The sequence below is a fragment of the Variovorax atrisoli 110B genome (assembly GCF_000382045.1).
In the GTDB taxonomy this organism is placed as follows: Bacteria; Pseudomonadota; Gammaproteobacteria; order Burkholderiales; family Burkholderiaceae_C; genus Variovorax; species Variovorax atrisoli.
Map to the genome: position 1 here is coordinate 1 of NZ_KB907472.1, position 57,024 is coordinate 57,024.

General features: G+C 68.5%; 48 protein-coding genes (1 of these 48 only partly in view). 8 read left to right on the forward strand and 40 right to left on the reverse strand.

Translation table 11 applies throughout. From position 1 onward, the window contains the following. The 23 genes from G369_RS0133315 to G369_RS0133425 form a co-directional block, all read right to left on the reverse strand. Positions 1-1,774: type VI secretion system Vgr family protein (locus tag G369_RS0133315; RefSeq protein ID WP_019658408.1), on the reverse strand; the 1,774-nt coding region annotated here is incomplete at its 3' end. A gap of 22 nt (positions 1,775-1,796) precedes the next feature. Next, a complete protein-coding gene (gene tssH, locus G369_RS0133320) occupies positions 1,797-4,538 on the reverse strand; it encodes a type VI secretion system ATPase TssH (RefSeq protein WP_019658409.1) in 2,742 nt (913 codons plus the stop codon). Between the two features lie 124 nt (positions 4,539-4,662). Next, positions 4,663-5,910 (reverse strand): type VI secretion system baseplate subunit TssG, encoded by a 1,248-nt coding sequence (gene tssG / locus G369_RS0133325; protein WP_019658410.1) that lies wholly within the window; start codon positions 5,908-5,910, stop codon positions 4,663-4,665. Further along, on the reverse strand, positions 5,907-7,778 hold the full coding sequence (gene tssF, locus G369_RS0133330) for a type VI secretion system baseplate subunit TssF (protein ID WP_019658411.1): 1,872 nt from the start codon (positions 7,776-7,778) through the stop codon (positions 5,907-5,909). Before tssF ends, tssG begins: the two co-directional genes overlap by 4 nt. Positions 7,779-7,899: 121 nt before the next feature. Next, a complete protein-coding gene (gene tssE / locus G369_RS0133335) occupies positions 7,900-8,427 on the reverse strand; it encodes a type VI secretion system baseplate subunit TssE (protein ID WP_020723435.1) in 528 nt (175 codons plus the stop codon). Positions 8,428-8,438: 11 nt separating this feature from the next. Beyond that, positions 8,439-9,299 carry a type VI secretion system accessory protein TagJ gene (locus G369_RS0133340; protein WP_019658413.1) on the reverse strand — a complete coding sequence of 287 codons (861 nt, stop codon included), beginning with the start codon at positions 9,297-9,299 and terminating at the stop codon, positions 8,439-8,441. A 134-nt stretch (positions 9,300-9,433) separates the two neighbouring features. Beyond that, positions 9,434-9,916, reverse strand: coding sequence for an Hcp family type VI secretion system effector (locus G369_RS0133345; protein ID WP_019658414.1), 483 nt, complete (start codon positions 9,914-9,916; stop codon positions 9,434-9,436). Between the two features lie 49 nt (positions 9,917-9,965). Continuing rightward, the gene (gene tssC / locus G369_RS0133350; RefSeq protein WP_019658415.1) at positions 9,966-11,474 is read right to left on the reverse strand and encodes a type VI secretion system contractile sheath large subunit; all 1,509 of its coding nucleotides are present in this window, start codon (positions 11,472-11,474) and stop codon (positions 9,966-9,968) included. A 30-nt stretch (positions 11,475-11,504) separates the two neighbouring features. Further along, positions 11,505-12,074 carry a type VI secretion system contractile sheath small subunit gene (tssB, locus tag G369_RS0133355; RefSeq protein WP_019658416.1) on the reverse strand — a complete coding sequence of 190 codons (570 nt, stop codon included), beginning with the start codon at positions 12,072-12,074 and terminating at the stop codon, positions 11,505-11,507. Positions 12,075-12,155: 81 nt separating this feature from the next. Further along, positions 12,156-13,253 carry a type VI secretion system protein TssA gene (tssA, locus tag G369_RS0133360; protein ID WP_019658417.1) on the reverse strand — a complete coding sequence of 366 codons (1,098 nt, stop codon included), beginning with the start codon at positions 13,251-13,253 and terminating at the stop codon, positions 12,156-12,158. A gap of 152 nt (positions 13,254-13,405) precedes the next feature. Then, the gene (locus G369_RS0133365; protein ID WP_019658418.1) at positions 13,406-14,587 is read right to left on the reverse strand and encodes a fumarylacetoacetate hydrolase family protein; all 1,182 of its coding nucleotides are present in this window, start codon (positions 14,585-14,587) and stop codon (positions 13,406-13,408) included. Between the two features lie 100 nt (positions 14,588-14,687). Beyond that, complete coding sequence (locus G369_RS0133370) at positions 14,688-18,440, reverse strand: molybdopterin cofactor-binding domain-containing protein (protein WP_019658419.1); 3,753 nt, start codon at positions 18,438-18,440, stop codon at positions 14,688-14,690. Positions 18,441-18,489: 49 nt separating this feature from the next. Then, positions 18,490-18,990: a (2Fe-2S)-binding protein gene (locus G369_RS0133375; RefSeq protein ID WP_019658420.1), complete on the reverse strand. Its 501-nt coding sequence runs from the start codon at positions 18,988-18,990 to the stop codon at positions 18,490-18,492. Further along, the gene (locus G369_RS0133380) at positions 18,968-20,137 is read right to left on the reverse strand and encodes an ABC transporter substrate-binding protein (RefSeq protein ID WP_026346846.1); all 1,170 of its coding nucleotides are present in this window, start codon (positions 20,135-20,137) and stop codon (positions 18,968-18,970) included. The genes G369_RS0133375 and G369_RS0133380 overlap by 23 nt, the downstream gene beginning before the upstream one ends. A 55-nt stretch (positions 20,138-20,192) precedes the next feature. Beyond that, entirely contained in the window at positions 20,193-20,918 is a 726-nt protein-coding gene (gene pncA, locus G369_RS0133385; RefSeq protein WP_019658422.1) for a bifunctional nicotinamidase/pyrazinamidase, read from the reverse strand. A 28-nt stretch (positions 20,919-20,946) separates the two neighbouring features. Further along, positions 20,947-21,681: an ABC transporter ATP-binding protein gene (locus G369_RS0133390; RefSeq protein WP_019658423.1), complete on the reverse strand. Its 735-nt coding sequence runs from the start codon at positions 21,679-21,681 to the stop codon at positions 20,947-20,949. Between the two features lie 61 nt (positions 21,682-21,742). After that, on the reverse strand, positions 21,743-22,531 hold the full coding sequence (locus G369_RS0133395; protein WP_019658424.1) for an ABC transporter ATP-binding protein: 789 nt from the start codon (positions 22,529-22,531) through the stop codon (positions 21,743-21,745). Continuing rightward, positions 22,528-24,468, reverse strand: coding sequence for an ABC transporter permease (locus G369_RS0133400; protein WP_019658425.1), 1,941 nt, complete (start codon positions 24,466-24,468; stop codon positions 22,528-22,530). Before G369_RS0133400 ends, G369_RS0133395 begins: the two co-directional genes overlap by 4 nt. A 146-nt stretch (positions 24,469-24,614) precedes the next feature. Then, a complete protein-coding gene (locus G369_RS0133405; RefSeq protein ID WP_019658426.1) occupies positions 24,615-25,820 on the reverse strand; it encodes an ABC transporter substrate-binding protein in 1,206 nt (401 codons plus the stop codon). Between the two features lie 79 nt (positions 25,821-25,899). Further along, positions 25,900-26,484 carry an amino acid synthesis family protein gene (locus G369_RS0133410; protein ID WP_019658427.1) on the reverse strand — a complete coding sequence of 195 codons (585 nt, stop codon included), beginning with the start codon at positions 26,482-26,484 and terminating at the stop codon, positions 25,900-25,902. 36 nt (positions 26,485-26,520) lie between these two features. Continuing rightward, positions 26,521-27,162, reverse strand: a complete 642-nt coding sequence (locus G369_RS0133415; protein WP_019658428.1) for an amino acid synthesis family protein — start codon at positions 27,160-27,162, stop codon at positions 26,521-26,523. A gap of 21 nt (positions 27,163-27,183) precedes the next feature. After that, positions 27,184-28,101, reverse strand: a complete 918-nt coding sequence (locus G369_RS0133420; RefSeq protein WP_019658429.1) for a UPF0280 family protein — start codon at positions 28,099-28,101, stop codon at positions 27,184-27,186. Positions 28,102-28,103: 2 nt separating this feature from the next. Then, complete coding sequence (locus G369_RS0133425) at positions 28,104-29,717, reverse strand: hypothetical protein (protein WP_019658430.1); 1,614 nt, start codon at positions 29,715-29,717, stop codon at positions 28,104-28,106. A 323-nt stretch (positions 29,718-30,040) separates the two neighbouring features. On the opposite strand from G369_RS0133425, the gene G369_RS0133430 reads away from it, so the two are divergent. From G369_RS0133430 to G369_RS0133440, 3 genes are all read left to right on the forward strand, one after another. After that, complete coding sequence (locus G369_RS0133430) at positions 30,041-30,814, forward strand: ferredoxin--NADP reductase (RefSeq protein ID WP_019658431.1); 774 nt, start codon at positions 30,041-30,043, stop codon at positions 30,812-30,814. 106 nt (positions 30,815-30,920) lie between these two features. Next, positions 30,921-31,688: a TetR/AcrR family transcriptional regulator gene (locus tag G369_RS0133435; RefSeq protein WP_019658432.1), complete on the forward strand. Its 768-nt coding sequence runs from the start codon at positions 30,921-30,923 to the stop codon at positions 31,686-31,688. After that, positions 31,643-32,842 carry an amidohydrolase family protein gene (locus G369_RS0133440; RefSeq protein WP_019658433.1) on the forward strand — a complete coding sequence of 400 codons (1,200 nt, stop codon included), beginning with the start codon at positions 31,643-31,645 and terminating at the stop codon, positions 32,840-32,842. Before G369_RS0133435 ends, G369_RS0133440 begins: the two co-directional genes overlap by 46 nt. A 30-nt stretch (positions 32,843-32,872) precedes the next feature. On the opposite strand, the gene G369_RS0133445 is transcribed toward G369_RS0133440, so the two are convergent. From G369_RS0133445 to metH, 4 genes are read right to left on the reverse strand one after another with little or no spacing between them, the layout of a single operon-like run. Further along, positions 32,873-33,283 carry a GtrA family protein gene (locus G369_RS0133445; RefSeq protein ID WP_019658434.1) on the reverse strand — a complete coding sequence of 137 codons (411 nt, stop codon included), beginning with the start codon at positions 33,281-33,283 and terminating at the stop codon, positions 32,873-32,875. Continuing rightward, entirely contained in the window at positions 33,280-34,299 is a 1,020-nt protein-coding gene (locus G369_RS0133450; RefSeq protein WP_019658435.1) for a glycosyltransferase family 2 protein, read from the reverse strand. Before G369_RS0133450 ends, G369_RS0133445 begins: the two co-directional genes overlap by 4 nt. Next, positions 34,296-36,110, reverse strand: a complete 1,815-nt coding sequence (locus tag G369_RS0133455) for an ArnT family glycosyltransferase (RefSeq protein WP_019658436.1) — start codon at positions 36,108-36,110, stop codon at positions 34,296-34,298. The genes G369_RS0133450 and G369_RS0133455 overlap by 4 nt, the downstream gene beginning before the upstream one ends. 52 nt (positions 36,111-36,162) lie before the next feature. After that, complete coding sequence (gene metH, locus G369_RS36775) at positions 36,163-38,901, reverse strand: methionine synthase (RefSeq protein WP_080647970.1); 2,739 nt, start codon at positions 38,899-38,901, stop codon at positions 36,163-36,165. 283 nt (positions 38,902-39,184) lie between these two features. On the opposite strand from metH, the gene G369_RS0133465 reads away from it, so the two are divergent. Both G369_RS0133465 and G369_RS36780 read left to right on the forward strand, forming a co-directional pair. Next, the gene (locus G369_RS0133465; RefSeq protein ID WP_019658438.1) at positions 39,185-40,102 is read left to right on the forward strand and encodes an esterase/lipase family protein; all 918 of its coding nucleotides are present in this window, start codon (positions 39,185-39,187) and stop codon (positions 40,100-40,102) included. A gap of 7 nt (positions 40,103-40,109) precedes the next feature. Beyond that, a complete protein-coding gene (locus G369_RS36780; protein WP_019658439.1) occupies positions 40,110-41,039 on the forward strand; it encodes a lipase secretion chaperone in 930 nt (309 codons plus the stop codon). Between the two features lie 25 nt (positions 41,040-41,064). Here the strand turns inward: G369_RS36780 and G369_RS0133475 are convergent, their stop codons facing one another. Continuing rightward, positions 41,065-41,505, reverse strand: coding sequence for a PACE efflux transporter (locus G369_RS0133475; protein WP_019658440.1), 441 nt, complete (start codon positions 41,503-41,505; stop codon positions 41,065-41,067). Positions 41,506-41,606: 101 nt separating this feature from the next. Between G369_RS0133475 and G369_RS0133480 the strand changes: the two genes are divergently transcribed. The 3 genes from G369_RS0133480 (at position 41,607) to curA (ending at position 44,333) form a co-directional block, all read left to right on the forward strand. After that, the gene (locus G369_RS0133480) at positions 41,607-42,548 is read left to right on the forward strand and encodes a LysR family transcriptional regulator (RefSeq protein WP_019658441.1); all 942 of its coding nucleotides are present in this window, start codon (positions 41,607-41,609) and stop codon (positions 42,546-42,548) included. 33 nt (positions 42,549-42,581) lie between these two features. Next, the gene (locus G369_RS0133485) at positions 42,582-43,196 is read left to right on the forward strand and encodes a TetR/AcrR family transcriptional regulator (RefSeq protein ID WP_019658442.1); all 615 of its coding nucleotides are present in this window, start codon (positions 42,582-42,584) and stop codon (positions 43,194-43,196) included. A gap of 90 nt (positions 43,197-43,286) precedes the next feature. Continuing rightward, entirely contained in the window at positions 43,287-44,333 is a 1,047-nt protein-coding gene (gene curA / locus G369_RS0133490) for an NADPH-dependent curcumin/dihydrocurcumin reductase (protein ID WP_019658443.1), read from the forward strand. An 18-nt stretch (positions 44,334-44,351) separates the two neighbouring features. On the opposite strand, the gene G369_RS0133495 is transcribed toward curA, so the two are convergent. The 12 genes from G369_RS0133495 to hutC all read right to left on the reverse strand — a co-directional run. Then, positions 44,352-45,086, reverse strand: coding sequence for an SH3 domain-containing protein (locus G369_RS0133495; RefSeq protein ID WP_019658444.1), 735 nt, complete (start codon positions 45,084-45,086; stop codon positions 44,352-44,354). A gap of 249 nt (positions 45,087-45,335) precedes the next feature. Next, positions 45,336-46,388, reverse strand: a complete 1,053-nt coding sequence (locus G369_RS0133500; RefSeq protein WP_019658445.1) for a homocysteine S-methyltransferase family protein — start codon at positions 46,386-46,388, stop codon at positions 45,336-45,338. A gap of 134 nt (positions 46,389-46,522) precedes the next feature. Further along, positions 46,523-47,338 (reverse strand): N-formylglutamate deformylase, encoded by an 816-nt coding sequence (gene hutG / locus G369_RS0133505; protein WP_020723436.1) that lies wholly within the window; start codon positions 47,336-47,338, stop codon positions 46,523-46,525. Between the two features lie 11 nt (positions 47,339-47,349). After that, complete coding sequence (locus G369_RS0133510) at positions 47,350-48,732, reverse strand: formimidoylglutamate deiminase (protein WP_019658447.1); 1,383 nt, start codon at positions 48,730-48,732, stop codon at positions 47,350-47,352. Beyond that, positions 48,729-49,958 (reverse strand): imidazolonepropionase, encoded by a 1,230-nt coding sequence (gene hutI, locus G369_RS0133515; protein ID WP_019658448.1) that lies wholly within the window; start codon positions 49,956-49,958, stop codon positions 48,729-48,731. The genes G369_RS0133510 and hutI overlap by 4 nt, the downstream gene beginning before the upstream one ends. 27 nt (positions 49,959-49,985) lie before the next feature. Next, entirely contained in the window at positions 49,986-50,558 is a 573-nt protein-coding gene (locus G369_RS0133520; protein ID WP_019658449.1) for a HutD/Ves family protein, read from the reverse strand. 148 nt (positions 50,559-50,706) lie between these two features. Next, positions 50,707-51,375, reverse strand: coding sequence for an amino acid ABC transporter permease (locus tag G369_RS0133525; protein WP_026346849.1), 669 nt, complete (start codon positions 51,373-51,375; stop codon positions 50,707-50,709). 109 nt (positions 51,376-51,484) lie between these two features. Next, positions 51,485-52,231 (reverse strand): transporter substrate-binding domain-containing protein, encoded by a 747-nt coding sequence (locus tag G369_RS0133530; RefSeq protein ID WP_019658451.1) that lies wholly within the window; start codon positions 52,229-52,231, stop codon positions 51,485-51,487. Between the two features lie 55 nt (positions 52,232-52,286). Continuing rightward, positions 52,287-53,018: an IclR family transcriptional regulator gene (locus G369_RS0133535; protein WP_026346850.1), complete on the reverse strand. Its 732-nt coding sequence runs from the start codon at positions 53,016-53,018 to the stop codon at positions 52,287-52,289. A 149-nt stretch (positions 53,019-53,167) separates the two neighbouring features. Further along, a complete protein-coding gene (hutU, locus tag G369_RS0133540) occupies positions 53,168-54,889 on the reverse strand; it encodes a urocanate hydratase (RefSeq protein ID WP_019658453.1) in 1,722 nt (573 codons plus the stop codon). A 27-nt stretch (positions 54,890-54,916) separates the two neighbouring features. Further along, positions 54,917-56,476, reverse strand: coding sequence for a histidine ammonia-lyase (gene hutH, locus G369_RS0133545; protein ID WP_019658454.1), 1,560 nt, complete (start codon positions 56,474-56,476; stop codon positions 54,917-54,919). A 183-nt stretch (positions 56,477-56,659) separates the two neighbouring features. After that, positions 56,660-57,024, reverse strand: partial view of a histidine utilization transcriptional repressor HutC gene (gene hutC, locus G369_RS0133550; RefSeq protein ID WP_019658455.1) — the final stretch only. The gene runs 373 nt beyond the window's last position; the window shows 365 of its 738 coding nt (coding positions 374-738); its start codon lies off the right edge, out of view; its stop codon occupies positions 56,660-56,662.

Consider the following 57,024-nt stretch of genomic DNA (forward strand, 5'->3'; position numbering starts at 1 on the left):
CGATGCCGCCATTGACCACCCGCGTCTCCCCCCCGCTGATCGTCTCCGTCGCCCCACCCGTGATCGTGCGCGTCTCCCCGTCGGTCACCGTCTCCGTCGCACCGCCCGTCACCGTGCGCTCCTCGCCCCCGTCGATCGTCTCCACCGCACCCTGCGTGATGTGCCGCTCCTCGCCAGACTCGTACGTCGCCGACTCGTGACCCTTGATCAGCGTCGTGCGCGTCTTCTCGGTCGTGTGCGTCTCGTCACCCTCCACCTCCACGTCCAGGTTGCGCTGCGCGTGCACCAGGATCTGCTCCGCGCCCATCTTGTCCTCGAACACCAAGGCATTGGCCGTCGCCTCCGAGCCACCCTTCGACGACCGCGTGACGATCCCGCTCTTGGTCGCCTCCCCGGGCAGCGCGAACGGCGGCATCTGGTCCGCGTTGTACACACGCCCAACGATCACCGGCCGGTCCGGCCGCCCGCCGATGAAGTCGACGATCACCTCCTGACCGATGCGCGGCGTGAACACGCCCCCGAACCTCTCACCCGCCCAGATGTGCGACACCCGCACGAAGCGCGAGCTGTTCTCGTTGCGCTGCCCATACCGGTCCCAGTGGAACTGCACCTTCACCCGCCCGTACTGGTCGGTCCAGATCTCCTCGCCCTGCGGACCGACGACCGTCGCCGTCTGCGGACCGCTGGTGCGCGGCACCGGCGTCTGCCTGGGCGCCCTGAACGCCAGCGCCGTGGGCTGCACCACGAAGTCGAAGTCGTAGGTGCCGCGCTCCGAGCCCGTGGCATACCCCCCCTCGCGCAGCGCGTACGACACCGACACCGCCAGGTACTCCTGGTTGTCGTCCGACCTCGGCGAGTTGCGCATCGTGAACTTGTAGCCCGGCGCCATCCCCCGCACGGTCGAGTGCCCGCTGCTGCGCTGCGCCAGCGACTGCGCCTCCTCCAGCCTCACCTTCGCGTAGTGCTCGCCGTCTCCCGCGGCCGGGTAGTCGCCCAGCCACTCGTACACCTCGTAGTCGGCGTTGTCGTGCCCCCGGGGCTGGCTGCGCACGTTGATCAGGTCGCCCTTGGGCGTGGTGAAGTTGAAGTCGTCCACCGTGTAGCTGCCCGAGCGCACTTCCTCGCTGGGCTGCCACTCCCGGATGACTTCCATGTCCTCGGTGATGTCACGGTCGGACGCGAAGTAGTCGATGGTCTCGTACCCGGGCGTCGCCTCGTGCGCACCGATGTCGTCGGACAGCACCAGCGTGTGCTGGTCCTTCTCGTGCCTGAACCAGTAGTAGATGCCCTCCAGCTCCATCAGCCGGCTCACGAAGGCGTAGTCACTCTCGTTGTACTGCACGCAGTATTCCCAGCTGCGATAGCTGCCAGAGAGCTGCTTCTCGAACGCGAAGCCGTAGTCGCCGAACACCTCCTCCAGGATCTCCACCACGCTCTTGTCCTGGAAGATCTTGTTGTCGCTCGAGCGCGTGAGGTACCACAGCCACGGCCGCACGCTGGCCCGGTACACCGTGTGGCGTTCCGTATCGCCCTCCCGCCCGATCATCGAGAAGCGCATCACCTGCCCGTTGAGGTACCTCGGCCCGCTGCCCGCAGTCTGGATCTCCAGCGTCAGCGGCTTGCCCAGCATCGACTTCAGATCCAGCGACGCGCTCGGACTCAGCAGGTCCACCTCGAATTCGAACAGCTGCGACAAACCCTCCGTGCCCCGCATCGAGCGGAACACCAGCTGGCTCTCGCCCAGCGGCGTGTGGGCTCGAACGACTCTGACCATGGGGGTTGTCTCCTTCTATTTTTTACGCTTCGGAAAACTCGTAGCGGAAGTCGTCGTCCGCGGCGCTGAGCTGCACGCCCGCAAGCTTGCGCGCACTGACCGTGGCCCCGATGACTTCCTCGCTCAGCCTCGGAAGGATCGTGTGCGTGAGGATCGCGTCGATCATCCGGCCGCCCGATTCGATGGCGGTGCAGCGGCGTGCGACGAGTTCGACGGCGCTGTCGTCGTAGGCCAGTGCGATGCCGTGGTTCGCCTGCAGGCGCGTCGCGATGCGATCGAGCTGCAGTCGGATGATGCGGTGCAACGCCTCCGCGTGCAACGGGTAATAAGGCACTACAACCAGCCGGCCCAGCAACGCGGGCGCGAACACCTTCAGCAGCGGTTCGCGCAGCGCGGCGGCCAGCGGTTCGGGGTCGGGGCGCAGGGTCGGGTCTTCGCACAGCTGCATGACCAGGTCGGTGCCGACGTTGGAGGTCATGATGATCACGGTGTTGCGGAAGTCGATGTGGCGGCCTTCGCCATCTTCCATCCAGCCCTTGTCGAAGACCTGGAAGAAGATCTCGTGCACGTCGGTGTGCGCCTTCTCGATCTCGTCGAGCAGCACCACGCTGTAGGGCCGGCGGCGCACGGCCTCGGTCAGCACGCCGCCTTCGCCGTAGCCCACGTAGCCGGGCGGAGCGCCCTTCAGCGTCGAGACGGTGTGCGACTCCTGGAACTCGCTCATGTTGATGGTGACGAGGTTCTGCTCGCCGCCGTACAGCGCCTCGGACAGCGCCAGCGCCGTCTCGGTCTTGCCCACGCCCGAAGGACCGCAGAGCAGGAACACGCCGACGGGCTTGTTGGGGTTGTCCAGCCGCGCGCGCGCGGTGCGGATGCGGCGCGAGATGGTCTCCAGCGCATCGGGCTGCGCGACCACGCGCGCCGAGAGGATCTCGCCGAGCCTGAGCACCGACTGCGCGTCGTCGCGAACCATCCGGCCGATGGGAATGCCGGTCCAGTCGGCCACCACGGTCGCGACGGCCTGTGCGTCGACGGCCGCGAGGATGAGCGGCGATTCGCCCTGCAGCTGCGAGAGCTTGTCCTGTGCCTCGTTGAGTTCGGCGCGGATCTCGTCGGGCGTGCGCTGGGGTTCGGCGGAAGGTGCGTCGGGATCGACGTCGACGTTCGCCGTTGCCTCAGCGTCCTCGGCTTCCGATGCCCCGGCCTGCGCCTGGGGCACCGCTGCCGGCGAAAGCTGCTTGCGCAGCGCGACGATGCGCTCGACCAGCGCGCTTTCTTCCACGCGCCGCTTCTCGAGCACCTCGAGCTCTGCCTTCGCCTGCGCGACCTGCGCCGCGATGTCTTCGACGCGCTGCGGCTCGCCCACGCCGATCGCAGCCTCGCGCTCCGCGATGCCCGATTCGATACCGAGCACCTCGATGCGGCGCTGCAGGTCCTCGATGGCAGCCGGCAGTGCATGCTGGCTCAGCGCGACGCGCGCGCATGCGGTGTCGAGCAGGCTCACCGCCTTGTCGGGCAGCTGGCGCGCGGGGATGTAGCGGTGCGACAGGCTGACGGCCGCCTCGAGCGCGGCGTCGAGGATGAGCACGCCGTGGTGCTTCTCGAGCTCGGCCGAGATGCCGCGCAGCATCAGCACCGCCTTGGGCTCGGTGGGCTCGTGCACCTGGATGGTCTGGAAGCGCCGCGTGAGCGCCGGGTCCTTCTCGATGTACTTCTTGTACTCCGACCAGGTGGTCGCGCCGATGGTGCGCAGCCGACCGCGTGCAAGCGCAGGCTTGAGCAGGTTGGCCGCGTCGCCGGTGCCAGCCTGGCCGCCTGCACCGACCAGCGTGTGCACCTCGTCGACGAAGAGCACGATCGGCTTCGGACTCTTCTCGACTTCGTCGATCACCTGCCGCAGCCGCTGCTCGAACTCGCCCTTCACACCCGCGCCGGCCTGCAGCAGCGTGGGGTCGAGCACCCACAGCGACACGTCCTTCAGCGAAGGCGGCACATCGCCCGCGGCGAGGCGCGAAGCCAGGCCTTCGACCACCGCCGTCTTGCCGACGCCGGCCTCGCCGGTCAGCAGCGGGTTGTTCTGGCGGCGGCGCATGAGGATGTCGATGATCTGGCGGATCTCGTCGTCGCGGCCGTAGACCGGATCGAGCTCGCCCGCGCGCGCCTTGGCGGTAAGGTCGCTCGCGTACTTGGCGAGCGCCGAGCCACCGGCCGCGGGGCCGTCGCCCTGGTGATGTGCCAGGGCCGGTGCGCCGCCTGCGGCGCTGGCCTCGGCGGCGTCGAAGTCGTCCTCGGGCGATCCCTCGGTCCACGGGGCCAGCTGCGCTACCAGCACGTCAGGCACGATCTTGTCGAACTCCCGCGAGATGCCAGAGAGCACCTGCCGCAGCCCCGGCGTCTTGATGATGCCCGCAAGCAAATAGGCGCCGCGGATCGAGGTGGCCTCGAAGCGCAGGCTCGCATAGACCCATGCGCGCTCGACGGCATTGTCGACGTGCTCCGAGATGTCGCTGATCGAGGTGGCGCCGTGCGGCAGCCTGTCGAGGGCGCGCACGAGGTCCTGCTCGACGGCATCGAGGTTCAGCCCCGCGCGCTTGATGATGCGCAGCAAGTCGCTGTCCTGCTGCTGCAGGATCTGATGGAGCCAGTGCACCAGCTCGACGTAGGCATTGCCGCGCAGCTTGGCGAAGGCGGTGGCGGTCTCCAATGCCTTGTAGAGCATCGGATTCAACTTGGAGAACAGAGAGACGCGGCGGATGTCGGTCATGGAACTAAGCTAACCCCCAGTCTTCGCGCACTTCGTGTCGCTACGCCGCCCCCCTTGCAGGGGGCAACACCGGTGGCCCGGCAGAGCCGGTTCCACGGTGCTTCCCGAAAAGACCGTGAGGTGGTCATGTCGTGGGCGTCTCGCGCGAGGTCGCGGAAGACCGGGTAAGGGATGCATCGGAAGAAGCCGCCGATGCGGAACGGGAAAACAGTGCCTCGGGCTGGAACAGCATGTCGCCGGCGTCGGTGTCGGACATGCGCGTGCCCAGCCAGCTGCCCCAGCCCAGTCGCTGGTTGCTGTTGAGCCGCATGCCGTGCGCATCCTCTTTCCTGAGCACCAGCCGCAGCTCCCAGGCGAACTCGATGCCGACGTACTGCCGCACCCAGTCGACCACCTGCTGCAGCCGCTTGCTGCCGGGAAGGAACTCTCGGTACTGCTCCTGCGAGAGTGGCCCGAGCTCGAGGCGGAACTTGCTTTGAGCGTCGCGCACCGCCAGGCCGATGGTGGCGCCGCCGCCGAGCCTGTGGTTGCGCCCGAGCTGGCCGATGCGGCTGACCTGGCGCTCGTCGATCATCACCCAGTCGCTCACGAACTCGTCGACGCGCACCGGCACGTCGAAGTACAGCCGCAGGATCTGGATCAGCCCCTCGGGGTTGCGCGTCTGGCGCACGAGGTGGCCCGCCATGAAGGTGCGCGCATGGTCGGCGATGCGGTCACGCCCCTTGAGGCCGGGCTGCCCCATGTTCATGAGGCTGGCGACGTAGTCGACGAAGCGATGGCCGTCGGTGCGGTCGAGGCTGTTGACCGACTGCGCGTCGGCCCAGGCCCGGTAGAACAGCAGGATGAGCCGATGATGGAACAGGTCGGCGAACGCGCTGATGGTGTTGTCGGCGTGGTGCCGCTTGCGCTCGCGCGCGTACTCCGTCAGGTGCAGCGGCAGCGGGCCGTTGGGGCCGAACAGGCCGAAACCGTAGATCGAGATGCGCGGCGGCCCGTCGCCAGCGGCCTCGACGCCCGACACGTTCGAGGGCGCGAAGGCCATCGAGGGCTCCTGCCCGAGGCGCAGCGGCTCGTCGGTCGGGCGCGGCGCGCGGCCCAGCAGCGGGTGGTCGTCCTGCGCGTCGAGGCGGCGCAGCAGCATGAAGAGGTCGTGCTCGAAGGGTTGCTCGAGCAGCCTGGCCCAGAGCACCGGATCGGCCTGTTCGATGCCGCGTGCGGGCGCCGAGCCGGCGCGCGCCGCAGGCGGCACGGCTTCTTCACGGTCGGCGGCCTCCACCGTGTGCATCACCTCGCCCTGCGCAAGCTCGGCCGGCACGGCCTGCTGCGGCTCCTGGTGCTGCTGCACCGCGTCGGTGATGCCGATGTCGCTCATACGGCGGGGCGGCGTCCCACGCGCGGAGTCCAGCGCGCGATCTCGCCACGCTGAAGGCTGGTCAACGCGAATTCGGTGAACGCATTGAGCGACACGTGGCGGCTGAAGAACTGCTCGAGCACCGCGCCGAAGAGATACGGGCTCGCGCCCGAGAATGCGACCTCGTCGATCTTGAGCGCGATCTCCACGCCGCGCCCGAACACGATCGGCCCGGGCTCGGGCAGGCGACGGAACACCGGCGCCAGCGCCATCGAGCGCACGCCCTGTATCTGGCGTCGCACCGCGGGATCGGCGAGGTTGCCGTACAGGTCGAGCATCTCGCGCAGCGCTGCCGCGCCCTGTGCGGGATCGACGTCGGTGAGGCTCAGGTAGTTGAGGCCGAGATGGCTGATGAGGCGCCACGTGAGCGCGCCTTCGGCCAGCGCGGGGTACGGCCGCGAAGGCCCGCGCAGGATGCGGATGGAGCGCACGGGCGCGGACACGCGCAGCGTGAAGTCCGATTCGAGCCCCGTCGGCAGCAGCAGCGGCAGGTCGCGGTTGGTGCACAGCGCGTCGAGCGTGATGTGGCGCAGGCTGTGCGGGAACGGCGCGTCGTGCTGGTCGACGAGCGACACGTAGATCTCGCTGCCGGTGTAGCTGGTGCGCGTGCCCTGGGCGCGCGCCCGGTCGGACACGAGGCGCGGCTCGCGGCGCAGCGAGAAGTAAGCGCCGAAGTCGCCGTCGTCGGCCGCGAAGGAGCCGAGGAAGGGCCTGAACTCGCGCTCCTCGGAGCCGTTGGCCATGTGGCCGGTGACACGCTCGACGGTGAATATCTCGAAATCGCGCGGCCGCGTGCGGTCGATCACCGCATGGTGCTCGTGCTGGCCCGGTCCCACCGGAATGCGGTCGCTGCGGCGCGGCACGAGGTTGATGATGGGCGTGCAGAACAGCGAGAAGTGCTTGGCGTCCACCAGCCTTTCGAGGTCGGCATCGGCACGGTCGAGCAGGATCACGATCTCCATCGTGGTGCCGCTCATCGCTGCTGCCGCCGCGCGCATCTTGTTGATGCTGAAGAACAGGTAGCGGTCGGGGAAGGCGAAGTACTCGTGCAGCAGGCGGTAGCCCTGGAACGAGCGCGCGTCGTAGGGCAGCAGCGACTGGTCGGGCTCGAAGCCCTCGTGCCTGATGGCTTCGTCGCCCAGCGGCACGATCCGCGCCGCGGTGCCAGGACCGCTTCGGCACACCACGCCGACACTGTGGTGCACCGCGAGTTCGAGCACGCGCAGGGCATGCAGCTCGGCGCCGGAAAGGAAGAATTCGAGCCGGTCCAGCGGCATGTCGGCGAAGCGCGCGCCGCCCACCGCCTCCAGCTTGATGGTGATGGCGCTCTTCGCCTGCCGCGCGACCGCGGGCATCGCATGCGCGATCTCGGCAGGCACCGGGCCGATGCCGGCTTCGGCGATGCGGATCGGCCACAGCGTGACGGCATGGCCGGTGCGGAATTCGCAGGCCGTCTGTTCGCCCTTGATCATGCGCCCGCGCAGGATGGTGTGACGCGGCAGCTCGTAGCCTGCCTTCAGCGACCCTTCGTTGAGGTTGCCGTCGATCTGAACCACGGCCATGGCGGGCAGCGGCGCGAGGAAGTTGGGGTACACCACTTCGAGCAGTCGCTGCGAGAAGCGCGGGAACTCGGCATCCATCTTGAGCTGGATGCGCGCGGTGAGAAAGCTGAAGCCTTCGAGCAGCCGCTCCACGTAGGGGTCGCTGACCTCGATGCCGCGCATGCCCAGGCGCCCCGCGATCTTCGGATAGCGCTGCGCGAACTCGGCCCCGAGCTCGTGCATGTAGGTGAGCTCGCGGTTGTAGTAGTCGAGAAGCCGGGCATCCATCAGAGGCTAACCCCCAGGCTTCGCGCACTTCGTGTCGCTTCGCCAACCCCCTTGCAGGGGGCAACACCAGCGGCCCGGCAAAGCCGGTTCCGCGGTGTTCCACGGCAAGAGAATTCCTTCATCAGAGTCCTCCCGTCGGCCGCAGCACCATGTGCCCGCTTTCCAGGTCGAGCTCGGAACGCAGGATGAATTCGATGGGGTACGGCACCGACCACAGCGTGCCGCGGATCTCCAGCGCGAGCAGGTTGTGGTGTTCGAGCTCGGTGGCGTCGGTCACGCAGCGAACGTCGATGCTGTCCTTCATGATGCGCGGCTCGAAGTCGATGATGGCTGCGCGGATGGCCGCTTCGACGTCCGCGAAGTCGACCTCCGACATGCGCCCGCCGGCCCAGCCGCGAACGCCGAAGTTCACGACCGAGCGACGCGCGCGGGGCATGGTGTTGATGTCGTGGTCCGCGCCGAAGTTGGTGGTGTTGAGCAGCCACTGCAGGTCGCGCAGCACCGAGTCGCGCAGCAGCCTGCCGCTCATGAGGAAGGAACCCGCGCGCTCCTGCCGGACCTGCGGCGCCTTGTCGGTAAGGCGGTCCAGCAACACCGGCTGCAGGCGGTCGCGTGCGACGCTTTCCTGCTGGTCGCCGTCGGCGTCCATCATTGCACTCATCAGGCGGCGCCCTCTCGCGAGAACTCGATCAGCCGCAGGTCGAGCAGCGAATGGTCGCCTGCCTCGCTGATCAGGGTGCGCTGGCCCAGGCCCGCGTACTGTTCTTCGCCGGCCAGGGGCAGCCAGTCGGTGCGGCGGCCCAGTGCGGCCTCGTCGTCGAGGCCTTCTAGCCGGCCCGGGTAGCGCACGGGCACCAGGCCATTGAGCGCGCGACCGTCATGCAGCTCGAATTCGGTGGGAGCCCACAGCAGGTCGACCAGATGCTGCGGCCGCGAGAACTTGGCGCGGCGCACCTGCGTCAGCGGCAGCCAGGCATAGCCGGAAGGAGTGAGCAGTTCGAACACGGGGCCGATGCGGACGTCGCCGTCGCAGAGCCAGTCGAACTCGCTGTTCTGCACCGGCTCGCCATCGAGGGCCTGAACGGCGCGGGAATCGGTGCGGTCCACGCTGGTGATCTTGCCATGCAGCGCGGGTGCGGCCTGCCGCGCGCTCTCGCGCAGTGCCGCAGCCTCTTCGGCGCGATCGGCCGGCAGCGTGGCCGCTGCAATCAGTTGCTCGACCCATTCGGCGTTGCCGCCGACGATGGCCGGCGCACGTCCGCCCGACCAGAAGTCGCTGCGGTGGCGTTCGCCCGAAAGCGCCATCGAGCACGTGACGCTGGCGGGCGTGAAGGTGGGATCGAGCTTGGTGGCGAGCTTGAGCTGGTCTTCGGCCCGCTGCCACTCTCCACGCAATGCCAGGAAGTGGCACAAGGCCAGGCGCAGGCCTGCGTTCTGGGGATTGGAGCGGATCTGCCGCTGTACCCATTCGGTGTGCTCGGCCACTGAGCGATCGCCCAGCACTGCAAACCCATCACCCATGAAGCTTCCTCGCTGACTGGCTGGCACGCGGCGCGATCGTCGAGAAGGCCGCTGTGCGAAGGACGGCCGTGGCGGCCGTCGGGAAAAACGTCGCGGCCGGCCCGAGAGGCCGGCCGCGCATCGGGAAAAGGAAATCAGGCTTCCTTGTTTTCCTTGATGTTCCAGGCCAGAACCGTCTCGGCACCCTTGCCGCCCTTGTCGGTCTGTTCCCAGTACTGCTGCTTCACCTTGGCGGCCTGGAAGGCGTATTGCACGAACACGGCGTCCGAGCCCTGCTCGGCCGTGTACTGCACCGAGGTGACCAGCACTTCCTCGAGCGTGACGCGGGTGTATTCGATCTGCGAGCCGCCGGCCTTGCACACCGACACTTCCACCTTGCTCAGGTGCTTGCCGCTCGCGCAGTTCTTCAGCACCGACGGTGCCGCCTTGTCGATGCGCGCCAGCACCTGCAGGTCGTTGAAGCTGGCCTTGCCGACGCCGCCGCCGCCACCGCTGACCATGTTTCCAGGCTGCGTTGCACCCCACGCAAACGACTTGATGTCCGTCCACTCCTTGTGGTTCGAGTCCTTCGATTCGCCGTTCGCGCCTTCAACGCGCATGAACATGTCTACTGCCATGATTTAAACCCCCAGAGTTATTTGCGCCCGATTCCGGAACGCCGTTGAATTAGCTGCTGTCCTTCTTGTTGGATGGCAGCTTCGAAACCAGCCGCAACGACACCGTCAGCCCTTCGAGCTGATAGTGCGGCCGGAGAAAAAACTTGGCGGCGTAGTAGCCGGGGTTGTCCTCGATGGCTTCCACCTGGACTTCCGCCGCCGCCAGCGGCTTCATCGCCTTGGTGTCCTGCGAAGAGGTGCCAGGGCTGCCGTCGACGTAGTTCATGATCCAGTCGTTGAGCCAGCGCTCCATGTCCTCGCGCTCGCGGAACGAACCGATCTTGTCCCGCACGATGCACTTCAGGTAGTGCGCAAAGCGGCAGCATGCGAACAGGTACGGCAGACGTGCCGCCAAGTTCGCGTTGGCCGTGGCGTCGGCGTCGTAGTACTCGGCCGGCAGCTGGAGCGACTGCGCGCCGATGAAGGCCGCGAAGTCGGAGTTCTTGCGGTGCACCAGCGGCATGAAGCCGTTCTTGGCGAGCTCGGCCTCGCGGCGGTCGCTGATCGCGATCTCGGTCGGGCACTTCATGTCCACGCCGCCGTCGTCGGTCGGGAATGTGTGCGTGGGCAGGTTCTCGACCGCGCCGCCCGATTCGACGCCGCGGATCGAGGTGCACCAGCCGTACTGCTTGAACGAGCGGTTGATGTTCACGCCCATCGCGTAGGCCGAGTTGGCCCAGGTGTAGCGGTTGTGCGCCGCCGAGTCGGTCTCTTCCTCGAACTCGAACTCGTCGACCGGGTTGGTGCGCGCGCCGTAGGGCAGACGCGCGAGGAAACGCGGCATGGCCAGGCCGATGTAGCGCGCGTCTTCCGAATCGCGCAGCGAACGCCACGCGGTGTGCTCGGTGTTCTGGAAGATCTTGGTCAGGTCGCGCGGATTCGACAGTTCCTGCCACGAGTCCATCTGCATCACAGTGGGCGATGCGCCCGCGATGAACGGGCAGTGCGCCGCCGCGGCGATCTTGGCCATCTCGCCCAGCATCTCGACGTCGGGCGGGCTGTGGTCGAAGTGGAAGTCGCCGATCAGCGCGCCGAAGGGCTCGCCACCGAACTGGCCGTACTCGGCTTCGTAGATCTTCTTGAACAGCGGGCTCTGGTCCCAGCCGATGCCCTTGTGGCGCTTGAGCGAGCGCGCGACCTCGCGCTTCGATGCGCACATCACGCGGATCTTGAGCTGTTCGTCGGTCTCGGTGTTGTTGACCAGATAGTGCAGCCCGCGCCATGCGCCTTCGAGCTGCTGGAACTCCTCGTGATGCAGGATCTGGTTGATCTGCTCGGAGAGCTTGCGGTCGATCTCGGTGATGATGGCCTGGACGGTGCGATAGGCATCGTTGGAGACGGTGACGGTGCTCTCCAGCGCCTGCACGGCCAGCGTCTTTACGGCGTTCTCCACCGCCTCTCGGGCCTGGTCGGTCTTGGGCTTGAACTCGCGCTGCAGCAGGTTCGAGAACTCGTTCGGCTCCAGCGTCTCGACGGAGGCCGGTGCGCGCGCGGTGGTCTGTTTCGGTGCGGTGCTCATGATGATGGCGGTCCTTGCTGCTGCTCGCGCTTACTCGGAAGACGTACCGGGATTGCCGGCCTTTTCATTCGCGGCTTCCACCGCCTTGGCAACGGCCGGGTTGGGCGCCGAAGCCAGTGACTTCAGGAGTGCGGGGTTCTGCAGTGCCTGCGCGATCAGCTGTTCGGCACCGTTCTTGCCGTCCATGTACGAAAGCAGGTTCGACAGCTCGGTGCGCGCCTCGAGCAGCTGCTGCAGCGCACCGACCTGGCGGGCGATGCGCGCGGGCGAGAAGTCGTCCATGCTCTCGAACGTGATGTCCACGTTCATCTGCCCGTCGCCGGTGAGCGTGTTGGGCACCTGGAAGGCGACGCGCGGCTTGATGGCCTTCATGCGGTCGTCGAAGTTGTCGATGTCCACGGGCATGAACTCGCGCTCGGCGAGATCGGGCATGGGGTCGACCTGTTTGCCCGCGAGATCGGCGATGACGCCCATCACGAAGGGCAGCTGGATCTTGCGTTCGCTGCCGTAGATCTCGACGTCGTACTCGATCTGCACACGCGGTGCGCGATTGCGCGCAATGAACTTCTGACCACTGTTTCTGACACGGTTGTCTGCCATAAGCTTCCTCTTGAATCTGTAATGCGTGTGGGCGCGACCCGGGCCGGCCGGCTCGCGAGGCCCGCAACGGCCTTCGCCTCGTTACTCCGCGCTGCTCCCGTTCAACGGACGTCCTGCAAGGCTTTCTATCTTTTGCAATCCCTCTGGCACGAGTTCTTCGATGATCTGGAAGAAGTTGAGCTCCATCAGCCGCTGCGCTCTGCGTATGAGCATGGGCGCCGGATGGCTGGGCTCCGTGCGCTCCATGAACTGGCAAGCCTTCTCGAGCAATACCTGCACATCTTCACGGCTCGATATTTCAATATCCTTAATAAGTACTTGACGTAGGCCGGTACCGCTATTTGCTGCAGTACCGCCCACAGCGCCATTCGCCACTGCCGCGCTCACTCCCCCGTGCTGCACATCGGCGGCCGCAGGAGCTTCGCCGGCTGCCGCCGTCGGTGTCTGCGGCTGCTCCGGCAGCAGCTGCGCCACGGTGCGCAGCGAACGCTCGAGACGCGAGAAGTCGGGCGCCCAGCTCTGGCCGAGCGCGCGCTCGCAGGTCTCACGGATGCGCTGCAGCAGCTCCAGTGCCGCGCGCAACGCCACCACCGGCGGTGCCGCCTTTTCCTGCGCGCGCCGCACTGCATCCTTCAGCCGGCCGATACCGCCCGGGTAGTCGATCTGATGGTCGGTCTTGCTCGAATCGAGCAAGGCCTCGACCTGGCGCAGGGTCATCGATGCGCCGCTTTCATCGAGCAGGCGCGCGTCGCGCACGCTGCGTCCGAGTCCCTCGGCTTCGGCCAGTGCGGCCAGCGCATTCATGCGTGGCAGAGGATCCTCGAAGCCGTCGTCGACAACGCGCGGATGCACGTCGTCCCAGAATTTCTGAAGCACAACGTCGACGAGCTGCAGGCCTTCCACATAACCGGGCAGGCCGCGGCTCTCGGTCCACGCCAGCGTGAGAGGCACCAGCACGCGCAGGTCGCGCGTCCGCATGCAAAGCTGCTTCGCGATGCGCTCCACGCGGGCCCAGTCGGGAGGTTCGGCGGGAATGATCGTCGAGCCGAACTGCTGCTCGCGCTTGCCCGCTGTCGCCTGGTGCAACGCCATGAAATCGGGGTCGTACTCCAGGTCTTCACCGCAAGGTAGCGGGCCTTCTACAGGCTCCTGCAATAGATCGATCTCGGTCTGCGCCAACCTCTGCTCCCCTTGTTCAAACGTTTCCTAACAACAGCAATCTTGAGGGGAACAAGTGATGCGGTCAACAGCAACAGATTGCAACACGACGCGTATGAATTACTAAGAAGTACAACCTCTTTTGAAATTCAAACAGAACGACTACACGTCGTTCAAAGCAAATCGCGAGCAGCCAAATTGCGCATCAACGCACTGATACCAAAAGTCCACATCGGCGCCTTGTCCGCGTGTACCACGCGATTCACCAGCGCGCCGAGTTCCGGTGCGGCAATGCGCACGCGGTCTCCCACGACATGGGTGAATCCTTGTCCCGGCCCATGACGATCTTGTGTCGGCGCGAACATCGTTCCGAGAAACAACATGAATCCGTCGGGGTAACCGTGATTTTTTCCTACTGTTTGGGCCACGAGGTCGAGCGGATCGCGGCTGATCTTCGACAGCGAACTCGATCCCTCGAGCGTGAAGCCCTCCGGCCCCGTCACTTCCAGTTCGACGGTGATGCGCCGCACGTCGGCGATGCCGAAGTGCTCGTCGAAGAGGCGGATGAACGGACCGATCGCGCAGGATGCGTTGTTGTCCTTCGCCTTGCCGAGCAGCAGCGCGCTGCGGCCTTCGAAGTCACGAAGGTTGACATCGTTGCCCAGCGCCGCGCCCCAGGTTTCGCCGCGGCTGTTGACGGCGAGCACCACCTCCGGCTCGGGGTTGTTCCACACCGAGCCCGGATGAATGCCGATATCCGCGCCGGTGCCGACGGCCGACAGCACCGGTGCCTTGGTGAAGATCTCCGCGTCCGGTCCGATGCCGACCTCGAGGTACTGCGACCACGCGCCCTGCGCGATCAGCACTTCCTTGACCTTCATGGCCTCGGGCGAGCCGGGCACGATGTCCGCGAGGTTGTTGCCGAGCACGCTGCCGATGGCCGCGCGCGTGGCTTCCGCCTTAGACGCATCGCCTCGCGCCTGTTCCTCGATCACGCGTTCGAGCAGGCTTGCAACGAATGTGACCCCGCTGGCCTTGATGGCCTGCAGGTCGCAGGGCGCGAGAAGCCAAGGCCTGCTCGCATCGCGCGCAGTCTCGTCGCTGTTGGCAAGGGCTTCTTCGAGCGATGCGATGCGGGGTGCGGCTTGCAATGCACGGCGAACGGCCTGTGCGGGCGCCTCCTCGCCTTCGAGCAGATCGCTCATGGTGGGCGCGAGCTTCGACAGGTCGTGCAGGCCACCTTCGTGAACGGCCACCAGCACGGGGCCGACACCGGGCTGCCAGAGGCGCCCGACAAGAGTGGCGCGTTCGGCGTCGCGGGGCAGGCTGGAAGAGGTGGAAAGATCGAGCGGCATGGCGGGTTGTCTCCGTGGTGAATGTGGCTGCTACGTCGAATCGTAGCGGCGCCCGAAGAAAACAGCCTGCGCGGCCGCCCGGTCCTCCTGGTTTACGGCCTCAATGCTTCGATGCGCGCACGCGCGCCACCTCGGCAGGCAGGTCGGTCCACGCCGGCTCCTGCGGCGCGAAGCGAGCGCGCATGTAGCCTGCGAGTTCGGCGATCTGCCGGTCGTCGAGCACCTCGCGGAAGCCCGGCATGAAGCCGATGTCGCGGCTCGCGGGTTCGCGCACGCCGTCGAGGATGGTGCGCAGCAGGTTGTCGGGCCGCGCGCTGGTGAGGTTGCTGTTGAGCGCGAGCGGAGTGTTGACGCCCAGCAGCGTGGGGCCGTTGCCGTCGTGGTGGCAGGAGGCGCAGGCGCTGTCGAACATGCGCTGTGCGGGGCCCAGCAGCTGCCCTTGGGTGCGCGCCGCGGCGTTCACGACCTGCTGCGCCGCCAAGCCGGGATCGGCGGCCGGTTTCGGATTGAACGAGCCGAGATAGGCAGCCATCGCACGGATGTCCTCGTCGGGCACCTGGGCGAGCTCGCGCACGACCTCGGCCATCGGCCCGCCCGCGATGCCGTGGCGCTGCGTATGGCCGTGGCGCAGGTAGCGATAGAGCTCGTCGGCATCCCACGGCACCGCCGACTTCGACGCCAGCTGCGTGAGCGCCGGCGCCTCCCATCCGTCGACCATCGCGCCCGAAAGGAAGGCGCTGCCACCCTGCTCCGCGCCCAGCGCGTTGCGTGGCGTGTGGCAGGCGCCGCAATGCCCCAGGCCGTTGACGAGGTATGCGCCGCGGTTCCACTCCGCGCTCTGCGCGGCCACGGGCTGCATCGGCGACGGATCGTGGAAGAGCGCGTTCCAGCCGGCCATCAGCGGCCGGATGCTGAACGGGAACTTGAGCTCCGACTTCGGCGTTTCCGCGCGCACCGCGGGCAGCGACATGAAGTACGCATACAGCGCCTGCAGGTCGTCGTCGCTGGTCTTGGCGAAGGCGGTGTAGGGGAACGCGGGATACAGGTGATGGCCGTCGCGCGAAATGCCCTCGCGCATCGCGCGCTGGAAGGCGCTGAACGACCAGCGCCCGAGGCCCGTCTCCGCGTCCGGCGTGAGGTTGGTGGTGTAGAGCGTGCCGAAGGGCGTTTCCATGGCGCGTCCGCCCGCGTTGGCCGTGCCGCCGGGCGCGGTGTGGCACACGGCACAGTCGCCCACCGCGGCGAGCACACGGCCGCGTTCGATGGTGGTCTGGCTGTAGACCGGCGCGGTGAGCGACACCGGCGCGATGGCCGAGCGCCAGCCGAGCAGTCCCGCGATGACGCCGAGGCCGCCGACGACCAGCGCCGCGCCGGTGGCCCACACACTCTTGCGCCGAGGCCATGGCGCATCGCTCCTTCCCCCTTTGGGGGAAGATCGGGATGGGGGCACGGCAGCGTCGCCATCCGGGCGCCGCATGCCCCCACCCCCGCCCTCCCCCAGAGGGGGAGGGAGCAGACCCCGGTTCAACTCCGCGAGCACCGTCTCCGGCGTGAACGGCGGTGCCCTGAAGCGCACGCCGGTCGCATCGAAGATCGCGTTCGCGATCGCCGCCGTGCCCGGCACCGAAGAAGACTCGCCCGCACCCAGCGACGGCTCGCCGGGCCGCGGCATGTGCATCACCTCGATCACCGGCACTTCGCGGAAGTTGATGATCGGGTAGCTGCCCCACTCGCGGCTGGCGACCACGCCGGAAGGCAGCACGCCCGGCAGCTGCGCGTCCGCCGCCGTGCCTTGCTGTTGCTGCTGTTGCGGTGCGAACTGCACCTGCTCCTTGAGCGCCCGGCTCGTCGTCTGGATCACGTTGCCGTGCACCTGGTGCTCGACGCCCGCCGGGTTGATCATCAGGCCGGCGTCATGCCCCACCACCACGCGGCGCACGTGCACCTCGCCGGTCTTGCGGTTGACCTCCACGTCGGCCACCCACGCGGCCCACGCCGCGCCGAAGCCAGGCCACTTGCTGTGGATGTATCTCGCGTAGGCGAAGCCCTGGCCGAAGAGGATGTCGCCGCCCTCTCCCAGTCCGCCATCGGCGTTCTCCTGCGGCCCGGTGCGCATGCGCCAGCCGGCCTTCTGCACGGTGGCCTGAACGAGCTCGACGGCGCGCGGGTCCTGCAGGTGCCGAAGCCTGAACTGCACCGGATCGAAACCCGCAGCCGTCGCCAGCTCGTCGATGTACGACTCGTGCGCGAACGAACTCGGCAGCGCCGACACGCCGCGCAGCCATGACGCGCGCACGATCGGCGCCATGTCGTTGACCTTCACGCGCAGGTTGTCGTAGCTGTAGGGCGGACGCGCGGTGCGGTCGCCCATCTCGAAGGCCTGCGCGACCGGCTCGATGGTGCGCGTGAGCAGCAGCGCGAGCGTTGGCGCGCCATTCGACGGGTAGGAGGTCTCGAAGTCGTAGGCTGCGACGCTGCCGTCGGCCATGAGCCCGCCGTCGATCTCCATGAGCTGTGCGGCGCCCTTGGGCTCCCACGCATGCTCCTGCTCGCGCGTGAGCTGCACGCGCACCGGTGCACCCGCCGCGCGCGCGAGCAGCGCCGCGTCGGCGGCCACGTCGTCGGCGCCGTTGCGGCCGTAGCAGCCGGCAGCCTCCATGCGGACCACGTCGACCTGCACGTCCTCCACGCCCATGAGCCTGGCGAGATCGGCGCGCAGAACGTGCGGGTTCTGCGAGCCGGCCCAGCATCGCAGTTGCATGCCGCTGCCGTCGGCGGGCTGCCATTCGGCCAGCGCGCACGACGGGCCGATGGACGCATGCATCTGGTAGGGCCACACGTAGGTGCGGTGCATGGGCTGCGCGGCCGCTTCGATGGCGCCGTCGACGTCGCCTTCGTCGACCAGCAGCCGCTGTGTCGAGGGGTTGTCGCGCAGGGCCTGCGCGAGATCGCCGAGGTCGGGCAGGCCGGGCCATGGCTTCCACTTCACGCGCAGCTCGCGCAGGGCCTGCTCGGCGTGCTCCTCGCGCTCGGCCACGATGCCGACGAAGTCGCGGATGACCACCACCGCGCGGATGCCGGGAATGTGTGCGATCGACGACTCGTCGACCGATTCCAGCGTGTTGCCGATGAAGTCGCCATGGTCCGCACCCGCGTACGGCGGGCGCACCACGCGGCCGTGCAGCATGCCGGGCACGCGCATGTCGTGCACGAAGACGAGTTCGCCCGCGAGCTTGGCCGGGATGTCGACGCGCGCCTGGCGCGTGCCGACCACGCGATAGTCGGCCGGGTCCTTGGGCCTGGCCTGCGGATCGAGCTTGAGCACGGTGCGCTGGCCCGCGACGAGGTCGGCGTAGCTGACATGCCGGTCGGGCGCCTCCGCAACGCGCACCACGCCGTTGCGCACCTGCAGCGCGTCCTCGGTCACACCCAGGCGTTCGGCCGCACGCGCCAGCAGCCATGCGCGCGCCTGCGCGGCCGCGAGCCGCAGCGGCTGCGCATGGATCTGGATCGACGCGCTGGCGATGGTCGCGCCCTGGTTGGGCGCGCGCGCGGTGTCGCCGAGCATCACGCGCACGCAGGGCATGCCGAGATCGAGCTCCTCGGCCACGATCTGGCCGAGCGCCGTCTGGATGCCGGTGCCCAGGTCGACGTGTCCGTTGAGCGCGGAGGCGCTGCCGTCGTCCCACACGGCGAGCAGCACCTCGTCGCCCTCGGCGGGGTTGCTGGCGATGAAGGCAGGCTGGCCTTTGGCCGGGGGCGGCGGCGGCGGGGTCTCGCGCAGCACCAGCAGCACGCCGGCGGCGGCAAGGAACTCGGCGCGCGTGCGCGGCAGGTCTGCGCGGCGCATCATGGCATTTGCTCCCTCTCCTGCTCGCGGGAGAGGAGACAAGACCAGCGGCTCATGGGTTGAGCTCCTCGCGCATGCGCACTGCCGCGCGTTGCACCGCGTCGAGGATCTCGATGTGCGTGCCGCAGCGGCACAGGTTGCCCGACAGTTCGGCGCGTATGCGCTGCTCGCTCGCCTGCGGATCGCGTGCGAGCAGCGCGGCGGCCTGCATCACCATGCCGTTGAGGCAGTAGCCGCACTGTGCGGCCTGCGCCTCTTCGAAGGCGGCCTGCACCGGGTGCCAGCTGCCGCGCGAGCCCAGGCCTTCGAGCGTGGTGATGGCGCGTCCCGCCACGCCGTGCGCCGGAATCACGCAGGAGCGCGCGGCCACGCCGTCGACGTGTACGGTGCATGCACCGCACTGTCCCAGCCCGCAGCCGTACTTGGGGCCGTTCAGCCCCAGGTCGTTTCGCAGCAGGTGCAGCAGCGTCGCCTCGCGCGGCACGCCTTCGATCGATTGCGCCCGGCCGTTGACCAGCAGGCGCAGCGGCTCAGCGCCGCAACTGGCCGTCACGGGTGTACATCTCCAGATCGACGAAGGTCGAGCCGTTGTGATTCTTCGCGCTGTACTCGATGGGGAAGTCGCCGAAGCGCGTGCTGCCGATGCTCTCCAGGCCCGCGATGAAGTTGTCGCGCGTGAGCGCCTTGCCCGCGCGGCGCAGGCCCTCGACCATCACGCGCGCGACGATGTAGCCCTCCAGCGCGGTGTAGCTGTCGATCTTCTCGCCGAACTCGGCGCGGTCGCGCTGGTAGTCGGCCACGATGGGCACGCGCTGCGCCTGCGGCGGCGGCACGATGCTGGCCGTGACAAGGCCCGCGAGCTTGCCGTCGAGCCGCTTGGCCGAACCGGCCGCATCGGTGATGCCGACCGACAGCGTGTACAGCGGCGAGCCCACGGCGCTGGCGCGGTAGTCGCGCATGAACACTTCCACCATCCGCCCGGCCATGATCATCACGACCGCGCCCGGCTTCGTCTCCGCGAGGCCGGCGACGACCTGCTTCGCGTCCTCGGCCGCGATGGCCAGCGGGAAGGTCTTGAGCACCTTCACCTTGTAGTCGGCCGCGAGCTCCTCGCAGGTGGCGAGGTTCGACTTGCCGAAGGCGCTGTCCTGGTAGACCACCGCGATCGACTGGATGCCGATGGTCGAGAGGTGGCTGATGATCTTGCGCAGCTCCAGGTCGTAGCCCGCGCGCACGTGGAACAGGTAGCGGTTGACCTTGGTGCGGAACGACGTGGTGCCCACCAGCGGCGCGAACATCGGCACGCCGGCCTTCTCCGCGAGCGGCATCGCCGCCGCGAGATTGCCGGTGGCCACATAGCCGGTGAGCGCGAAGACCTTGTCCTCGTCGATCAGCTTCGCGGTGTTCACGGCCGTCTTCGCGGGGTCGTACGCGTCGTCGTAGGTCACCAGCTCGATCTTGCGGCCGTTCACGCCGCCCGACTTGTTGACCCGGTCGAAGTAGAGCTTGATGCCCGCGCGGTAATCGATGCCGAAGTCCTTGGCCGGTCCGCTGAACACGGCCGACTGGCCGATGCGGATGGTGGTGTCGGTCACGCCGGTCGTGCCGTTGTCCGCGCGCGCCGGCCGCAACAGGCCGGGGCCGAGCGCCAGGGCGGCGGCGCTCGCCACCATGGCACGCCTTGAGATCGAGGGCTTCATGCGTCGTGGGTCCCGTGTTCCTGTTGCTCTTTCGGAGTCTTGAGGCGATGCGCGCTCAGGCGGTCTGGATGTCTGCCGACTGGATGCGCTTGACGCCCCTGGCCGTCATCTGCTTCCAGGCCGCGGCCAGCGAGCCGTTGAGGTCGATGCCGCGCGTGGCGTCCTCGATCACGTAGGCCTCGAAGCCGGCCTTGCGCGCATCCATCGCGGTCCAGGCCACGCAGAAGTCGGTGGCCAGGCCGGTGACGAACACGGTCTTGATGCCGCGCGCCTTCAGGTAGCCGGCCAGGCCCGTGGCCGTCTTGTGGTCGGCTTCCTCGAAGGCCGAGTAGCTGTCCATGTCCTTGTGGAAGCCCTTGCGGATGACGAGCTGCGCGGTGGGCACCTTCAGGTCCTTGCCGAGCGCCGCGTCGTCGGTGCCCTGCACGCAATGGTCGGGCCAGAGCACCTGCGTGCCGTAGCTGAGCTTGGTGGTCTCGAAGGGCTTCTTGCCGCTGTAGGTGCTGGCGAAAGATGCATGGCCCGCCGTGTGCCAGTCCTGCGTGACCACGATGTTCTCGAAGGCCGGCGCGAGCGCGTTGATCACCGGGATCACCTCGTTGCCGCCCTTCACCGCGAGCGTGCCGCCGTCGAGAAAACAGTTCTGCACGTCGACCACGATCAGCGCCGCCTTGGCGCCGGGCTTGATCTTGCCGGCCGCGAAGGCGTTGAAGGCGACACTGCCGAGGCCACCGGCCAGCCCGAGGGCGGCGGCGGATTTCACGAGGGTTCTGCGATGCATGGCGTGGACTCCGGGGGTTGAAGAAAAATCAGACGCTCAGGTAGGCACGGCGGACTTCGTCGTTCGCCGCCAGCTCGGCCATCGTGGCGTGATAGCGGATCTGCCCCTTCTCGAGCACATAGGCGCGGTCGGACACCAGTTCGGCGAAGTGCATGTTCTGCTCCGACAGCAGGATGCTCACGCCCTGCGCCTTGAGCTCCAGGATCATGTTCGCCATCTGCTCGACGATCACCGGCGCCACGCCTTCGGAAGGTTCGTCGAGCAGCACGAGGTAGGGGTTGCCCATGAGCGTGCGCGCGACCGTGAGCATCTGCTGCTCGCCGCCGCTCATGCGCCCGCCCGGGCGGTTGGGCATCTCGCCGAGGTTGGGGAAGAGCTTGAACAGCCGCTCGGGCGTCCACAGCGGCGCGTCGCTGCCGTCGGCCCAGCGGCGCGCGGCCTGCTTGCCGACCTCGAGGTTCTCCATCACCGTGAGATCGGTGAACACGCGGCGGTCCTCGGGCACGAAGCCCAGGCCCAGGCGCGCCGCGTGGTGCGGCTCGCTCTTCGAGATGTCGTGGCCCAGGAAGCGAACGGCGCCGCGGCGCTTGGCCAGCATGCCGATCAGCGCCTTCAGCGTGGTCGACTTGCCCGCACCGTTGCGGCCCATGAGCGCGACCACTTCGCCGCGGCGCACTTCGAGATCGACGTCGTAGAGGATCTGCGCGGCGCCGTACCAGGCGCACAGGGCCTTGGCCTGCAGGAGGGGTTCATGTGTGCTCATCAAATTGCCTCCGTGCTTCGCACTGCGGTGCTGGCTTGCTTGGGGCGGCCCGGCGCTGCGCTCATGCGGCTTCTCCAACGGCTGCTGCCTTCTTCTCGAATGTCTTGCCGGTGCCGAAGTACACCTCCTGCACCTTGGGATGGTCGCGGATCTCCAGCGGCTTGCCCTGCGCGATGAGGCGTCCGCGCGCGAGCACGATCATGCGGTCGGCGTACGCGAACACCACGTCCATGCTGTGCTCGGTGAAGAGCACGGCGATGCCGCGCTGGATGACGAGTTCCTTGGTCAGCGCCATGAGCGAGTTGCGCTCCTTGGGTGCCATGCCGGCGGTGGGCTCGTCCATCAGCAGCAGCTTGGGCGAGTTGGCCATCGCGATGGCGAGCTCGACGCGTTTCACGTCGCCGTATGCGAGCACGCTGCAGGGCCGGTCGGCCTGCGACTTCATGCCGACCTGGTCGAGCAGCGCCAGCGCTTCCTCGCGCTTGTGGTCGGCGGCGCGGCGCCACGTGGAGAAGAGCTTGCGGTCGTGCGAGAGCAGCGCCATCTGCACGTTCTCGACCACGGTGAGCGAGGCGAAGGTCTCGGCGATCTGGAAGGTGCGGCCCACGCCCATGCGCCAGATCTCGCGCGGCTTGCGGCCCACGAGCTCCTGGCCGTCCAGCGTGATGGAGCCCTGGTCGGCCTTGAGCTGGCCGTTGACCATGTTGAAGGTTGTCGACTTGCCGGCGCCGTTGGGCCCGATCAGCGCGAGCAGTTCGCCGGGCGGCAGCTCGAAGCTGATGCCGTCCACCGCCTTCACGCCACCGAAGGACTTGCCGAGGTTCTCTACCTTGAGGAGCGTTCCGGTCATGCCTTCACCTCCTCGAGCTTGGCCTTGGCTTCGGTCCTTGCAGCTTCGTCTTCCTTCGGCGCGCGCCAGCGGTCTGCAAGCTGCTTGATGGAGCCCGCGATGCCCTGCGGGAACAGCAGCACCAGGATCAGGATGATGGCACCCAGCATCGCGCGCCAGTAGTCGGTGTTGCGCGCCACGGTGTCGTGCAGCCAGGTGAAGGTGACGGCACCTACCACCGGCCCCGCGAGCGTCTGGATGCCGCCGAGCAGCACCATCACGAGGCCGTCGACCGACTTGCCGACCGACAGCGTCTCGGGCGAGATGCTGCCCTTCGAGAACGCGAAGAGCGCACCCGCCAGCCCCGCCACGGTGCCCGCGATGATGAACGCCACCCACTGCATGCGCTTGACGTCGATGCCGATGGCGTCGGCGCGCAGCACCGAGTCGCGGCCCGCGCGCATCGCGTAGCCGAAGGGCGAGAACAGCACGCGCCGCAGCCACCACACGCCCGCACCCACGAGCACCAGCGTGAGCCAGTAGTAGGCCCGCTTGTCGGAAAGCCACTCGGAGGGCCACACGCCGGTCAGGCCATTGCTGCCGCCGGTGAAGCTGTCCCACTGGTAGGTGATGGCCCATGTGATCTGCGCGAAGGCCAGCGTGAGCATGGCCAGGTACACGCCCGACAGCCGCACCGCGAACCAGCCGTAGACGAAGGCGCCGAGCGCGGCCACCAGCGGCGCGACGATCAGCGCCAGTTCCATGGGCAGGTGCAGCGCACGCACCAGCAGCGCCGCACCATACGCGCCGAGGCCGAAGTACGCGGCGTGGCCGAAGGAATGCATGCCGGCCGGCCCCATGATGAAGTGCAGGCTGGTGGCGAACAGGGCCGCGATCATCAGGTCGATCATCAGCACCGTGGTGTAGGGCGAGTTCACCGTGAGGAAAGGCACCACGGCCAGCAGCAGCGCGAACGCGGCGGCCGCCACCATGTAGGCGTTGCCCGGGCGGCGCAGCGGTTCTTCCTGCATGCCCACGTAGCGGCTCGGCGCCTGCGGACGGCCGAACAGGCCCCAGGGGCGCCACACCAGCACGATGGCCATCACGAGGAAGTCGACCATCAGCGTGAGCTTGGAGAACGAGACGTCGATGCCGAAGATCTGCACCACGCCGAGCCAGATGCACACGGCCTTGATCTCGGCGATGAGCAGCGCGGCCATGTAGGCGCCGGGCAGCGAGCCCATGCCGCCCACCACCACCACCACGAAGGCGGCGCCGATGGTGTTCAGGTCCATCTCCAGCGTGGCGGGCTCGCGCGGCAGCTGCAGCGCGCCGCCGAGGCCCGCGAGCAGCGCGCCGAGCGCGAACACCGCCGTGAAGAGCCAGGCTTGGTTGACGCCGAGTGCGCTGACCATCTCGCGGTCTTGAGTTGCGGCGCGCACCAGCGTGCCGAAGCGCGTGCGGGTGAGCAGCAGCCACACGAGGCCCAGCACCACCGGGCCGACGACGATCAGGAACAGGTCATAGGAAGGAAACTGACGCCCGAGGATCTCGACCGAGCCCTTGAGGCCGGGCGCGCGCGGGCCGAGCAGTTCGTCGGGCCCCCACAGCCAGAGCACCGCGTCCTTGATGACGAGGACCAGCGCGAAGGTGGCCAGCAGCTGGAACAGCTCCGGCGCCTTGTAGATGCGGCGCAGCAGCACCACCTCGATGATGGCGCCGAGCACGCCCACCGCCAGCGCGGCGATCAGCAGCGCGGGCCAGAAGCCCAGGCTCGAGCCCAGCTTGTCGACGAGCGTGTACGCGAGATAGATGCCCACCATGAAGAACGAACCATGGGCGAAGTTGACGATGCGCGTCACGCCGAAGATCAACGAGAGACCGGCCGCCACGAAGAAGAGCGAGGACGCGCCGGCCAACCCGTTGAGCAACTGAACAACAAAACCTGAAAAACTCATCAAGGATCCTTTGCTCGCCCCCAGGCTTGCCCACTTCGTGTGGCCGCCACCCCCTACCGGGGGCTATACCAGCGGCCCGGCAGAGCCGGTTCCGCGGTATTCCTGGAATGGTCCGCTTTCAGTGAAGATGTTGGTCTGTTGCGCGATCAGTCCGCAGGGCGCATCTTTTTCACTTCGTCGTCGCTCGGCTGGAACTTGGCGCCGTCGAGGTAGACATAGTCGACCATCACGCCCTTGCCGCCGTCGTTCTTGGTCTTGCCCACGTACGCGCCCATGGTGGACTGGTTGTCCTGCGCGCGGTAGCTGATCTTGCCGAAGGGCGTGTCGACCTGCAGGCCCTTGAAGGCGGCCACGAGCTTCTCGGTGTCGGTGCCGCCGGCCTTCTTGATGCCGGCCGCGATCGAGTGGATGGCGCTGTAGCCGACCACCGAGCCCAGGCGCGGGTAGTCCTTGAACTTGGCCTGGTAGGCATCGAGGAAGGCCTTGTGCTCGGGCGTCTTCACGCCGTTCCAGGGATAGCCGGTGACGATCCAGCCGTTGGGCGCCTCGTCCTTCAGCGGGTCGAGGTACTCGGGCTCGCCGGTCAGCACGCTCACCACCTCGCGGTCCTTGAAGAGGCCGCGCGTGTTGCCTTCGCGCACGAACTTGGAGAGGTCGGCGCCGAAGAGCACGTTGAAGATGGCGTCGGGCTTGGCATCGGCCAGGGCCTGCACCACGCTGCCCGAATCGACCTTGCCCAGCGGCGGCGCCTGCTCGGCGACGAACTCGACGTCGGGCTGCGCAGCCTTCAGCAGCGTCTTGAAGGTAGCGACCGAAGACTGGCCGTATTCGTAGTTGGGGTACACGAGCGCCCAGCGCTTCTTCTTGAGCTTGGCGGCCTCGGGCACCAGCATCGCGACCTGCATGTAGGTCGAGGGGCGCAGGCGGTAGGTGTACTTGTTGCCGTTGCTCCAGACGATCTTGTCGGTGAGCGGCTCGGCGGCGAGATAGAAGAACTTCTTCTGCTTGGCGAAGTCGGTCAGCGCCAGGCCGGTGTTCGACAGGAAGGCGCCGGCCAGCACGTCGATCTTCTCGCGCGAGATGAGCTCCTCGGCCACGCGCACGGCGTCGCCGGGGTTGGCGTTGTCATCGCGGCTGATGAGCTCGATCTTCTTGCCGTTGATGCCGCCCTTGGCGTTGATCTCGTCGACCGCGAGCTCCATGCCCTTCTTGTAGGGCTCGAGGAAGGCGGGCTGCGCCTTGTAGCTGTTGATTTCGCCGATCTTGATCACGCCCTGCGCGTGCGCGGGAACGAGGGCCGTGGCCAGCGTGACGACGGACGCGGCGCAGAAGACATGGCGCAATGGATTCATCGAGAAGCTCCTAGGGGTTAAGGCAGAAAGAATTCGAGTTGTACGGGCGCGGGGCTTTGGATGGACGATGCGGCGCGTCTCAGCGCAGGCCGTCTACGCCCTTGATCTCGGAGACCTGCAGGCCGCCGATGCGCGGCAGCGGACGGCCGCTGTCGGTGACGGCCACCGCCACCACGATCTCGTTGGCGCGCGGCGCGTCGCTCACGCGGGCTTCCACCGCGTCGAAATGGCTGCGCACGAAGGCGGCGTCCTTGTGGCCCAGCGGCACGTCGATCGCGGTGCCCAGCGTGCCCTGCTTCTTGGCCGAGGGCACGAGCGCCGCGCCCTTCTCCACCGCCACGCGCAGCGGCGCGCCCAGCTTGGGATGCAGGATGGCGGCGGCATGTTCGAGCTCGCCGCGCTCGCCCACGATGGCGGCCTTGCCGTAGCTCTGCGCCTGGCCGGGCTCGATGCCCAGCGCCTTCACGGCCTTCTGGCCCAGCAGCGCACCGAGTTCCTCGCCGATGGCGATCAGGTCGTCGAGGTTCTCGCTGTAGCGGCCGGCGTAGGGGTTCTCGATCACGGCGATGGCGACGGCGCGGCGCGTGGGCGGCGTGATGTCCTTGCCCATTTCGCGGCGGGTTTCATCGACCTGTACTACGAGCTTGCGGATGTTGGCGGTCATGTTCTGTGTTCCTTGTCTCTGTATGGATGCTGCGGCTCAGCGCAGGCCATCCCATTTGCTGATGTCTTTGGCGAGCAGGCCACCGACGCGTGCGTGGACGCGATACCCGGTGCTCATCGCGAGGATGAAGACGATCTCGTCGGCCGCCGGCGCGCCGGGCACGCGCACTTCGATGGCGTCGAACTGGCCGCGCACGTAGCTGGCGTTGATGTTGGTCAGCGGCACATCGAGCGCGGCGCCGGGCGGGCCGACCTTCTTGGTCGAGGGCACGATCGAGAGCGCATTGCCGGGCTGGCCGGTCTTCTCCTCGGCCTTGCCCGCGGTGTAGGCGGCGCGGCTGCCCTTCCAGCCGAGCAGTTCGCGCATCGCGTAGCCGCCGGGCACGTGCCACAGCGCGCCGTGCTCCAGTTCGCCGTCGGCGCCGACGATGGCGCCCTTGCCGTAGGTGGCGATCTGCTCCAGCGGCACGTCCATGGCGGCATGCAGCCGGTGCGCCATGTCGACGCCCACCGGGTCGAGCAGCGCCATCATCGGCAGGATGTCGGGCTCGTAGCGGCCGGCGAACGGATTGGTCAGCACCGCGCCGATGGCACCACGCACCAGCGGGGTGTCGGCACGCGGTCCGAACTCGTGGTGAATGTGCTCGACCTGGGTGAAGACGCGGCGTATTTCGATCATGAAAAAGAACCTTGCTTTTCGTTAAGCAAATACTGAACCAACTGATTTCGGCAGCTCTGTGTCGAGCGCCTTCGAGCATAAGGGCTCGACGAGTTTCCACTGCCCCTGGCAAACGAGTAGAGCAGCCCAGACGAGCCCTCCTTTTTGCAGGACCTTGGCGCACACCGCGCCCGTATCGAGTGCGCTGCGCACCTGCGCGGGGGCCAGCTCGGGCACGTCGACGGTGACGAGCGTGTCGCCCAGGTCGCTGTCGTCCTTGCACTCGTTCGCGGGGCGGCGCGCGATGGCCTCGTCGTCCACGTCGACGGCGTTGGCGATCACTGTCGCGGCGGCATCGGCCTGCGCTGCGGTGGCGGCCAGCACCGTCACGCTGTCGGCGATGCCCAGCGAGAAGCTGCGCCCGCGCCAGCCGCTGGTGGCGACGCCGCGCACGGGCTGGTCGGCGCGCAGCTCGAACTGGCCGTCGGTGGTGAGGATGCCGCCTTCGCCGGCGAGATGGCTGCGCAGGTCGAAGCGCGCGATGTCGGCGAACACGCCCACGCGCGCGGACTGCCCCGGCGCGAGGTGCAGCGCGATGTCGCCGCCGTTGTTGATCCACGCGCGTTCGATGCCCGGGCGTTCGTAGAAGGCGATGAGCTCCTGCGCCACCGAGCCGGCCACTGCCGCCATCGGCGTGATGAACATCGGCGAGAACGCGGCGCAGGCGTCCCACATGCGGCGCGCCACCACGTTGCGCGGGCGCATCCTGTCGGTGACGGGCAGGCGCAGCAGCGGCAGCTCGCGCACCAGCTCGTCGAGCACGTGGACGAAGCGCGCCCATGCCGCATCGTGCGCAGCGGCCACGGCATACGGGTCGCCGTGCGCCTCGGCCACGATGTCGATCGGGCCGTGGTTGAAGTGCCAGCGGCTCTTGTCGAGCGCACTGCGTTGGGCGGACATGATCAGCCCAGCATCGGGGCGTGGCCCAGGGGCCACGGGTTGGCGTCGTCCACCGCGAGCCATTGGCGCGCAAGCGGTGCGCCGTCTTCCTGCCATGCACCGCGCGCGAGCGCCTGTTCGAGCGGGAAGATGTGTTCGACATGGCCGCCGAGCGCCTCGTAGTCGTCGCGCCGCATGCTGAACTCGATGGGTGCGACGATGGCAGGCGTGGGCACGGTGCCGAAGCTGTTGTCGGGCATGCGCATGACGTCGGCCATCACGGTGATGCCGCCGCCTGGCCACACATAGGCCGGCGCGCCGCCGCAGGTGACGTTGACCAGCGCGCGCTTGATGGCGCGCGTGAGCAGCACCGGGTTCTCGGTGACCCCCGCGCGCAGGCTGCCGCCCGCACCACCGAGGAACAGCACCGTGCACAGCGACGGTTCGCAGTTCTCGCCGATTCGATCGACGATGCGCTTCACCTCGGGCGGCATCGGCTGCTCGACGGGCTTGAGCGCGTCGTCGAGCACGTACCACTGCGCATGCTCGCCGGTGGTCGACGTCATGAGCAGGCGCAGGCCCGGGCGCGCGACGCCCTCTTCCCAGCCTTCGATGATCGCGAGCGGATCGGCGATGTCGGTACCGCCCCAGCCGTTGCCCGGGTTCGCCACCTGGAAGTAGCGCCCCGGCGTGGACTTGCGCCCCAGCATCTGGATGCCCGAGGGCGCCATGTCGAGGCAGCGGCCGGCCTGGTGCTCGGTGAGCACGCCGGTGATGTGGTCGTCGACCACCACCACCTCGTCGGCCACGCCGGCGAACTGCCGCGCGAAGATGCCGACCGCGGCCGAGCCGCAGCCCACGCGCATGCGCTGCTCTTCCACGCCGTTGACGATGGGCGCCTTGCCGGCCTGGATGACGAGGGTGGAGCCGCCGTCGATGGTGCACTCCACCGCCTTCTTGTTGCCCAGCAACTGCATCAGCTCGGCCGTCATGCGGCCTTCCTTCTTGCTGCCGCCGGTGAGGTGGTGCACGCCGCCCAGCGAGAGCATCTGCGAGCCGTATTCGGCCGTGGTCACGTGACCCACGACCTCGCCGCGGTAGCGCACGTTGGCCTGCTCGGGGCCGAGGAAGCGGTCGGTGTCGATCTTCACCTTGAAGCTGCAGTAGCTGAAGATGCCTTCGGTGACGACGGTGACCATGTCCACGCCCTGGGCCTTGGAGGCCACGATGAAGGGCGCGGGCTTGTAGTCGGGGTAGGTGGTGGAGGAGCCCACGCCGGTGACGAAGACTTCGTCGGCGTGCAGCAGGTCGCCGTTCCAGTCGGGGGCGGCATCGCCGGCCTCGGCGCCGGGGCGGTCGAAGGGCACCAGCGCGGGCGCCTCGCTCTCGATCGTGCGGCGCAGCAGCACGACGGGATCGACGCGCACCAGCACGCCCTCCTTGTTGGCGTAGCGGTCGCAGGCGCCGCTGCGGCCCTCGGAGATCTGGCACAGCACCGGGCAGGCGTTGCACTCGACCTTGGCGGAGCTCATGCGCTCGTTGCGCAGCGGTGCCTTGCCGAAGGCGCTGCTGCCGGCTTCGGCCACCACGGGCATGTCCATGCCGGGGAGGCCGTCTGTCTTGGTGTGTTCTGTCATCGGGGCGATCTCGTGGGCGTTCGGTGTTGGGCGAAGTGCGAATCCGGGCCGTCGGGGTTTGCAACAAACGTGCCGTCCGCCCGCTTGTGCATCGACTTCCGTTTGTGTAGCATTCCCTACACTTTCATGTTGCATTCACTACATCAAAGGTCAATGTAGCAAACGGGCCCGATGCTTGCAATGGTGTTTTCTAGCGGCGTTCATCGGGGTTTCTCCGACCAACGACAATGGAGGGTTCGGAGCCGGCCGGCGGCTTTCGCCCCAAAGGCGTGCGCGCAGGCTCAGCCAACCTCCCCTGTTACCAACCAACTCTTGAGTTCCGTATGAGTGCATTCAGCGAAGAACGCGTCCTGAGCGTCCACCACTGGACCGATCGCCTGTTCACCTTCACCACCACGCGCGACCCGGCCCTGCGCTTCTCGAACGGTCATTTCACGATGATCGGCCTGAAGGTCAACAACAAGCCTCTGCTGCGCGCCTACAGCATCGTGAGCCCGAACTACGAGGAGCACCTCGAGTTCCTGAGCATCAAGGTGGAAGACGGCCCGCTGACCTCGAGGCTGCAGCACATCCAGGTGGGCGACACCATCATCGTGGGCCGCAAGCCCACCGGCACGCTGCTGATCGACTACACGCTGCCGGCCAAGCGCCTGTACCTGTTCGGCACCGGCACCGGCCTCGCACCGTTCATGAGCATCATCCGCGACCCGGACACCTACGAGAAGTTCGAGCAGGTCATCCTGGTGCACGGCGTGCGACAGGTCGACGAGCTGGCCTACCACGACCTCGTGACCGACCATCTGCCCAAGCACGAGTTCCTGGGCGAGATGATCGAGAAGCAGCTGCTGTACTACCCCACGGTCACCCGCGAGGAGTTCCGCAACCAGGGCCGCATCACCGACCTGATCGAGAGCAACAAGCTCACCGACGACCTGGGCCTGCCGCCGCTGAACGTCGAGGAAGACCGCGTCATGCTGTGCGGCAGCCCCGGCCTGCTGGTGGACCTGAAGCACATCCTGGAAAAGCGCGGCTTCAAGGAAGGCAACACTTCCACGCCCGGCGACTACGTGGTCGAGCGCGCCTTCGCCGAGAAGTAATGTCAATGTCGGCCCCCCGGCTTTTCACGCGCTTCGCGCGTGCAACTCCACCCCCCGAGGGGGAGGCGCGGCCCGCCTTGGGGCGGCCCGGCGGCGACCGCCTGTAATGGAACGCAAGGCTGCCGTCACCAAGCCGCAGCGCCGCACGGGTGTGCGCCAGGCGGCCGCCCAGGCCACGCGCGACAGCATCCTGAAGGCCGCGACCAAGGTCTTCGCCAAGTACGGCTACGACGGCGGCAGCGTGGAGAAGATCTCCAAGGCCGCGAAGTCGTACGACCGGATGATCTACTACTACTTCGGCAGCAAGGAAGGCCTCTTCATCGCGGTGCTCGAAGGCATCTACCAGCGCATGGACGATGCCGAGGCCGCCATCGCGCTTGACACCTCGCGGCCGGTGGACGCGCTCACCGAGGTCATCCGCTTCGTGCTGGGCTACTACCGCAAGAACCCCGAGTTCGTCACGCTGCTGAACACCGAGAACCTGCACAAGGGCCGGCACATTTCGAAGTCGCTGCGCGCGCGCGAATACTCGTCGCGCGCGGTGGCGATCATCGCGGAGATCCTGGCGAGCGGCGCCTCGCAGGGCCTGTTCCGCAAGGACGTGGTGGCGCGCGACATCTACCTGCTGATCGCGTCCACGGGCTACTTCTACACATCCAACCGGCACACGCTCACCGCCTTCCTCGGCGAGCCGCTGGAGTCGCCCGACGCCATCGCGCACTGGGAAGACTTCGTGATCGAGACGCTGCTGCGCACCGTGCGCGCCGACGCCGACGAGCCGCAGGACGAAGAGAACAACTCCACCCCATCCCACGAGGACACATCGAAATGGCAGAAATCGCAACCGGCGGCAAGTCGGGCAAGGTCGTCATAAGGAACATCGGGCTGCTGCTCTCGGGCGACATCGACAAGCCCATCCTCGATGCCGACACCATCGTCGTGAACGACGGCCTGATCGTCGCGGTCGGCAAGGAAAAGGACTGCGACCTCGAAGGCGCCGTCACCGTCATCGACGCGAAGAAGACCTGCGTAGCCCCCGGCCTGATCGACAGCCACGTGCACCCGGTGTTCGGCGACTGGACGCCGCGCCAGGGCCAGCTCGGCTGGATCGACTCCACCATGCACGGCGGCGTGACGACGATGATTTCCGCCGGCGAGGTGCACCTGCCCGGCCGCCCCAAGGACATCGTGGGCCTGAAGGCACTGGCCATCACCGCGCAGCGCGCCTTCGACAACTTCCGCCCCGGCGGCGTGAAGGTGCTGGCGGGCGCGCCCGTCATCGAGAAGGGCATGGTCGAGAGCGACTTCAAGGAACTCGCCGAGGCCGGCGTGGGCCTGCTCGGCGAAGTGGGCCTGGGCTCGGTCAAGGCCGGCTACGAGGCCAAGGAGATGGTGGCCTGGGCGCGCAAGTACGGCATCCAGAGCACGATCCACACGGGCGGCCCCTCGATCCCGGGCTCGGGCCTGATCGACAAGGACGTGGTGCTCGAGGCCGACGCCGACGTCATCGGCCACATCAACGGCGGCCACACCTCGCTGCCCGAGGCGCACGTGTGCGAGCTGTGCGAGAAGAGCTCGCGCGCGATCGAGATCGTGCACAACGGCAACGAGAAGGTCGCCATCGCCGCCGCGAAGGCGGCGCTGGAACTCAAGTGCCCGCACCGCGTGATCCTCGGCACCGACGGCCCCGCGGGCTCGGGCGTGCAGCCGCTGGGCATCCTGCGCATGGTGGCGATGCTGTCGTCCATCGCGAACATCCCGGCCGAGCTGGTGTTCTGCTTCGCGACGGGCAACACCGCGAAGATCCGCAAGCTCAACTGCGGGCTCGTCGAGGTGGGCCGTGCCGCCGACTTCGTCTTCATGGACCGCGCGCAGCATTCGCCGGCGCCGGGGCTGCTCGAGAGCGTGCAGCTCGGCGACATCCCGGGCGTGGGCATGGTGATGATCGACGGCATCGTGCGCTGCGGCCGCAGCCGCAACACGCCGCCTGCGACCGAGATCCCGGTGGTCGTCTCGGGCGCGCACTGAGCGAACGCCCCTCGCCGCCGCCGGCTGGCTTCAGCCGCCGCGGTGCGAGCGGAAGACGAGATAGCGCGCCGACAGGAAGTTGGCGCCCATGCCCGCAACGCTGCCGATCGCCACGCCGAGCGCCGCAGCCCATCGGCCTTCCACCCAGTGCAGCGTGAGCACGTAGGCGCCGTAGTTCAGCACTGCGCCCGCGGTCATGGTCGCGAGGTAGCCCAGGTATTCGCGCCAGACGGAACGGCCGGATGCGGCGCTGGCCGCGCTCGCAGCGAAGGTGTAGCGGCGGTTGAAGGCCCAGGTGGTCGTCGCCGCCGAGAGGAAGGACACCACGCGCGCCGCGTACCAGCCCAGCAGCGGCGCCAGCAGGTAGAGCACCACCACGTCGACCACGAGCCCGATCACTCCGACCACGGCGAAGGCGAGGAACTCGCGGCCGATCTTCATCGCGGACCGCCCGCCGCGCGGGCCGCACGTTCGCGCACGCTGGGAATCGCGAGGTAGCTCAGCCGCTTGGCCTCTCGCCGCCCCAGGGTGATGGCCTGCATGATGACGCCGCACACGAAGGACAGCATCGCCGCCAGCATTGCGCCGGTGGCCAGCACCGCGGTGGGGAGCCGGGGCACCAGGCCGGTGTGCACGTAGGTCATGACGACCGGCACGATCAGCACGATCGACATCAGCGCCAGCAGCGCGCCGATGATCGAGAAGAACTGCAGCGGCCGTTCGCTCACGAACAGCTTGCAGATGGTCTTGAGGATGCGCCAGCCGTCGCGGTAGGTCGAGAGCTTGCTCACCGAGCCTTCGGGCCGCGTGCTGTAGGCCGTGGCTTCCTCCGCATAGGGCATGCGCAGCTCGAGCGCGTGCACGGTGAGCTCGGTCTCCGTCTCGAAGCCCCGCGACAGCGCCGGGAACGACTTGGCATAGCGCCGCGAGAACACTCGGTAGCCCGAGAGCATGTCGGTGAGCCCGCCGCCGAAGAGCTGCGCCACCGCGCCCGTGAGCATGCGGTTGCCGAAGCGGTGGCCGGCGCGGTAGGTGTGTGCGTCCTGGCCATCGTCCACGCGGCTGCCGACCACCATGTCGAGGTTGTCGCGCACCAGGCGCTCGATGAGGCGCGGCGCGGCGCTCGCGTCGTAGGTGGCGTCGCCGTCGGCCATCACGTAAACGTCGGCATCGACGTCGGCGAACATGCGCCGCACCACGTTGCCCTTGCCGCGCAGGGCCACATGGGTGACGGTGGCGCCGGCCGCGCGCGCCACGCCTGCCGTGTCGTCGCTGGAGTTGTTGTCGAAGACGTGGATGTCGGCTTCGGGCAGCGCGGCGCGAAAGCCCTGCACCACCTGCTCGATGGCCAGCGCCTCGTTGTAGCAGGGGATCACCACGGCGACGCGCAGGCCGCTGCCGACATTGCCGCCGGGGCCTTGCCGGATGCTGTTGGAGATGTCTGCGGCGTCGTTCATGGTGCGGCGGGAAGGATACGGTAGACCCGGCTGCCGTCCTGCTGGTATTGCACGGCGAAGTACTTGTCGAAATCGACGCGCGCGGTGAACACCGGCACCACCGTATCGGGCAGCACCACCGCGACGAAGCCCATGCCCGAGAGCTTGCGCGCGAGGTCGCCGCCCGACAGCTTGCCGAAGTCGGTATAGCGCCAGGGCCCGAGCGTGTCGCCCCAGATGGGGTTGGGGCCGTAGTAGATCGCCTCGTTCAGCGCGATCTGGTAGACGCGGCCCTTGGCGGTACGGCGCAGGTAGTCCATGACCGCATAGCCCGGCACGTGCTTGCGCAGCACGGCTTCGCGGGCCTCGGGGGTGGTCGCGATCAGCGCGACCTTGGTGGCCGTCTGGCGCACGGAAACCGCGGCCAGCACCGCCAGCAGCAGCACGATCGCCCAATCGCCCACGCGGGCCGGGGTGCGCGCAGTGACGGCTGCGGGAGGCACGTCGGCCGCCGAAGCCCTGGCCCCGGCCAGGCGGCGAAAGCCCGCGACGATCCAGCCGAACACCACCTGCCAGCCGACGGCCGCGATGGCCGCCAGCAGCGGGAACGAGGCCGTCAGGTAGCGCGGATAGCGCGAGGTCACGACCCAGACGATCACCGAGTACAGGCAGAACCAGCCGGCCGCGCGCACGGCCGCGGAGCGCTTCCACAGCGGGCTGAACGGCGCGAAGAACACCGACCACAGCAGCGCGTTGGGCAGCTCGGCATGCACGCGCACGTCGGCCACCTGCTGCACATAGTCGGCCGGCGTCCATTCGGTGAAGCCGAACACGCGCGCGCCGATGGGGTTGAAGGGGTCGCCCGTCATGATGGCGTTGCGCGCGTACCAGTACACGCAGGGCAGCAGGAAGCAGGCGAACACCAGCGCCCAGGCCTTGAGGCTGCGCTCGTGGCGGAAGACGAAGGGCGCCACCAGCGGCAGGAAGATCAGCGCCTGGTACTTCGAGCCGGCCGCCAAGCCCAGGCAGAAGGCCGCGACACCGAGCCAGCGGATGCCGCCGTGCGCCGGCTTGCCGACCTCGGACTCGCGCCACCACCACAGCGCCACGCAGGCCGACAGCACGAAGAGCGCCACGCCCATGTCGATGAGCGCGTTGGAATAGTCGCCGAGCCCCAGCCAGATGGCCGCGCCGATGCATGCGGTGAGGCGGTTGGCGTGCAGCATGCCGAGGCGGTAGATCATCACCACCGACAGCGCGCCGGCCAGCCCGTTGAGGAAGTGCGGCAGCACGTCGTCGCCCAGCTGCAGCGCGCCGGCGTACAGCAGGTTGTAGTTGTACGGAAACCAGGGGTAGCGCAGCCAGTCGTGGATGCCCAGCGAGCCCTGCTCCGCGACCTGCCGCGCATAGGGCAGGTGGTACATCAGCTCGTCGAAGGCGATGGGCGGCGCGAGCGGTGCGGCCAGCGCGGGCAGCACGACCAGCGCCAGCGCGATCGCCGCGACGCGCTCGACGTAGCTCCAGGGCGCCGCCGGCGGGTTCGCAAGCAGCAGCGCGCGCCGCTCGCGCAGCCATGCAGGCAGCTGGAGCGCCGCGGCCACCACGCCCACGGCGACGACCGCCGCGGTCGCACCGGGCCTGAAGGCGCCGAAGATGGCCAGCGCCTGGAAGGCGCAGATGAAGATTCCCACGCCCAGGGCCACGGCCATGGCGGCTTCGAGCCCCGCGTCGCGGCGCGGGGGCGGCGCGAGGCGGCCCAGCAGCGCGCGTCCATAGCCCCAGCAGCCCGTCACGAAAACCGCCAGGGCCGCGTAGTGCGCGGCTGCAAACATCAGCTTCTGAATAACGACTCCCGGTGCCGGACGGCCGCGCCGGCCGGCAGGTTCAAAGGTTGGGCGCGAGCAGGCGCTCGAGGTCGGCTTCGCTTTCCTTGCGCCGCGCAGCCTGGTCCTGCAACTGGTCGTATCCGATCTTGCCGACGTTGAAGTACGTCGAATCGGGGTGGCTCAGGTAGAACCCGCTCACGCTGGCGGCGGGCATCATAGCGAGGCTTTCCGTCAGGCTCATGCCAATGTCCGCGCAGTTCAGAAGGTCGAACATGGGCTTCTTCACGCTGTGGTCGGGGCAGGCCGGGTAGCCGGGCGCGGGGCGGATGCCGCGGTACTTCTCCGCGATCATGTCGTCGTTGCTCAGGCCCTCGTCGCTCGCGTAGCCCCACAGGTCGGTGCGCACGCGGTGGTGCAGCGCCTCGGCGAAGGCCTCGGCCAGCCGGTCGGCCAGGGCCTTGAGCATGATGGCGGAGTAGTCGTCGAGGTCGTCGACGAAGTACTTCTCCTTCTTCTCCACGCCCAGGCCGGCGGTGACGGCGAACATGCCGACGTAGTCCTTCACTCCGCTGCCCTTCGGTGCGACGAAGTCGGCCAGGCAGCGGCTCGGGCGCATCACGCCGTCGATCTCGTGCTTCTCGGTCTGCTGGCGCATGCCGTACCAGGTGAGCGCCACCTCGCTGCGCGACTCGTCGGTGTAGAGCTCGATGTCGTCGTCGTTCACCGTGTTGGCGGGCCAGAAGCCCACCACGCCGCTCGCGCTGAGCCAGCGGCCCTCGATGAGCCGCTTGAGCATGCGCTGGCCGTCGGCATACACGCGCACGGCCTCGGTGCCGACGATCTCGTCCTTCAGGATGGCCGGGAAGGGGCCGGCCAGGTCCCAGGTCTGGAAGAACGGGCCCCAGTCGATGTACTTCGCGAGCTCGGTCAGGTCGAAATTCCTGAACACGCGCCGGCCGATGAACTTGGGGCAAGGGGGCAGGTAGTTCGCGAAGTCGATGGGCGTCTTGTTGGCGCGCGCCTTAGCGAGCGGCCACAGCGGCACCTGCTTCTTGTTGGCGTGCTGCTCGCGCACCTTGACGTAGTCGGCGTTGATCTCCTCGATGTAGGCGGCCGCCTGGTCCGACAGCAGCGACTGCGCCACGCTCACGCTGCGCGAGGCGTCGGGCACGTAGACCACGGGGCCCTCGTAGTGGGGCGCGATCTTCACGGCCGTGTGCACGCGGCTGGTGGTGGCGCCGCCGATCAGCAGCGGGATCTTGCGGATGCGGAAGTGGTCGTCCTTCTGCATCTCGCCGGCCACGTACTGCATCTCCTCGAGGCTCGGCGTGATGAGGCCCGACAGGCCCACGATGTCCGCGCCCTCGACCTTCGCCTTCGCGAGGATCTCGTGGCACGGGACCATCACGCCCATGTTCACCACCTCGAAGTTGTTGCACTGGAGCACGACGGTGACGATGTTCTTGCCGATGTCGTGCACGTCGCCCTTCACGGTGGCGATGATGATCTTGCCCTTGGAGCGCACGTCGCGCCCTGCCGCCTCGTCCTGGCGCTTCTCCTCCTCGATGTAGGGAATGAGGTGCGCCACGGCCTGCTTCATCACGCGCGCCGACTTCACGACCTGCGGCAGGAACATCTTGCCCTGGCCGAACAGGTCGCCCACGACGTTCATGCCGTCCATCAGCGGGCCTTCGATCACGTGCAGCGGGCGGCCGCCCTTGGCGAGGATCTCGCGGTAGGCCTCTTCGGTGTCCTGCGTGATGAACTCGGTGATGCCGTGCACCAGCGCGTGCGACAGGCGCTGCGCCACCGGCACGGGCTGCTCGGGCGTGCCGCGCCATTCGAGCTTCTTGCTGTCGTCCTTGGCCGCGCCCTTGGCGCTCTCGGCGATCTCGACCAGGCGCTCGCCGGCGTCGGGGCGCCGGTTGAGCACCACGTCTTCCACGCGCTCGCGCAGCGTGGGCTCGACCTCGTCGTACACGCCCACCATGCCGGCGTTGACGATGCCCATGTCCATGCCCGCCTTGATCGCGTGGTACAGGAACACGGTGTGGATCGCCTCGCGCACCGGGTCGTTGCCGCGGAAGCTGAAGCTCACGTTCGAGACGCCGCCCGACACCTTGGCGCCCGGCAGGTTCTGCTTGATCCAGCGCGTGGCCTCGATGAAGTCGACCGCGTAGTTGTCGTGCTCCTCGATGCCGGTGGCGATGGCGAAGATGTTCGGGTCGAAGATGATGTCCTCGGGCGGGAAGCCCACTTCGTCCACCAGGATGCGGTAGGCGCGCTCGCAGATCTCGATCTTGCGCGCGTAGGTGTCGGCCTGGCCCTTCTCGTCGAAGGCCATCACCACGGCGGCGGCGCCGTAGCGCTTCACCAGCATGGCTTCGTGCTTGAACTTGTCGACGCCCTCCTTCATGGAGATGGAGTTGACGATGCCCTTGCCCTGGATGCAGCGCAGGCCCGCCTCGATGACCTCCCACTTCGAGCTGTCGACCATCACCGGCACGCGTGCGATGTCGGGCTCGCTGGCGATGAGGTTGAGGAAGCGCACCATCGCGGCCTTGCTGTCGAGCATGGCCTCGTCCATGTTCACGTCGATCACCTGCGCGCCGTTCTCGACCTGCTGGCGCGCCACGGCCAGCGCTTCTTCGAACTGGCCGTTGAGGATCATGCGCGCGAAGGCCTTGGAGCCCGTGACGTTGGTGCGCTCGCCGATGTTGACGAACAGCGTGCCTTCGCCGATGGAGACCGGCTCCAGGCCTGAGAGCTTCATGGGAGGCGGCATTGGGGAAGACATGGTTGGACTCGGAGGCAAAAGCGGTTATTCGTGCGCGGGTTGGGGGAGTCTATCGCCCTCGCCTGCGCCGCAGGTGCTGCAGGAGTAAGTCCGATTCATGAAAGGGAAAGTCCGGATCGATCCTGCCCGGTCGGTTTCGCAGAATGAAAAGTGCACGCTCGTTCGTTTTTGCGTGCCCCCAAACCGATCAACCCACAAGGGAGTTCCGATGATTCGACTGGCGAAGAGGATTGCGGCTTCGAGGACAAGGACGACGGACAGCAAGGACGGCACGGTCCGGCGGATGGCCGGCGCGCTGCTCGTGGGCGGCATGCTCGCGCTCGCGCCCCTGGCGCAAACGGCGCAGGCGGCCGGCACCAGCGCGCAGACGGCCTATCCGATCGTGCTGGTGCACGGCATGCTGGGCTTCGACACCATCGCCGGCATCGACTACTGGTACGGCATTCCGGGCGAGCTGCGCGCGCAGGGCGCGAAGGTCTTCGTCGCCGAGGTGGCGGCCACCAACAGCAGCGAGGTGCGCGGCGAGCAGCTGCTCAAGCAGGTCAAGGACGTGCTGGCGCTGACCGGCGCGAGCAAGGTCAACCTGATCGGCCATTCGCACGGCGGCCCCACGGCGCGCTACGTCTCGGGCGTGGCGCCGCAGCTGGTGGCCTCCGTCACCACGGTGGGCAGCCCGCACAAGGGCAGCAAGGTGGCCGACCTGCTGGGCAACACGCTGCCCGAAGGCAGCCTGAGCCGGGCGGTGGTGGTGAGCGCGGTGAACGCCTTCTCCAGCCTCATCGGCATCCTTTCGGGCAACAACACGCCGCAGAGCGGCCTGGGCGCCCTCGAGTCGCTCAACACCGCCGGCTCCGCGAAGTTCAACGCCAAGTTCCCCGACGGCGTGCCCACCACCGCCTGCGGCAACGGGGCCGAGTTGGTCAACGGCGTGCGCTACTTCTCCTGGTCGGGCACGCAGCCGCTGACCAACGTGTTCGACGCCTCGGACTACCCGCTGTCGCTGCTGAGCGTGGTGCATGGCGAGGCCAACGACGGCCTCGCCTCGGCCTGCAGCTCGCACCTGGGCACCTACCTCGGCAGCTACAGGCAGAACCACCTGGACGAGGTCAACCAGATGCTCGGGCTGCGCGACCTGTTCTCGGTGAGCCCGGTGACGCTGTACGTGAACCAGGCGGCGAAGCTGAAGCAGCTCGGCCTCTGAGGAGACGATGCCCCGCAAGCTCCTGTGGCCGCTCGCGACGGCGGTGGTGCTGGCTGCGGGCGCGGCGTGGTGGCTGGCCGACGGAGAGGAGGCACCGGCTCCCGCGGTCGCATCCGCGGCCCTGCCGGCCGCATCGTCCGCCCAGCCGGCCGTCCCCACCGCCGCGTCCGGCACGAGCCCCCACGCCCCCGATCCGCTGCTGACGCCCGCCCTGCTGCACACCTTCGAGCAGATGCTCGACGGCAGCCAGGCCCGCGACCGGGAAGGCCTGATGGCCGAGATGCGCGCGAAGATCGACAGGTACCTGCCGCCCGAATGGCGGGTGCGCGCGCTGGGCCTGCTGGAGCGCTACATCGACTACCGCACCGCGCTCGAGGCGCTGCCCGCGGCCAGCATCGGAGACCCTGCCGGGCTGCGCCGGATCCTCGATGCGCGCGCCGGCATCCGCTCGCGCTACTTCGCACCCGAGGAGGTGGAGGGCCTGTTCGGCGCCGAGGAGAAATTCGACCGCTTCAGCGTCGAGAAGCTGGAGATCGAGCGCAACGCGAACCTCACGCCCGAGCAGAAACGCCAGGCGCTGGCCAAGACCGAGGAAACCTGGCTCACGCCCGAGCAGCGCGCCGACCGCACGGCCTCCGTCGCGCAACTGGCCGTGGGCGAGCAGACCGCCGCGCTGGAAACACGCGGCGCCAGCCCGCAGGAGCGCTTCGAGGAACGCTCGAAGCAGTACGGCCACGAGGCGGCGCAGCGGCTCGCCGCGCTCGACCAGCAGGAGCAGGACTGGCAGAGCCGCCTCTCGCGCTACGCGGCCGCCGACGAGGCCACACGGGCGCAGCTGCAGGCCGAGCTCTTCACGCCGCAGGAGGCGCTGCGTCTGCAGGCCGCGCTGGAGATGCGGGCGGCCGACGCAAGGAAAAAGGCGGCCGCGCCGCCTTGATTTCTGCCCTTTGCCTGTGCGGCGATCAGGCCGCCACCGGCACCTTCGCCGCGGCCGAAGCCGGCAGGCCGAACACGCGGTCGAAGGCCCAGTTGAAGACGAAGGTGTAGACCAGGAAGAACACCACCAGCCCCAGGTCCATCACCAGCGCCTGCCAGAGCGACACGCCCAGGCCCCAGGCGAACATCGGCACCAGGAAGGCGATCAGGCCGCCCTCGAAGCCGATGGCGTGCGCGATCCGGCGGCGCAGGCTGCGTCCGCGCACGGCCTGGCGCGACTCCCAGCGCTCGAAGAGCGAATTGAAGACCAGGTTCCAGATCACCGCGATGACCGACGCTGCCACCGCCAGGACGCCCGAATGGCCCAGGCCGGCATCCGTCATCAGGGCCAGCCCGGCACTGGCGGCCACGATGGCGATCCCTTCATAGAGGGTGATGTAGACGATGCGGCGCTGAATCCCTTGCATGACTTTCTCTCTGTGTTCGTTGATGCGATGACTGGACTTTATTTGTCATCTGCTGATATAAAAAGTTAACTTGTTTCAGTTTGGCTGATAGATCGGGTGCCATGGTTTTCTCCAGCGACAACGTCGAAGTCTTCCTGGCCGTGATCGACCACGGCTCCTTCTCGGCCGCCGCGCGGGCGCTGCGCCGGGTGCCGTCGGCGGTGAGCATGGCCATCGCCAACCTCGAGGCCGAGCTCGACCTGCAGCTCTTCGACCGCAGCGGCCGCGAGCCCCAGCCCACGGCCGCCGCGCGCTCGCTGGAGCCGCAGGCGCGGCTGCTGGCGTCGCAGCTCAAGCAGTTGCAGGTGCAGGCACTCGCCCTCACCCAGGGACTGGAAGACCGGCTCACCCTGGCCATCGCGCCCGAGCTGCTGGCCGCCCCGTGGACGGGCCCGCTGTCGGAGCTGGCGCGGGAGCATCCGCTGCTGCAGGTCGAGGTGCTTGCCGCGCCGCAGGCCGACGCGCTGGCGCTGCTGCACAGCGGCCGCGCGCAGCTCGCGCTGGTGTTCGAACGGCCCAGCCTCGACGGGCGCGAGGGCTTCCAGGAAGTGGGCAGCGAACTCATGGTGGCGGTGATGGCGCCCGACCACCCGGTGCTCGCAGCCAACGGCGGCCGGCTGCGCGAGGACCACCTGACCAACACCCGCCAGATCGTCGTGGCCGGGCGCGACCTCGCCACCAGCGACCCGCGATTCGTCTTCGCGCGCCACGTCTGGCGCTCCGACAACGCGTTGGCCGCGCTGAGCCTGATCACCGCCGGACTGGGCTGGGGCTGGCTGCCGCGCAACTTCGCGCGGCCGCACGTGGCGGCGGGCGCGCTGGTCGAGATTCCCTTCGAGAACCTCAGCAACGGACTCGACCTGTGGGTGGACGTGGTGTGGTCACGTGAGCGCCCACTCGGCCTGGGAGCCCAGCATTTCGTGAATCTGATCGCCAAGGGACGGGCCGCGGCGGGCGAGTGCAGCCCCAAGGTCAGCGGCGAAGCCGCCGGCCCGACGAACTAGACGACTGGTCTAATAGACGCTAGAGTGCGGCCCATGAACGCCGCCGCTCCCACCACCGACGTCCGCCAGCACATCCTCGACGTAGCCCATCCGCTGCTGCTGCGAAAGGGCTTCACCGGCGTCGGGCTGGCCGAAGTGCTGGCCGCGGCGAAGGTGCCGAAAGGCTCGTTCTATCACTACTTCGGCTCCAAGGAAGTGTTCGGCGAGGCGGTGCTGGAGGCCTACTTCGGCGAGTACCTCGGGCGCACCGACGCCCTGCTGACCGAGGGTTCCGGCACCGCCGCCCAGCGCCTGATCGCCTATTTCGACGACTGGCTCGACTCCCAGACCGGCGAGGAAGCGCAGAGCCGCTGCCTCGTCGTGAAGCTCGGCGCCGAGGTCTGCGACCTGTCCGAGAGCATGCGTGCGGCGCTAGCGCGCGGCACCCGCGGCATCACCGACCGGCTCGCCAGCTGCATCGAGGCCGGCCAGGCCGACGGCTCGATCAAGGCGATGCCGCAGGGGCAGGACGCCCAGGGCGTCGCCGTCGCGCTCTACCAGCGCTGGCTCGGCGCCAGCCTGCTGGCCAAGATCACGCGCGACCGCTCGTCGCTGGACGCGGCGATGCGCGACACCCGGCAACAGTTGGGCCTGTCTTCGGACCACTGAAGGAAATCACCAGGCGGGAGGCGAACGCGCTCCCGCTTTTTTTCGGCCATCTACTAGACGACTGGTCTATTAACCAAGGAGCCACGCTACATGTCCCAGCGCAACACCGTCGACACCGTCAACCGCCGCATCGTCCTCGCCGCCCGGCCGCGCGGCCTTCCCACGCCGGAGAACTTCCGCCTCGAGGAAGCCGCCGTTCCCGCGCCCGGCGAGGGCCAGGTGCTGCTGCGCACGCTGCACCTGTCGCTCGATCCGTACATGCGCCAGCTGATGGACGAGGTGCCGCCGCTCTACGCGCCCGCCTCGGTGCAGGTGGGCGAGCCGATGCCGGGCGGCACGGTCAACCGCGTCGTCGAGTCCCGGAATCCGCGCCTGCGGCCCGGGGATCTCGTGCTGGGCAACGCCGGCTGGCAGGACTACGCGCTGTCCGACGGCCAGGACCTGATGCCGCTCGGCGACATGGCCCAGCCCTCGCTCGCGCTGGGCGGGCTCGGCATGCCGGCCTTCACCGCCCACGTCGGCCTGCTCGACATCGGCCAGCCCAAGGCCGGCGAGACGGTGGTGGTGGCCGCCGCGACCGGCGCGGTCGGCTCGGTGGTCGGGCAGATCGCCAGGCTGAAGGGCGCGCGCGTGGTCGGCATCGCCGGCGGTGCTCAGAAATGCCGCCACGCGGTCGAGGTGCTGGGCTTCGACGCCTGCATCGACCGCCACGATCCGGAGTTTGCAGCGCGCCTCGCGGCCGCCTGCCCCCAGGGCATCGACGTGTACTTCGAGAACGTCGGCGGCGCTGTGTTCGACGCGGTGCTGCCGCTGCTCAACATCGGCGCGCGCGTGCCGGTGTGCGGGCACATCGCCGACTACAACAGCGAGGCTCTGCCCCCGGGGCCCAACCGGCTGCCGCTGCTGACGGCGGCGCTGCTGCAGAAGCGCATCCGCATGCAGGGCTTCGTCATCCTCGACCACTACGGCGAGCGCTTCGATGCGTTCCGGCGCGAGATGGACGAATGGGTGGAGGCCGGGAAGATCACGCTGCGCGAGGACCGCATCGACGGCCTGGAGAACGCGCCGGCCGCATTCATCGGCCTGCTCCAGGGCCGCAACGTCGGCAAGCGCGTGGTGCGCGTCGCCGGAGATTGAGACGGACGGGCGGTGCCGTCAGTGCCGGTGCCCGCCGCCGTGGCCGCCGCCGCGGCCTTCTCCATGTCCACCATGGCCGCCCCCGCGATGCCCTCCCCCGCCAGGATGCGGATGCGGCATGCCCGGCGGCGGCCCCGGACGGAACCCCGGCTGCGGGCGTGGCGGCCTGACGCCGGGATCGATCGGCGGACGAACGCCGGGCGGATGCGGCGGCCGGAACCCGGGACCGGGCGGCGGGCGGAACCCCGGACCGGGAGGGCGGAAACCGGGCCCCGGCTGCCACGGATGCGGCTGCCATCCCGGACGCACCGGCGGCGGCGGACGCCAGCCCGCCACGGGCGGCGGGGGCGGCCGATTGCCCCACCAGCGCCGGTCGCCGTACCAGGGCCGGTCGCGGTAGTAGTCGGCCCAGTAGCTGCCGATCGCGAAGCCGATGATCGGCACGCCGATCAGCGCGCCGTACGTGGCCAGCGGCACGCGCTGCTCCTGGTAGGCGTAGTCGATGCTGCGCGCCCAGACCCAGCCGCGCCCGCCGTCGGGCAGCACCACGTCGCACCAGCCGTAGCCGCTGGTGCAGCCGACCACCTCGAGCGGCTGCCCCGGCCCGAGCCGCGCCACCAGCGGATAGTCGCCCGAGGGACCCGCGCGCAGGTTGACCCCGCCGCGCGTGAAAGCCTGCTGCGCCTGCGCCGCGAGCGGAAGCGCCAGGGCCAGCGCGCCCACGGCAGCCCAGCGATGTGCGAGTGAGTTCATCGCCCCAGCCTAGGCCGGGGGCTCCAGCCCGTCAATCAGCGCACACCTTATTCCAGAAACACCACAGAACCGGCTCCGCCGGCCCGCAGACGTCACCCCCGGAAGAAGGCCGCGCACCGCCACGAAATGCGCGAAGCCCGCAGGAGAGCCAGAAACACCGCGGAACCGGCTTCGCCGGGCCGCAGGTGTTGCCCCCGGAAGGGGGTTGGCGCAGCGACACGAAGTGCGCGAAGCCTGGGGGAGAGCCAGTTAAGCCGCTTCCTTGTAGAAACCAGCCGCGTTGCTGCCCAGCACCCGCCCGGCCATCGGCTCGACCGCCTTGCCGATCGCCGCGATGTGGTCGGGCGTGGTGCCGCAGCAGCCGCCCACGATGTTCACAAGCCCTTCCGATGCGAACTCGTGCAGCAGGCGCGAGGTGACCTCGGGCGTCTCGTCGAAGCCGGTGTCGCTCATCGGGTTGGGCAGGCCGGCGTTCGGGTAGCAACTGATGAAGGTGTCGCCGGCCACGCGCGCCAGTTCCTGGATGTAGGGGCGCATCAGCGCCGCGCCCAGTGCGCAGTTCAGGCCGATGGCCAGCGGCTGCGCGTGGCGCACGCTGTGCCAGAAGGCGGTGACGGTCTGGCCGCTGAGGATGCGCCCCGACGCGTCGGTCACCGTGCCGCTGATGATGAGCGGCAGGCGCTGGCCGCTGTCGTGGAAGTACTCGTCGACCGCGAACAGCGCGGCCTTGGCATTGAGCGTGTCGAAGATGGTCTCGACCAGGATCACGTCGGCACCGCCTTCGACCAGCGCCGCGGTCTGCTCGTAGTAGGCCGCGCGCAGCTCCTCGAAGTTGACGTTGCGCGCGCCCGGGTCGTTCACGTCGGGGCTGATGCTCGCCGTCTTGGGCGTCGGGCCGAGGGCGCCGGCCACGAAGCGCGGCTTGTCGGGCGTGCTGAACTTGTCGCACGCCGCGCGCGCGAGCCTGGCGGATTCGAGGTTCATCTCGCGCGCGAGATGCGCCATCTTGTAGTCCTCCTGCGCGATGGTGGTCGCGCCGAAGGTGTTGGTCTCGATGAGGTCGGCGCCGGCCGCGAGGTAGCCCTCGTGGATGTCGCGGATCACGTCGGGCCGCGTGAGCGACAGCAGTTCGTTGTTGCCCTTCACGTCGCGCTCGAAGTCCTTGAAGCGCTCGCCGCGGTACTGCTCTTCCGTCAGCTTGAAGCGCTGGATCATCGTGCCCATGGCGCCGTCGAGGATGGCGATGCGCTTGGCGAGGATGCCGGGCAGGGCCTGGCCGCGGGTGTAGACGAGGGGCTTCATAACCTCATATTCTCGCTCGCCCCCAGGCTACGCGCACTTCGTGTCGCTTCTCCTCCCCCCTACCGGGGGCAACGCCAGTCGCCCGGCAAAGCCGGTTCGACGGCGTTCCACCTGAACACCCAAGGCCGTTGACGTCAACGGCCTTCGACGAAGTCCAGCACCGCCTCGATCATCCGCCGCACGTGCGGCTGCACGCCCGCCGCCACCTCGGGCAGGTAGTCGAAGGGCAGCTTCTCCTGCATGTAGCTCGACTGCGTCATCTCCAGCTGCACCGCGTGCACGTTCTGCGCGGGGTTGCCGTAGTTGCGCGTGATGTAGCCGCCGGTGAAGCGGCCGTTGAGCACGCCCGTGTAGCCGGTGGCGCTCTCGGCGATGCCCAGCAGCGTCTGCGCCAGCGCCGGGTCGCAGCTGATGCCCTTGCCGGTGCCCAGGTTCAGGTCGGGCAGCTTGCCGTCGAAGAAGCGCGGCAGCACCGAGCGGATCGAGTGCGCGTCCCACAGCGCGGCCACGCCGTGCTGCGCGCGGATGCGGGCGAGTTCCTCGGCCAGCCTGGCGTGGTAGGGCTGCCAGATGGCGTCGCGGCGCTCGGCTATCTCGGCCTCGCCCGGCACGTCGGCAGGGTTCGCGTACAGCGGCGTGTCGTCGAAGGTGTCGACCGGGCACAGGCCCGTCACGCTCTGGCCGGGGTAGAGGCTCGCGCCGTCCGGCGGACGGTTCAGGTCGATCACGTAGCGCGAGTGCGTCGCCACCAGCACCGAGGCGCCCAGTTCGTCGGCGAAGTCGTAGAGCCGCTCGAGGTGCCAGTCGGTGTCGGGCACCTGGCGCGCCTCGTCGGTCAGGCGCGCGGCCAGCGCGGGCGGCACGTGCGTGCCGACGTGCGGCATCGAAATCAGCAGCGGGCGGGTGCCCTGGCGGAAGCGGAAAGGCGGTTCGGCGGTGGTGAAGGCCATGGTGGGGTTGATCAATCCTGGAGTAGTTGGGTGCGCGCGGCCACGAAGGCGGCGGCGGCTTCGTCGTGCAGCGCGTGGCGTCCGGCCGAGACGCGCGGGCGGCCTGCCACCCAGACGCTGTCGATGGCCGAGGTGCGGTGGCTCGCAAAGACGTGGGCGGAAAGCATATCGGGCGCGGATAGTCCCTGCAGCGCGATGTGCGAGGCATCGAGCACCGCGAAGTCGGCCTGCAGCCCTGCCGCAAGCCCGCCCGTGGCGCGGCCCGAGGCCCTCGCACCGCCCTGCACCGCCTCCAGCGTGAGCGCGGTGGCCACATGCGGCTGCGCCGCGCTGGCGCCGACGTTGCGCTGGCGCCTGGCCAGGCGCTGGCTGTATTCGAGCATCAGCAGTTCCTCTGCCGCGTTGACGCTGGCGTGGCTGTCGGAGCCCACGCCCCAGGCGCCGCCGTGGCTGCGCCACTTGGCGAAGTCGAAGATGCCGTCGCCCAGGTTCGCCTCGGTGGTCGGGCACAGGCCCGCGACCGCGCCGCTGCGGGCCGCGTATTCGTACTCGGCGTCGTTCATGTGCGTGGCATGCACGAGGCACCAGCGCTCGTCCACCGGCGCGTGGTCGAGCAGCCATTCGACGGGGCGCAGGCCGCTCCAGGCCACGCAGTCGTCCACTTCCTTGGTCTGCTCGGCGATGTGGATGTGGATGGGCGCGGTGCGGTCGATGGCCTCGAGCCCCGCGACGGCCTCGCGCAAACCTTCCGGCGGAACGGCGCGCAGCGAGTGCGGCGCGAGGCCCAGTCGCGCGCCGTGCGCGTCGCACTGCGGCTTGAGCGCTTCGAGCAGGCGCAGCATCGATTCGGTGGAGCGCACGAAACGGCGCTGCCCCTCGGTGGGCGGCTGCTCGCCGAAGCCGCCGGTCTGGTAGAGCACCGGCAGCAGCGTGAAGCCGATGCCCGCCTTCTTCGCCGCGCGCAGCAGCGCCAGGCTCAGCGTGGCGTCGTCGGCGTACGGGCGGCCGTCCACGTCGTGGTGCACGTACTGGAACTCGCACACGCCGGTGTAGCCGGCTTCGAGCATCTCGGCATAGAGCCAGGTCGCGATGGCTTCCATGTGCTGCGGGCCCAGGCGCGCGGCGAAGCGGTACATCAGCGTGCGCCAGCTCCAGAAGCTGTCGTGCTGCTCGGCGCGGTGTTCGGTGAGGCCCGCGAAGGCGCGCTGGAAGGCGTGCGAATGCAGGTTGGGCATGCCGGGGATCACGGGGCCGGTGGCGGCCTGCGTGTCGACGGGGCGCTGCGCGCCGGGCTGCACCTGCGTGAGCCGGCCCGCGTCGTCCCACGCCAGCAGGACGTCTTTGGCCCAGCCCTCGGGCAGCAGCGCATCGGCCGCGAAAAGAGTTTGTGTCATGCGTTGCCTCCAATGGCGATGCGCCCCTGCCGCACCACGGCGCGCACGGGCTGCTGTCCGAACCAGTAGGCGAGCTCGGCCGCTTCGCGCACGTTCCACAGCACGAAGTTGGCGGGCATGCCGGGGGCGATGGCGCCGTGCGTGTCCTGCAGGCCCAGCGCGCGTGCGGCGTGCACGGTGACGCCGTCGAGCGCCTCGGGCACCGTGAGGCGGAACAGCGTGCATGCCATGTTCACCATCAGCAGCAGGCTCAGCGCGGGCGAGGTGCCGGGGTTGTGGTCGGTGGACACCGCCATCGGCACGCCCGCGGCGCGCAGCGCGGCGATGGGCGGCAGGTGGGTGTCGCGCAGCGTGTAGTAGGCGCCCGGCAGCAGCACGGCCACGGTGCCCGAGCGGCGCATCGCCTCGATGCCCTCGGCCGACAGGTGCTCGATGTGGTCGCACGACAGCGCGCCGTAGCGCGCGGCCAGAGCGGCGCCGCCCATGTCCGAGAGCTGCTCGGCATGCAGCTTCACCGGCAGGCCCAGCGCCTTCGCGGCCTTGAAGACCTGCTCGGTCTCGGCGAGCGAGAAGGCGATGCGTTCGCAGAACACGTCCACCGCGTCGACCAGCCCTTCGGCCGCGAGCGCGGGCAGCATCTCGTTGCAGACGAGGTCGATGTAGTCGCCACTGCGACCCGCGTACTCCGGCGGCAGCGCATGCGCGCCGAGAAAGGTGGTGCGCACCGTCACGCCATAGGCCTCGCCCAGGCGCCGCGCCACGCGCAGCTGCTTGCGCTCGTGCTCCAGCGAGAGGCCGTAGCCCGACTTGATCTCGATGACGCACACGCCGTCGGCCAGCAGCTGCTCGAGCCGCGGTGCGGCCTGCGCGAAGAGCGTGTCTTCATCGGCCTCGCGCGTGGCGCGCACCGACGAGACGATGCCGCCGCCGGCCTTCGCCACTTCCTCGTACGTGGCGCCTGCCAGGCGCATCGCGAACTCGTTGGCGCGCTGGCCTCCATAGACCAGGTGCGTGTGGCAGTCGACCAGCCCCGGCGTGACGAGTGCGCCGCCGCCGTCGTGCGGCTTCAGTCCGGCGAATTCAGCCGGCAGCGCGCTTCGGGCGCCGACCCAGCGGATCGCGCCCTGCGCCACCACGATGGCGCCTTCCACCTTCGCATCGGTGGCGAGGCGGATGCCGCTCCAGAGGCCGTCGGCGGAGGGAAATTCGTTGATGACGGGTTTCATCGTCGTTCCTGTTGTTGCGCCTGCGGGTTACGCCGGCAGGATGCGCACCGCGAGCAGCCGCGCGTCGGCGCCTTCGGGCGTCGCATGCCAGGCCCGTGTCGCATCGGACCACTGCAGGCCTTCGCCTTCGCTGCAGGCTTCATCGTCGAGCCGCCATGCGCCGCGCAGCGCCAGCAGCACGCCGTGCGGCGCGGCCTCGATGGCCGTGGCGCGGTCCAGCACGCGCACGTCGGCGCGCCACTGGCCGCGCCGCGTCATCACGTTGAAGTCGTTGGAGGCGCCGCCGAGCAGCGTGCAGTCGATCGGCTCGTCGCCGCTGAAGGCGAAGGGCTGCAACGGAACGTCGAGCCGGTGCTCGATGCGCCCGTCGTGCGTGAAGAGCCGAACGCCGTCGCCTTCGAGCAGCGTGATGCTGCGGTCCACGCCCGCGAACACCGAGAACGGCCCCGCCGCCGCGATGGTGGCGATGCTCACGCGCCAGCCGAAGCTGTCGAGCCCCGCGCCCTGCGGCCAGCTGGAGACTTCCCGCGTGGTGCCGCCGCCGTTCTTCCATGGCGTGGCAGGCAGCGAGGCGCGCGAGAAACGGAACACGCTGCTCATGAGCGCCCCTCTTGCTCCTTCCCCCTCTGGGGGAAAGTTGGGATGGGGGCAGTGCCCAACGAGCGCTGTGATTGGCTAGAGGCCATCGTGCTCCCACCCCTGCCCTCCCCCAGCGGGGAAGGGAGAAAGACAAATTCCAACGCGCCGCTCATCGCACCATCCCGCCCTGGCGCAGGCGCTGCTCGAAATGCCGCAGCACCAGCGTCATCGTCCCGGTGAGCACGAAGTACACGACCGCGATGGCCAAGTACACCTCCAGCGAGCGATACGACACGCTGATGATCTTCTGCCCCTCGTGCATCACGTCGTGAATCGTCAGCAACGACACCAGCGCCGAGTTCTTGATCAACGCGATGAACTCGTTGCCCAGCGGCGGGATCATGCGCACCACCGCCTGCGGCAGCACGATGTGGCGCATCGCGAGGCCGGGCGTCATGCCCAGCGACTGCGCGGCCATGGTCTGGCCCTTGTCGATCGACTGGATCGCGCCGCGCACGATCTCCGACACGTAGGCGCCCGAATACACGCCGAGCCCCAGCACGCCGCACACGAAGGCCGGCAGCAGGATGCCGAAGTGCGGCAGGCCGAAGAACAGGATGAACAGCTGCACCAGCAGCGGCGTGCCACGGATGGCCGCCACATAGGCCGTGCATGCGCCGTAGAGCCAGCGCCGCTTCGGGTTCAGCCGGCCGATGCCGACCAGCAGGCCCAGCACGCAGCCCAGTGCGAGCGCGCAGGCGGTGATCTCCACCGTGACCAATGCGCCGCGCAGCAGGTCGGGCCAGCCTTGCCAGACTGGCGAGAAATCGAGATCCATCATCAATCCTTCTGGCGGCCGAGCGCCGGGCCGCCCCAAGCCGGCCGCGCCTCCCCCTCGGGGGGTGGAGTTACACGCGCGCAGCGCGTGAAAAGCCGGGGGGCTGTCATTACTTCGTGCTGAACCACTTCTTCACGATCTGGTCGTAGGTGCCGTCGGCCTTCAGCTTCTCGATCGCGCCGTTCACCGCCTTGGTCAGCTCGGGCGTGTCCTTGCGGATGGCCATGCCGTATTCCTCGGTGGTGATCTGCTCGGGCAGCACCTTCAGGCCGCCGCGCGTGCGCACGTACTGGTAGGCGGCGGGCTTGCCGGTCACGGCGGCGTCGGCGCGGCCGATGTCGACGAGGTTGAACATCTCCTGGTTCTTCTCGACTTCCATCAGCTGCACCTGCGGGAATTTCTCCTTGGTGTAGCTCACCGACTTGGTGCCCACCTGCACACTGACCTTCTTGCCGTTGATGTCGGCCGGCGTCTTGATCGCCGTGTTGCCGTCCTTCACCATCACGACGAGGCCGCCCGCGTAGTAGGGCACGGTGAAATCGACCACCTTCCTGCGCTCGTCGGTGATGTAGATGGCCGAGACGGCCATGTCGAAGCGCTTCGAGATGAGCCCCGGCACGAGGCCCTTGAAGTCGATGTCGATCCACTCGACCTTGCGGCCCAGCGTTTTGCCGATGGCCTCGACCAGCTCCACGTCGAAGCCGGTGCGCTTGCCGTTCTCCACGAACTCCATGGGCGGGAAGGTGGCGTCGGTCGCCACGCGCAGCGGCTCGCCCTGTGCGTGCGCGGCGCCCGCGAAACCGAGGATGGCAAGGCCGGAAAGAGCGGCGGCGACGATGGTGCGGCGGGTGTTCATGGCAGGGGACTTTCGTGGTGGGAATGAAGGAAGAAGAAAGAAAAAGGCAGCGCGGCTACTGCAGCGCCCGCGAGATGCGCGCCGCCGTGACGACGGTCATGTGCAGCAATGCAGCTTCCATGCCCTCGACGCGCGTGAGCGGCGCCATCAGCGTGATCGCGCCGCGCAGGCGCCGGCCCGAAGAGAGCACCGGCGCGCTCGCACCCCACACGCCGGCGTCGACTTCGCCGTGGGTCACGGCATGGCCGGCCTCGCGGATGGCGTCGAGTTCGGCGGCGCGCTCGGCGCGGCGCTCGGGGCTTTCGCCGAGGCCGTCGAGCAGGGCGTCGCGCTGGTCGACCGGCATGTGGGCCAGCAGGCACTTGGCGCTGGCGCCGTCGCGGGCAGGCACGCTGCGGCCGCGGTCGAAGGAGCAGCGCAGCGACTGTTCGCTGTCGATCATCTCTAGGCACACGACGCGGTCGTTCACCGCCGTGACCAGCGCCACGCTCTCGTGGCTTTGCTGCGCCAGCAGGCGCATGTCGGCGCGCGCGGCGATCACGAGGTCGGAGTTGCCGTCGAAGCCGGTGGCCAGCTGCACGCTGACCGGGCCCGGCGAGTAGCGGCCGTCGGACTCCATCACGAAGCCCCAGCGGCGCAGCGTGGCGATCTGCCGGTACAGCGTGCTCTGCGACAGGCCGGTGGCCCGCACCAGCTCGGCCGCCGTCATCGCCGCCTTGCTCTGCGCCAGCACCGACAGCACGAAGAGCGCGCGGTCGTTGGCGGGGGCGTCGGTCGGGGGCGTCATGCGATCGGTCGGAGGAATGGAACCGGCGTGCAGTATCTTGCCCGCCGTTCCCACTTCCAAGCCCATATTCCCAGGGAGTGGGAATGGGCCTGCTTTTTCTTTCTACCTTCGGCTTAAGGTCGCGCCCTTCTTCGTGGCGGCGCCCGCCCTCACTTCACCATCGGCAGCTTCAGGCCCTGCTTCTTCGCGGTGGCCACGGCGATGTCGTAGCCCGCGTCGGCATGGCGCATCACGCCGGTGGCGGGGTCGTTGAAGAGCACGCGCTCGATGCGTTTTGCAGCGGCGTCGGTGCCGTCGCAAACGATCACCACGCCCGAGTGCTGCGAGTAGCCCATGCCCACGCCGCCGCCGTGGTGCAGGCTGACCCAGGTGGCGCCGCCTGCCGTGTTGAGCAGCGCGTTGAGCAGCGGCCAGTCGCTCACCGCGTCGGTGCCGTCCTTCATCGCCTCGGTCTCGCGGTTGGGGCTGGCGACCGATCCGGTGTCGAGGTGGTCGCGGCCGATGACGATGGGCGCCTTCAGCTCGCCCTTGCGCACCATCTCGTTGAAGGCCAGGCCCGCGATGTGGCGCTCGCCCAGGCCCAGCCAGCAGATGCGCGCCGGCAGGCCCTGGAAGGCGATGCGTTCGCGCGCCATGTCCAGCCAGCGGTGCGTGTGCTTGTTCTCGGGGAACAGCTCCTTGATCTTGGCGTCGGTCTTGTAGATGTCCTCCGGGTCGCCCGACAGCGCCACCCAGCGGAACGGGCCCTTGCCCTCGCAGAAGAGCGGACGGATGTAGGCCGGCACGAAGCCGGGGAAGTCGAAGGCGTTCTTCACGCCCTCGTCGAAGGCCACCTGGCGGATGTTGTTGCCGTAGTCGACCGTGGGGATGCCCATGGCCTGGAAGTCGAGCATGGCCTGCACGTGCACGGCGCATGACTTCGCGGCGGCCTTCTTCAGCGCATCGTGCTGCGAGGCGTCCTTCATGGCTGCCTGCCATTGCGACACACTCCAGCCGGCAGGCAGGTAGCCGTTGATGAGGTCGTGCGCGGAGGTCTGGTCGGTCACGAGATCGGGCTTCAGGCCGCCGGCCTTCGCGCGCTTCACCAGCTCGGGAAGGACCTCGGCCGCGTTGCCCAGCAGCGCGATCGACACGGCTTCCTTCGCGTCGCAGTGCTGCTTGATGAGCTCGAAGGCGTGGTCGATGTCGCGCGCCTGCTTGTCGACGTAGCGGGTGCGCAGGCGGAAGTCGATGCTCGACTGCTGGCACTCGATGTTCAGCGACACCGCGCCGGCCAGCGTGGCGGCCAGCGGCTGCGCGCCGCCCATGCCGCCCAGGCCGGCCGTGAGGATCCACTTGCCCGCGAGGCTGTTGTTGTAGTGCTGGCGGCCGGCCTCGACGAAGGTCTCGAAGGTGCCTTGCACGATGCCCTGGCTGCCGATGTAGATCCAGCTGCCGGCCGTCATCTGGCCGTACATGAAGAGGCCCTTGCGGTCGAGCTCGTTGAAGTGCTCCCAGTTGGCCCACTTCGGCACGAGGTTCGAGTTGGCCAGCAGCACGCGCGGCGCGTTCTCGTGCGTCTTGAAGACGCCCACCGGTTTGCCCGATTGAATCAGCAGCGTCTCGTCGTCGTTCAGTTCCTTCAGCGAAGCGAGGATCTGGTCGAAGCAGGCCCAGTCGCGCGCGGCGCGGCCGATGCCGCCGTACACCACCAGGTCCTGCGGGCGCTCGGCCACCTCGGCGTCGAGGTTGTTCTGCAGCATGCGGAAGGGGGCCTCGGTGAGCCAGCTCTTGCAGTTGAGCTCGCTGCCGCGCGGGGCGCGGATCACGCGCGTGGGATCGTGGCGCGGGTCGGTGGCGGTATTCAGGGCGAATTTGTCGGGAGCGTTCATGGCGGGTTCTCCTAATCGGGGGGTGTTTTACGAGTGGCTGGGCAGGATGTCGAGCAGCGCGGCCGGCAGATCGGCCTTCAGCGCCCACTGGCGCATGGCTTCGATGTCGGGGGCGAGGTAGCGGTCGGTTTCGAGGAAGGCGACCTGCTGGCGGATGGCGGCGAATTCGGCTTCGACCAGCGGCGAGCTCCTGAGCTTGCGTTTGAGTTCGATGCCCTGGGCGGCGGCCATCGCTTCGATGCCCACCACCACGGCCGTGTTGTTGACCATGTCGGCCAGGCGGCGACCTGCGAAGGTGGCCATCGACACATGGTCTTCCTGGTTGGCCGAGGTCGGCAGGCTGTCGACGCTGGCGGGGTGCGCGAGCGACTTGTTCTCCGAGGCGAGCGCCGCGGCCGTGACCTGCGCGATCATGAAGCCCGAGTTGAGGCCGCCGTCGCGCACGAGGAAGGGCGGCAGGCCCGACAGGCCGCTGTCGAGCAGCAGCGCGAGGCGGCGCTCGGAGATCGCGCCGACTTCGCTCACGGCCAGCGCCACGATGTCGGCCGCGAAGGCGACGGGCTCGGCGTGGAAGTTGCCGCCCGAGATGACCTCGCCGGTGTCGGTGAAGACCAGCGGGTTGTCGGATGCGGCATTGGCCTCGATGACCAGCACGCGCGCGGCGTGCGCGAGGTTGTCGAGGCAGGCGCCCATCACCTGCGGGATGCAGCGCACGGAATACGGGTCCTGCACGCGGCCGCAGTCGGCGTGCGAGGGAACGATCTCGCTGCCGTCGAGCAGCGTGCGCACCGCGCCCGCCACCGCGATCTGGCCCGGCTGGCCGCGCGCGGCGTGGATGCGCGCGTCGAAGGGCTTGATGGAGCCCTGGATGGCTTCGAGCGACAGCGCCCCCGACATCAGCGCCGAGGCGAACACGTCTTCCGCACCGAAGAGGCCCGCCAGCGCGAGCGCGGTCGACACCTGCGTGCCGTTGAGCAGCGCAAGGCCTTCCTTGGGGCCGAGCACGAAAGGCTCGAGGCCGATGTGCTTCATCGCCTCGGCGCCGCTGACCACGCGGCCGTCGGGCAGCGTCGCCTCGCCTTCGCCGATGAGCACGCAGGCGAGGTGGGCCAATGGCGCGAGGTCGCCCGAGGCGCCGACCGATCCCTTGGCGGGGATGCGCGGCATCACGCCCGCGTTGAACAGTGCCAGCAGCGCATCGGCCAGTGCCGGCCGCACGCCGGAGTGGCCGCGCGCCAGGCTCACGGCCTTGGTCGCGAGGACCATGCGCACCACCGGCGCAGCCAGCGGCTCGCCCGTGCCCACGCTGTGCGAGAGCACCAGGTTGCGCTGCAGCTCGGCGAGGTGGTCGTTGCCGATGCGCGTGCTCGCGAGCTTGCCGAAGCCGGTGTTGATGCCGTAGACGACCTGGTCGTTCTCGACGATGTGGCGCACGGCGGCCTCGGCGCGCTGCATGCCTTCGCGCACCGATGCGTCGAGCGCGAGCTTCACGCCGCCGGCCTGGATGCGGCGCAGCGTCGCGAGGTCGACCTGGCCGGGCACGAGGGTCAGGGTGGCGTCTGGATGGGCGGTGTGTTTGCTTGGCATGTGAACCTGTCTATACAAGTAGTTGCGAGTGAAAGCTGAGTCGATGGCGACGACAAAAAAAAGACCTACGGCCCTTCGCGGAACACCGCGGAACCGGCTTTGCCGGGCCGCACCTGTTCCCCCCGGCGAGGGGGTCGGCAAAGCGACGCGAAGTGCGCGAAGACTGGGAGAGAGTTCATTGCGTCAGCCGAAGCTGGGGTTGCCGTCGGCCTTGAAACGGCTGCCCAGGCTGTAGCGTGAACCGGGGTGCAGGCAGCGCACCCACGTCACGGGAACGTTGCGCGACCAGGTGCGGCGCGTGAGCAGCAGGCAGGGGTCGGTGGGCGTCATCGCGAGGCGCTCGGCCTGCTCGGCGTTGGGCAGCACGGCGTCGACCACGTGCTCGATCTGGTCGAAGGGCACGTTGCGCACCAGGTACTCGCTGGGCGGCATCGCGGTGAAATCCTGCTCGAGGTAGTCGGGCACCACCTGCGGGTTGACGTAGCGCTCCTCCAGCTGCACCGGCGTGCCGTTCTCCAGGTGCAGGCACACGCTGTGGAACACCGAGT

Excerpts from the sequence above, each read along its gene's own strand:
- G369_RS0133365 (WP_019658418.1), bottom strand. The coding sequence starts at position 14,587 with ATGCCGCTCGATCTTTCCACCTCTTCCAGCCTGCCCCGCGACGCCGAA.
- tssE (WP_020723435.1), bottom strand. The coding sequence starts at position 8,427 with ATGGACGCCGACGGCGACCAGCAGGAAAGCGTCGCACGCGACCGCCTG.
- metH (WP_080647970.1), bottom strand. The coding sequence starts at position 38,901 with ATGTCTTCCCCAATGCCGCCTCCCATGAAGCTCTCAGGCCTGGAGCCG.
- G369_RS0133380 (WP_026346846.1), bottom strand. The coding sequence starts at position 20,137 with ATGAAGCCCTCGATCTCAAGGCGTGCCATGGTGGCGAGCGCCGCCGCC.
- G369_RS0133420 (WP_019658429.1), bottom strand. The coding sequence starts at position 28,101 with ATGTCCGCCCAACGCAGTGCGCTCGACAAGAGCCGCTGGCACTTCAAC.
- tssH (WP_019658409.1), bottom strand. The coding sequence starts at position 4,538 with ATGACCGACATCCGCCGCGTCTCTCTGTTCTCCAAGTTGAATCCGATG.
- hutH (WP_019658454.1), bottom strand. The coding sequence starts at position 56,476 with ATGCCAAGCAAACACACCGCCCATCCAGACGCCACCCTGACCCTCGTG.
- G369_RS0133525 (WP_026346849.1), bottom strand. The coding sequence starts at position 51,375 with ATGGATCTCGATTTCTCGCCAGTCTGGCAAGGCTGGCCCGACCTGCTG.
- tssG (WP_019658410.1), bottom strand. The coding sequence starts at position 5,910 with ATGAGCGACATCGGCATCACCGACGCGGTGCAGCAGCACCAGGAGCCG.
- G369_RS36780 (WP_019658439.1), top strand. The coding sequence starts at position 40,110 with ATGCCCCGCAAGCTCCTGTGGCCGCTCGCGACGGCGGTGGTGCTGGCT.
- tssF (WP_019658411.1), bottom strand. The coding sequence starts at position 7,778 with ATGGATGCCCGGCTTCTCGACTACTACAACCGCGAGCTCACCTACATG.
- G369_RS0133425 (WP_019658430.1), bottom strand. The coding sequence starts at position 29,717 with ATGACAGAACACACCAAGACAGACGGCCTCCCCGGCATGGACATGCCC.
- G369_RS0133395 (WP_019658424.1), bottom strand. The coding sequence starts at position 22,531 with ATGACCGGAACGCTCCTCAAGGTAGAGAACCTCGGCAAGTCCTTCGGT.
- G369_RS0133435 (WP_019658432.1), top strand. The coding sequence starts at position 30,921 with ATGGAACGCAAGGCTGCCGTCACCAAGCCGCAGCGCCGCACGGGTGTG.
- G369_RS0133520 (WP_019658449.1), bottom strand. The coding sequence starts at position 50,558 with ATGAGCAGCGTGTTCCGTTTCTCGCGCGCCTCGCTGCCTGCCACGCCA.
- G369_RS0133340 (WP_019658413.1), bottom strand. The coding sequence starts at position 9,299 with ATGGGTGATGGGTTTGCAGTGCTGGGCGATCGCTCAGTGGCCGAGCAC.
- hutI (WP_019658448.1), bottom strand. The coding sequence starts at position 49,958 with ATGAAACCCGTCATCAACGAATTTCCCTCCGCCGACGGCCTCTGGAGC.
- hutU (WP_019658453.1), bottom strand. The coding sequence starts at position 54,889 with ATGAACGCTCCCGACAAATTCGCCCTGAATACCGCCACCGACCCGCGC.
- G369_RS0133495 (WP_019658444.1), bottom strand. The coding sequence starts at position 45,086 with ATGAACTCACTCGCACATCGCTGGGCTGCCGTGGGCGCGCTGGCCCTG.
- G369_RS0133415 (WP_019658428.1), bottom strand. The coding sequence starts at position 27,162 with ATGATCGAAATACGCCGCGTCTTCACCCAGGTCGAGCACATTCACCAC.
- G369_RS0133405 (WP_019658426.1), bottom strand. The coding sequence starts at position 25,820 with ATGAATCCATTGCGCCATGTCTTCTGCGCCGCGTCCGTCGTCACGCTG.
- pncA (WP_019658422.1), bottom strand. The coding sequence starts at position 20,918 with ATGCATCGCAGAACCCTCGTGAAATCCGCCGCCGCCCTCGGGCTGGCC.
- G369_RS0133465 (WP_019658438.1), top strand. The coding sequence starts at position 39,185 with ATGGCCGGCGCGCTGCTCGTGGGCGGCATGCTCGCGCTCGCGCCCCTG.
- G369_RS0133485 (WP_019658442.1), top strand. The coding sequence starts at position 42,582 with ATGAACGCCGCCGCTCCCACCACCGACGTCCGCCAGCACATCCTCGAC.
- G369_RS0133500 (WP_019658445.1), bottom strand. The coding sequence starts at position 46,388 with ATGAAGCCCCTCGTCTACACCCGCGGCCAGGCCCTGCCCGGCATCCTC.
- G369_RS0133400 (WP_019658425.1), bottom strand. The coding sequence starts at position 24,468 with ATGAGTTTTTCAGGTTTTGTTGTTCAGTTGCTCAACGGGTTGGCCGGC.
- G369_RS0133430 (WP_019658431.1), top strand. The coding sequence starts at position 30,041 with ATGAGTGCATTCAGCGAAGAACGCGTCCTGAGCGTCCACCACTGGACC.
- G369_RS0133445 (WP_019658434.1), bottom strand. The coding sequence starts at position 33,283 with ATGAAGATCGGCCGCGAGTTCCTCGCCTTCGCCGTGGTCGGAGTGATC.
- G369_RS0133530 (WP_019658451.1), bottom strand. The coding sequence starts at position 52,231 with ATGAACACCCGCCGCACCATCGTCGCCGCCGCTCTTTCCGGCCTTGCC.
- G369_RS0133480 (WP_019658441.1), top strand. The coding sequence starts at position 41,607 with ATGGTTTTCTCCAGCGACAACGTCGAAGTCTTCCTGGCCGTGATCGAC.
- tssC (WP_019658415.1), bottom strand. The coding sequence starts at position 11,474 with ATGAGCACCGCACCGAAACAGACCACCGCGCGCGCACCGGCCTCCGTC.
- G369_RS0133455 (WP_019658436.1), bottom strand. The coding sequence starts at position 36,110 with ATGTTTGCAGCCGCGCACTACGCGGCCCTGGCGGTTTTCGTGACGGGC.
- G369_RS0133475 (WP_019658440.1), bottom strand. The coding sequence starts at position 41,505 with ATGCAAGGGATTCAGCGCCGCATCGTCTACATCACCCTCTATGAAGGG.
- G369_RS0133450 (WP_019658435.1), bottom strand. The coding sequence starts at position 34,299 with ATGAACGACGCCGCAGACATCTCCAACAGCATCCGGCAAGGCCCCGGC.
- G369_RS0133390 (WP_019658423.1), bottom strand. The coding sequence starts at position 21,681 with ATGAGCACACATGAACCCCTCCTGCAGGCCAAGGCCCTGTGCGCCTGG.
- G369_RS0133510 (WP_019658447.1), bottom strand. The coding sequence starts at position 48,732 with ATGACACAAACTCTTTTCGCGGCCGATGCGCTGCTGCCCGAGGGCTGG.
- G369_RS0133345 (WP_019658414.1), bottom strand. The coding sequence starts at position 9,916 with ATGGCAGTAGACATGTTCATGCGCGTTGAAGGCGCGAACGGCGAATCG.
- hutG (WP_020723436.1), bottom strand. The coding sequence starts at position 47,338 with ATGGCCTTCACCACCGCCGAACCGCCTTTCCGCTTCCGCCAGGGCACC.
- G369_RS0133370 (WP_019658419.1), bottom strand. The coding sequence starts at position 18,440 with ATGATGCGCCGCGCAGACCTGCCGCGCACGCGCGCCGAGTTCCTTGCC.
- tssB (WP_019658416.1), bottom strand. The coding sequence starts at position 12,074 with ATGGCAGACAACCGTGTCAGAAACAGTGGTCAGAAGTTCATTGCGCGC.
- G369_RS0133410 (WP_019658427.1), bottom strand. The coding sequence starts at position 26,484 with ATGACCGCCAACATCCGCAAGCTCGTAGTACAGGTCGATGAAACCCGC.
- G369_RS0133440 (WP_019658433.1), top strand. The coding sequence starts at position 31,643 with ATGGCAGAAATCGCAACCGGCGGCAAGTCGGGCAAGGTCGTCATAAGG.
- G369_RS0133535 (WP_026346850.1), bottom strand. The coding sequence starts at position 53,018 with ATGACGCCCCCGACCGACGCCCCCGCCAACGACCGCGCGCTCTTCGTG.
- curA (WP_019658443.1), top strand. The coding sequence starts at position 43,287 with ATGTCCCAGCGCAACACCGTCGACACCGTCAACCGCCGCATCGTCCTC.